Source organism: uncultured Succiniclasticum sp. (assembly GCF_902793885.1).
Classification (GTDB): Bacteria; Bacillota; Negativicutes; order Acidaminococcales; family Acidaminococcaceae; genus Succiniclasticum.
The window spans coordinates 115,343-167,703 of the sequence record NZ_CADBFF010000004.1 but is presented as its reverse complement, the minus strand read 5'-3'; the positions used below and the strand labels follow the sequence as shown (position 1 = coordinate 167,703).

The 52,361-nt window shown below is 52.5% G+C and carries 43 protein-coding genes (1 of these 43 cut by a window edge); 12 read left to right on the top strand and 31 right to left on the bottom strand.

The features are described from left to right. Both QZV31_RS03655 and QZV31_RS03650 read right to left on the bottom strand, forming a co-directional pair. On the bottom strand, positions 1-2,722 hold a 2,722-nt coding region (locus QZV31_RS03655), incomplete at its 3' end, for an ESPR-type extended signal peptide-containing protein (protein ID WP_295358230.1). A gap of 319 nt (positions 2,723-3,041) precedes the next feature. Continuing rightward, complete coding sequence (locus tag QZV31_RS03650) at positions 3,042-4,364, bottom strand: sensor histidine kinase (RefSeq protein ID WP_295358226.1); 1,323 nt, start codon at positions 4,362-4,364, stop codon at positions 3,042-3,044. Positions 4,365-4,525: 161 nt separating this feature from the next. On the opposite strand from QZV31_RS03650, the gene QZV31_RS03645 reads away from it, so the two are divergent. Beyond that, positions 4,526-5,230, top strand: coding sequence for a LytTR family DNA-binding domain-containing protein (locus tag QZV31_RS03645; protein ID WP_295358223.1), 705 nt, complete (start codon positions 4,526-4,528; stop codon positions 5,228-5,230). Positions 5,231-5,291: 61 nt separating this feature from the next. Here QZV31_RS03645 and QZV31_RS03640 read toward each other — a convergent pair whose 3' ends face one another. From QZV31_RS03640 to QZV31_RS03575, 14 genes are all read right to left on the bottom strand, one after another. Beyond that, the gene (locus QZV31_RS03640; protein ID WP_295358220.1) at positions 5,292-6,464 is read right to left on the bottom strand and encodes a S41 family peptidase; all 1,173 of its coding nucleotides are present in this window, start codon (positions 6,462-6,464) and stop codon (positions 5,292-5,294) included. Between the two features lie 125 nt (positions 6,465-6,589). After that, positions 6,590-7,726 carry a peptidoglycan DD-metalloendopeptidase family protein gene (locus tag QZV31_RS03635; RefSeq protein WP_295358217.1) on the bottom strand — a complete coding sequence of 379 codons (1,137 nt, stop codon included), beginning with the start codon at positions 7,724-7,726 and terminating at the stop codon, positions 6,590-6,592. Between the two features lie 13 nt (positions 7,727-7,739). Beyond that, positions 7,740-8,627: a permease-like cell division protein FtsX gene (gene ftsX, locus QZV31_RS03630; RefSeq protein ID WP_295358214.1), complete on the bottom strand. Its 888-nt coding sequence runs from the start codon at positions 8,625-8,627 to the stop codon at positions 7,740-7,742. Continuing rightward, positions 8,611-9,303, bottom strand: a complete 693-nt coding sequence (gene ftsE, locus QZV31_RS03625; protein WP_295358213.1) for a cell division ATP-binding protein FtsE — start codon at positions 9,301-9,303, stop codon at positions 8,611-8,613. The genes ftsX and ftsE overlap by 17 nt, the downstream gene beginning before the upstream one ends. 101 nt (positions 9,304-9,404) lie before the next feature. Beyond that, a complete protein-coding gene (csaB, locus tag QZV31_RS03620) occupies positions 9,405-10,499 on the bottom strand; it encodes a polysaccharide pyruvyl transferase CsaB (protein ID WP_295358210.1) in 1,095 nt (364 codons plus the stop codon). Beyond that, entirely contained in the window at positions 10,492-12,642 is a 2,151-nt protein-coding gene (locus QZV31_RS03615) for a DUF5693 family protein (RefSeq protein WP_295358207.1), read from the bottom strand. Before QZV31_RS03615 ends, csaB begins: the two co-directional genes overlap by 8 nt. A gap of 60 nt (positions 12,643-12,702) precedes the next feature. Beyond that, positions 12,703-13,828, bottom strand: a protein-coding gene (gene prfB, locus QZV31_RS03610) for a peptide chain release factor 2 (protein WP_366508682.1) whose coding sequence is annotated in 2 segments (ribosomal slippage) — positions 12,703-13,758 and positions 13,760-13,828 — 1,125 coding nt in all. Because the reading frame shifts where the segments join, the coding sequence is not laid out codon by codon here. 109 nt (positions 13,829-13,937) lie between these two features. Further along, positions 13,938-16,475, bottom strand: coding sequence for a preprotein translocase subunit SecA (gene secA, locus QZV31_RS03605; protein ID WP_093729445.1), 2,538 nt, complete (start codon positions 16,473-16,475; stop codon positions 13,938-13,940). 242 nt (positions 16,476-16,717) lie between these two features. Next, entirely contained in the window at positions 16,718-17,269 is a 552-nt protein-coding gene (gene raiA, locus QZV31_RS03600) for a ribosome-associated translation inhibitor RaiA (protein WP_093729197.1), read from the bottom strand. Positions 17,270-17,513: 244 nt separating this feature from the next. Next, positions 17,514-18,251, bottom strand: coding sequence for an amino acid ABC transporter ATP-binding protein (locus tag QZV31_RS03595; RefSeq protein ID WP_295358196.1), 738 nt, complete (start codon positions 18,249-18,251; stop codon positions 17,514-17,516). Then, complete coding sequence (locus QZV31_RS03590) at positions 18,248-18,904, bottom strand: amino acid ABC transporter permease (RefSeq protein WP_295358193.1); 657 nt, start codon at positions 18,902-18,904, stop codon at positions 18,248-18,250. Before QZV31_RS03590 ends, QZV31_RS03595 begins: the two co-directional genes overlap by 4 nt. Positions 18,905-19,169: 265 nt before the next feature. Continuing rightward, the gene (locus QZV31_RS03585) at positions 19,170-19,943 is read right to left on the bottom strand and encodes a basic amino acid ABC transporter substrate-binding protein (protein WP_295358190.1); all 774 of its coding nucleotides are present in this window, start codon (positions 19,941-19,943) and stop codon (positions 19,170-19,172) included. Between the two features lie 30 nt (positions 19,944-19,973). Further along, positions 19,974-20,789 (bottom strand): basic amino acid ABC transporter substrate-binding protein, encoded by an 816-nt coding sequence (locus QZV31_RS03580; protein WP_295358187.1) that lies wholly within the window; start codon positions 20,787-20,789, stop codon positions 19,974-19,976. 53 nt (positions 20,790-20,842) lie between these two features. Further along, positions 20,843-21,631: a basic amino acid ABC transporter substrate-binding protein gene (locus tag QZV31_RS03575; RefSeq protein ID WP_295358184.1), complete on the bottom strand. Its 789-nt coding sequence runs from the start codon at positions 21,629-21,631 to the stop codon at positions 20,843-20,845. Positions 21,632-22,267: 636 nt separating this feature from the next. Here QZV31_RS03575 and QZV31_RS03570 point away from each other — a divergent pair. Then, positions 22,268-23,008, top strand: a complete 741-nt coding sequence (locus tag QZV31_RS03570) for an HD domain-containing phosphohydrolase (protein ID WP_295358182.1) — start codon at positions 22,268-22,270, stop codon at positions 23,006-23,008. Positions 23,009-23,154: 146 nt separating this feature from the next. On the opposite strand, the gene QZV31_RS03565 is transcribed toward QZV31_RS03570, so the two are convergent. Then, positions 23,155-24,282: a CaiB/BaiF CoA-transferase family protein gene (locus QZV31_RS03565; protein WP_295358179.1), complete on the bottom strand. Its 1,128-nt coding sequence runs from the start codon at positions 24,280-24,282 to the stop codon at positions 23,155-23,157. A 170-nt stretch (positions 24,283-24,452) separates the two neighbouring features. Here QZV31_RS03565 and QZV31_RS03560 point away from each other — a divergent pair, with 170 nt between their 5' ends. Continuing rightward, positions 24,453-24,929, top strand: a complete 477-nt coding sequence (locus QZV31_RS03560) for a YbaK/EbsC family protein (protein WP_295358177.1) — start codon at positions 24,453-24,455, stop codon at positions 24,927-24,929. Between the two features lie 235 nt (positions 24,930-25,164). Here the strand turns inward: QZV31_RS03560 and QZV31_RS03555 are convergent, their stop codons facing one another. The 6 genes from QZV31_RS03555 to QZV31_RS03530 form a co-directional block, all read right to left on the bottom strand. Further along, positions 25,165-26,640 (bottom strand): tripartite tricarboxylate transporter permease, encoded by a 1,476-nt coding sequence (locus tag QZV31_RS03555; protein WP_295358174.1) that lies wholly within the window; start codon positions 26,638-26,640, stop codon positions 25,165-25,167. A gap of 10 nt (positions 26,641-26,650) precedes the next feature. Beyond that, complete coding sequence (locus QZV31_RS03550) at positions 26,651-27,121, bottom strand: tripartite tricarboxylate transporter TctB family protein (protein WP_093729207.1); 471 nt, start codon at positions 27,119-27,121, stop codon at positions 26,651-26,653. A gap of 102 nt (positions 27,122-27,223) precedes the next feature. After that, positions 27,224-28,186, bottom strand: coding sequence for a tripartite tricarboxylate transporter substrate binding protein (locus QZV31_RS03545; RefSeq protein ID WP_093729208.1), 963 nt, complete (start codon positions 28,184-28,186; stop codon positions 27,224-27,226). Positions 28,187-28,249: 63 nt separating this feature from the next. Next, positions 28,250-29,401, bottom strand: a complete 1,152-nt coding sequence (locus QZV31_RS03540) for a sialidase family protein (RefSeq protein WP_295358167.1) — start codon at positions 29,399-29,401, stop codon at positions 28,250-28,252. 211 nt (positions 29,402-29,612) lie between these two features. After that, positions 29,613-30,704, bottom strand: a complete 1,092-nt coding sequence (serC, locus tag QZV31_RS03535) for a 3-phosphoserine/phosphohydroxythreonine transaminase (protein WP_366508681.1) — start codon at positions 30,702-30,704, stop codon at positions 29,613-29,615. Positions 30,705-30,730: 26 nt separating this feature from the next. After that, complete coding sequence (locus QZV31_RS03530) at positions 30,731-31,984, bottom strand: DUF1015 family protein (RefSeq protein ID WP_295358161.1); 1,254 nt, start codon at positions 31,982-31,984, stop codon at positions 30,731-30,733. Positions 31,985-32,401: 417 nt separating this feature from the next. Here QZV31_RS03530 and QZV31_RS03525 point away from each other — a divergent pair, with 417 nt between their 5' ends. Beyond that, a complete protein-coding gene (locus QZV31_RS03525) occupies positions 32,402-33,097 on the top strand; it encodes an AzlC family ABC transporter permease (protein WP_295358158.1) in 696 nt (231 codons plus the stop codon). Positions 33,098-33,168: 71 nt separating this feature from the next. Beyond that, positions 33,169-33,498 carry an AzlD domain-containing protein gene (locus QZV31_RS03520; protein ID WP_295358155.1) on the top strand — a complete coding sequence of 110 codons (330 nt, stop codon included), beginning with the start codon at positions 33,169-33,171 and terminating at the stop codon, positions 33,496-33,498. 55 nt (positions 33,499-33,553) lie between these two features. Here the strand turns inward: QZV31_RS03520 and QZV31_RS03515 are convergent, their stop codons facing one another. Together QZV31_RS03515 and QZV31_RS03510 are read right to left on the bottom strand one after the other, a co-directional pair. Beyond that, positions 33,554-33,796, bottom strand: coding sequence for a hypothetical protein (locus QZV31_RS03515; protein WP_295358152.1), 243 nt, complete (start codon positions 33,794-33,796; stop codon positions 33,554-33,556). Between the two features lie 237 nt (positions 33,797-34,033). Beyond that, entirely contained in the window at positions 34,034-34,156 is a 123-nt protein-coding gene (locus QZV31_RS03510; RefSeq protein WP_295358149.1) for a hypothetical protein, read from the bottom strand. A gap of 49 nt (positions 34,157-34,205) precedes the next feature. On the opposite strand from QZV31_RS03510, the gene QZV31_RS03505 reads away from it, so the two are divergent. After that, a complete protein-coding gene (locus QZV31_RS03505; RefSeq protein WP_295358146.1) occupies positions 34,206-35,477 on the top strand; it encodes a serine hydrolase domain-containing protein in 1,272 nt (423 codons plus the stop codon). Positions 35,478-35,555: 78 nt separating this feature from the next. Here the strand turns inward: QZV31_RS03505 and QZV31_RS03500 are convergent, their stop codons facing one another. Continuing rightward, complete coding sequence (locus QZV31_RS03500; protein WP_295358143.1) at positions 35,556-37,523, bottom strand: HAD-IC family P-type ATPase; 1,968 nt, start codon at positions 37,521-37,523, stop codon at positions 35,556-35,558. A gap of 285 nt (positions 37,524-37,808) precedes the next feature. On the opposite strand from QZV31_RS03500, the gene amrA reads away from it, so the two are divergent. Beyond that, positions 37,809-39,200 carry an AmmeMemoRadiSam system protein A gene (gene amrA / locus QZV31_RS03495; protein WP_295358140.1) on the top strand — a complete coding sequence of 464 codons (1,392 nt, stop codon included), beginning with the start codon at positions 37,809-37,811 and terminating at the stop codon, positions 39,198-39,200. Between the two features lie 239 nt (positions 39,201-39,439). Next, entirely contained in the window at positions 39,440-40,267 is an 828-nt protein-coding gene (amrS, locus tag QZV31_RS03490) for an AmmeMemoRadiSam system radical SAM enzyme (RefSeq protein ID WP_295358137.1), read from the top strand. A 4-nt stretch (positions 40,268-40,271) separates the two neighbouring features. On the opposite strand, the gene QZV31_RS03485 is transcribed toward amrS, so the two are convergent. The 5 genes from QZV31_RS03485 to QZV31_RS03465 all read right to left on the bottom strand — a co-directional run bounded on the left by QZV31_RS03485 (position 40,272) and on the right by QZV31_RS03465 (position 47,335). After that, complete coding sequence (locus QZV31_RS03485) at positions 40,272-42,173, bottom strand: fructose-1,6-bisphosphatase (RefSeq protein ID WP_295358134.1); 1,902 nt, start codon at positions 42,171-42,173, stop codon at positions 40,272-40,274. Positions 42,174-42,232: 59 nt separating this feature from the next. After that, positions 42,233-42,670, bottom strand: a complete 438-nt coding sequence (locus QZV31_RS03480) for a hypothetical protein (protein ID WP_295358133.1) — start codon at positions 42,668-42,670, stop codon at positions 42,233-42,235. Positions 42,671-42,879: 209 nt separating this feature from the next. Next, complete coding sequence (locus tag QZV31_RS03475; RefSeq protein ID WP_295358131.1) at positions 42,880-44,064, bottom strand: MFS transporter; 1,185 nt, start codon at positions 44,062-44,064, stop codon at positions 42,880-42,882. Between the two features lie 271 nt (positions 44,065-44,335). Beyond that, positions 44,336-44,788: a hypothetical protein gene (locus QZV31_RS03470; RefSeq protein WP_295358129.1), complete on the bottom strand. Its 453-nt coding sequence runs from the start codon at positions 44,786-44,788 to the stop codon at positions 44,336-44,338. 249 nt (positions 44,789-45,037) lie between these two features. After that, on the bottom strand, positions 45,038-47,335 hold the full coding sequence (locus tag QZV31_RS03465) for an EAL domain-containing protein (RefSeq protein ID WP_295358126.1): 2,298 nt from the start codon (positions 47,333-47,335) through the stop codon (positions 45,038-45,040). A 267-nt stretch (positions 47,336-47,602) separates the two neighbouring features. Between QZV31_RS03465 and QZV31_RS03460 the strand changes: the two genes are divergently transcribed. The 4 genes from QZV31_RS03460 to QZV31_RS03445 form a co-directional block, all read left to right on the top strand. After that, positions 47,603-48,085 (top strand): helix-turn-helix domain-containing protein, encoded by a 483-nt coding sequence (locus QZV31_RS03460; protein WP_295358123.1) that lies wholly within the window; start codon positions 47,603-47,605, stop codon positions 48,083-48,085. Then, positions 48,082-48,963, top strand: a complete 882-nt coding sequence (locus QZV31_RS03455; protein WP_295358120.1) for a hypothetical protein — start codon at positions 48,082-48,084, stop codon at positions 48,961-48,963. The genes QZV31_RS03460 and QZV31_RS03455 overlap by 4 nt, the downstream gene beginning before the upstream one ends. 457 nt (positions 48,964-49,420) lie before the next feature. Further along, positions 49,421-50,773 (top strand): AAA family ATPase, encoded by a 1,353-nt coding sequence (locus QZV31_RS03450; protein WP_295358118.1) that lies wholly within the window; start codon positions 49,421-49,423, stop codon positions 50,771-50,773. A 170-nt stretch (positions 50,774-50,943) separates the two neighbouring features. Beyond that, on the top strand, positions 50,944-52,361 hold the beginning of the coding sequence (locus QZV31_RS03445) for an ESPR-type extended signal peptide-containing protein (RefSeq protein ID WP_295358115.1). Its footprint extends 4,894 nt past the window's final position; only the first 1,418 of its 6,312 coding nucleotides appear in the window; it begins with the start codon at positions 50,944-50,946; its stop codon lies off the right edge, out of view.

Below are 52,361 nucleotides of genomic sequence, written 5' to 3'. Positions count from 1 at the left end.
ACGAATCCGCTGCCTTCGCCGTGCTTCCTACAATATCGCCACCGCTATCTTTGCCGCCGCGACCGATTGCAATCGAATTCGTGCCAATCGCTACGGAATCTAATCCAACTGCCAGTGAATTCGTCGCAGTACTTGCTGTCTCGCCGCCCAACAACGCTATCGAATAGGGCGCATTGGTCAGGGAAGGTTTGAAATAATCGGAATCTGGTCGGCTTGCATCGTATGCGCCGCCGAGAGCAACCGAATTGATTGCGTTGATATCGTCTTGTTTTCGAGTTATGCCACCTAATACCGCCACTGAATAGTCGGCCTGTGCTTCTGTATTAGTATTGACGGCAGAATCAGCACCTGATGAACTATTAACGCCTACCGCACCGATGGCCGTAGAGTAATCGCCTGTGGCTTGCGCTCCGTTGCCCCACGCCGTCGCACCGCTGCCGCTGGCTACCGTTCCAACGCCAAAGGCGGTGGAATAGTCGCCTTCGGCTTTCGTGTCTTTACCCCAGGCGGTGGCATAGACGCCCTGCACCGTTCCATTCGTTGATAACTCCTTATAAGCTTCATCATAGCTTACATAAATTTGACCAGGTAACCCATTACTACCCGAATTACCGTATTCATCTACAATATGGTACTGTCCCTCTTGTTCTCCTCCTTTTATAATAAAAACATCTCGACCTGCATATGTCCACTTGCCTGCTTTCGTATTGTTGCCCCAGGCGGTAGCACCTTCCGTCAGCGCTACTGTCTCACTGCCGAACGCGGTGGAAGTCCTGCCTCCGGCTGCTGTTTTATTACCCCAGGCGGTAGCGATTTTGCCGCCGGCTATAGTGTTATCACCAAAAGCTGTGGATTTATCATTAATTGCTTCTGTGTTGAATCCCCAGGCCGTGGAATAATCGCCTGTAGCTTTCGCTTTGCGACCCCACGCGGTAGCGTCGGTCCCTTCGGCTACCGTTTCAACGCCAAAGGCGGTAGAATGTGCGCCCTTCGCTTCCGACAGTAAACCAAAAGCAGTCGCGCCATACCCGCCGGTGATCTTGCCTTCACGCGCAATCTCATTCATTGCCGCTTCTTCGGTGTCGAAAGGGGAAAAATATAGTTCTTTGTTAGGATCGGCAGCCTCAACAATTACATACTTAAGACCTGTGTCAGTATTTTTAGTGATAATCTTCGCTTCCGTCCAGTCATTATTATTATAAGGATCCCTATATTTTAACGACGTCACCGCTGCCGTTGTTGTATTATTACCAAACGCCGTGGAATAATCGCCTTCGGCTTTCGTGCCGTAACCCGACGCCGTTGCACCTTTGCCACTGGCAGTTGTACTATTACCCCACGCGGTAGCGCCGGTTCCTTCGGCTACCGTTTGAACGCCAAAAGCGGTGGAGTGCGCGCCCTTAGCTTCCGACAGCAAACCGAAAGCTGTCGCGCCATACCCGCCGGTGATTGTGGCATTCTGCAAAAGATATTTCATTGCCGCATCTTCGGTATCGAAATAGGACTCATATATTTGGTTGTCAGGATTGGAAGCGTCAACAATTGCATATTTTGTTTCAGTTTGGAACTCGGTATCAGAAGGTTCCCCCGTCTCTGGATTTATTAATGGTATCGGGTTGCCGTGTTCGTCCAAAACCCTAACCTGTTCAGATACGACCTTCGCTTCCGTCCCATTATATTTTAACGATGTCACCGCCGCCGTTTTTGTATAATTACCAAAGGCAGTGGAGTAATCGCCTGCAGCTTGTGTTCCGTTACCCCAGGCAGTGGAATAGACACCATTCACCTTTCCATTCGCTGCCAACCAATTATAAGCGTCAATATAATCATTTTCACCGTTATGTATTTGTTCACCGGTAACTGCATCTACAATTTCGTACATTTCACTTCCATTATGTACATCTGTATATGGTTGAATAACCAACGCATCGTGAACAACACTATTATCATCGGTATAGGTCCACCGGCCGGCTTTCGTATTGTTGCCCCAGGCGGTGGCGCCTTCCATCAGCGCTGATGTCTCTTTGCCGTAGGCAGTAGAGGAATCACCTCCGGCAGTTGTTTTATGTCCCCAGGCGGTAGCTCTTTGGCCGCCGGCTGTTGTATTCTCACCGAAGGCTGTGGCTTGATGACTAAATGCTACTGTATCGGCTCCCCATGCCGTGGAGTTTACGCCGTAGGCAGTGGTACGGGAACCAAAGGCCGTCGCTTGATCGCCCTTGGCTGTTGCCTCATTACCCCAGGCTGTGGACCGAGGTGAACGGGCAACTGTGCTTTTCCCCCAAGCTGTTGCGTTTTCACCATTGGCTAGTGTATCTTGTCCCCAGTTGACATTCATATATCCATTAGAAGAACCGGAAGAACTAAAGTTTGTTTGAACAGTAAAGCCCTGTTCTATTGTGGTCTTATTATTATCACGTGTAATGCCTCCGATTTTTTCAATCAGCGGCTGGGTAACGCTGATTATTTTTTGATTTTCTGTTCCGTCGGTTATAGTAATGCCCTCACCCGCAACATAGGTTACTTCACCATCCGCCCAGGCCGAGGGCAGGCTGTAGCCGCCCACCAGGTACGCGCCCAACAGCAGCGTGCTCAGGACCCGGGCCGTCATCATGCGGCAGCCGCCCGCGCTTCCGCCTTTTGTGTGGCGTTTTGCCAGTTCGCTCACTACCACGTAGCAATGTTTCGTTTTGCTCCAGATCACTTTGTAAATTCGGTTCATGTTGCGCCTCCAGAATCTATTTCATTTTTATTTTATCTTTTGCTCTAGCTGTTGCACAACCTGCGATGAAACGCAACAGCTTCAGTTAGTTTCTTCTTATATTAATAAAAATCAGCATCCTGCACCTTAATTTTACCATGTGTTTTTATCATTTCAAGACAAGTAGTCGCGAAATGTAAGTTCATTTCGTGAACGTCACAAAATAGGAATCATTCTCAATAACAGAACCTGTTTTAGGCAAATGCGGGATAAAAAAACAGCACGGCCTGTCTCAGTGACAAACCGTGCCTGTGCAGTAAAATACGCATTCTTCAGCGGGTTACGTATCCGCCCAGTACATGAGCACCCGCACCCATCCGTCCTGCTGACGGAAATCGGTTTCCGCCCCGTACTTGCGGCAGAAGTCTCTCAGGGAAGCCATGCCCAGCCCGTGTCCTTTTTCTTCCGTAATAGGAAGCCCGTCTTCCCCAAAAACCAGCGGCGTATCGCAGCGGTTTTCCACGGACAGGATATACTGCGGCTGGTGGTATTGCAGGGACACGTTCAGCCCGCGCCGGTCTGCCGACTGCCGCATGTTGGCGATGATGGCGTTTTCCAGCACGTTGGACAGCAGGATCGCCAGGTCTTTTTCTTCCATGCTCAGCTGCGGCGGCAGCTTTACGGTATGCGTAACCGGTATCCCCTGCTCCTGGGCACGCTGAACATATACCCCCAGCGCCGCGTTGATGATGGGGTTCTGGCAGTACGTCGGTAGCGAGGCAGCCAGGATCTCCCCTTCTTGCGCTATAATCAGGTCGGCGGCCTTTTTCGTTTCGCCGCTTTCAATCAGCGACAGCAGCAGCCGGTTATAGTGCCGCAGGTCATGACGGATGCGCATGATCTCTTCCTGCCGTTCCCAGGTGAGCCGGGTGTAATCTTCCAGCGCGTTGATGCGCTGGTTCATCAGCAGGTAATTATTCTCTTCCCGGTCCTGTTCTTCCGTACGCCTCACCAGGATCACCATAAAACGGTAAAACAGGAATACCCAGAGGGACAGCATCAGCCGGGACAGATGGTCGTTCCAGTTGTAGACGATCCGGTCGTCGGCCAGCAGCATCATATGGCTGAGCCCCAGGCCCAGGGGCAAGAGCGCCATATATAATCCGGTCCGTTTCTCCGCAAACAGATACGGCGGAGGCAGCAGGTTACGGAAAAAATGCCGCGCCAACGGCAGGGTCAGCGCAAAAACCAGCAGATAAAACACCGTATGCAGCGCCAGATACTGCTGCACGCCGGTGATGGGCAGCGGCAGCTCCGATGTCAGCGTGTTGCTGGCCGCGTGGATGAAGAGCGCCCACATCAGCTGCATGCTGATCACAAACAAATGCTGCAGCCATCGCTGCCTGATCAGATAAACTGATACGAAAACATAAAGAAGAAAGCCCGTATACATGACCAGCTTGTAGGTAAAGACGTTCAGGCCTTTTGCCGTAAACAGGGCCATGTAAGCCGCCGTTTGCAATGCCGCCACTACGGCGAAACAGTGCCAGAGGTATTTTTCCGTTACGGCTGATAATTCTCCTTTGAACGGCAGGTAACGGAGCCACGCGCCCAAAAGCTGGATCATGGTAACCGCCAGCGCCAGTCCGATGCAAGTTTCCATAATGGGTACCTTCCGTATCGTTTTGTGTCAGCTGTATCACAGCCGGATGCCGTTTCGGTTAAAAAAACATAATAATATTGTAAAATTTTATCCCGCAACAGCCATCTTTATAGTATAATTATAATATAGTAGCAATATGAAATGCAAGAAGGGATGTTGTTATGCGAATCGCCATTGTGGAAGACGACCGGATCGATATGAGCCAGCTGCGCCGCACGCTGGAAGCATTTGGTACGGAACACGGAATGCAGTTTGAATTTAATACTTTTTCTTCCGGCGAAGCGTTCCTGGCAGCTTTTTCCGCCGGAAAATATGAAATGATATTTTTTGACAACTACATCGGGGAAACGCTGGGCATCACCCTGGCACGGCATGTGAGGGAGACCGATACGGAAGCGGCGCTGGTGTTTGTGACCATGAGTCCGGACTTTGCCGTAGAAAGCTTCGATATCGGCGCGCTGCATTACATTATGAAACCCGTCACCCGGGAGGGGATCGCCAAAGTGTTTGACCGCTGGAAGGCAGGCCGCAATACGCCCGGCCCCATGGTCGAACTGGTGATAAACCGCGTGCCGGTACACATCCCCGCCGATTCCATCCAGTACATCCAATCGGCGGATAAATACTGTATCATCCATTGCCAGATGCAGGAACTGAAAGTCCATCTCCCCTTGGACAAACTGGCGGAGCAGCTGCCGACGGACAGGTTCCTGCGCCCCCATCGGAGTTATGCGATCAGCATGGACTATATCAAGCGCATGAACGATCATTGCTTCCTGCTGAAAAATGACAAGACGGTCCCCGTCAGCCGCCTGGCATGGGCCGAAGCAAAAAGCAAATATATGGAGTACCTGTTGAAGAAATAAAAACGATTACAACGAAAACGCGTGGCCTGTCCATGTATGGTTGGACAGGCCACGCTCTTTTTTATTTTTCCTTTTTTAATTCATCACGCAAGTACTCTTCCGCTTTATTCAGCTGCACGTCCACCGTCGCTTTTTCCGGCAGTTCGATTTCCACGTCCGGCGTGACGCCCACCTTGTGGATGGAACGCCCGGATGGCGTATAGTACATGGCGGTGGTCAGCTTCAGCCCGGTTTTTGTCGTAACATGGAACACAGACTGCACACAGCCCTTGCCGTATGTTTTGACCCCGAACAGTTTGCCGGCTTTGGTATCCTGTACCGCGGCGGATACGATTTCCGAAGCGCTGGCGCTGCCGTGGTCGATAAGGACTGCCAGGGGGTATTTCACCTTTTCCAGTTTGGATTCGTACACCTTGGTGTCGCCCTTTTTATCCGTAATGGAAACCACCGGCCCCTTGGGAACGATATAGTTGGACACTTTCACGCATTCCGTTAACAGGCCGCCGGGGTTATGGCGCAGATCCAGAAGGGTCGCCTGCATCCCTTCCTGTTCCAGCTTTTCATACGCTTTTTTAAACTCTTCCCCGGTATTTTCATTGAACATGGCGATGCGGATGTAGCCGATTTTGGAATCCGGCAGCATCCTGCCCGCCACAGACTGCACCTTGATGTCATCCCGCACGATGTCCGCCGTAAACTGCTGGCCGTTTTTGTGCTCCAGCAGCAGCTTGACGCTGGTTCCCTTTTTTCCGCGGATGGTGCTGACCACATCTTCCAGCGTGCGGCCTTTGGTATCCACGTCGTTCACCTTCAGGATCTTGTCGCCGGCTTCGATGCCCGCCTTCGCCCCGGGGGAGCCTTCCATGGGAGATACCACCACAAATTCCTTGTTTCGCTGGCCCAATACCACGCCGATACCTCCAAAGGTACCGTCCGTCATCTCGTTCAGGCGGGAAAAGCCTTTTTCATCCAGATATTCGGAATAGGGATCGTCCAGGCTTTCCACCAGGCCGTGCATGGCGCCCTCGAACAGCTTTTTGTCCGTATACTCTCCCACATAGCTGGAACGGATTTTCCCCAGCGTGTACAGGAACTGCAGCGTGCCCCCCGCGTTATGGGTCAGCTTATGCATACCCCAAAACACGCTGATGAGGGTCAGTGTCACGATTCCGATGACCAGGATCGGGAGCAGCCAGACATTGATGCTTATTTTTTTCTTGAACAGGTTTAACACGCAAATCCCCCCGCTTCAAACAGCAGAATAAAACATAAGACCGAAAAAGGAGGAAAGAAGACGAGTTCCTTCCTCCTGATTATACCCTTATTAAGGAGACCGTCACGGTAAGCTGCATCCACCGGTTACGGCAGATAGTTCAGCGGTTCCGTCACTTCCCCGTGCAGGCGTACCTCAAAGTGACAGTGGGGTCCGGTAGAATATCCGGTACTGCCTGCCAGTGCGATCACCTGTCCCTGGGATACCCGCTGGCCTTCGCTTACCGACAGGCTGGAGTTATGCCCGTAGATGGTAACCAGGCCGCCGCCGTGGTCGATCATGACCGCATACCCGTAGCCGCCCATCCAGCCGGAATATACCACCACGCCGGCTGCCGCCGCATGGATCGGCGTGCCGTAATCCACCCCGATGTCCATCCCGGAATGATACTTCCGGGTACCGAAGATGGGATGGACACGCCAGCCGTAATAGGAAGTAATCGTACCGGAGCAGGGCCATACAAAGGAACCGTTACCGCCGCCGGAGGGCATCACGGAAGCGGTTTCCAAGCCCTGCAACATGGATTTGATATTATCCGAGATCGCCAGCAGGCGGTCGTACTCCGCTTCGGACTTCCGTTTTTCTTCCTCTGCTTTGTACAGTTTCTGGGCCCGCTGTTCCCGCATGGCTTCCGCATCATTGCGTTTTTGTACCAAGGCGGCCTTATCCTTTTTGATTTCCGCCATCTGGGAATCCAGCAGGTTCTGCCGGCGCTGGATTTCCGCCGCTTCTTTCTCCACGATGGCGATCAGATCCAGATCGCTGCGGATGATCTTCTGCAACAGGTACATACGGGAAGCAAAATCACCAAAATCTTTGGCGCCCAGCAACACTTCCAGATAATTGATCTGGCCGTTCTCATAGATATCACGGAGACGGCGGCGGTAAATCCGCATCCGCCCTTCCATTTCCTCTTTCTTCTTGCTCAGTACGGCTGTATTTTCATCAATATCTTTCTGCAGCGCGTCCGCTTTTTTCTGCAGCTTGTCAATATCCTGCTGCAGGCGGCTCAGTTTGGCAACGATCTCGCCCAGGCTTTCTTTGGCCGCTGCGACTTTCAGTTTTGCCTTGTCTTTGTTTTCTTCCGCCACCTGCACATTATGCTGGGCCTTATCCAGTTCCTTCTGCTGCTTTTCCATTTCGGTGGCTGCCAAGGCAGGCAGCATGTTCAGCAGGAACAGCCATACGGCAAGCAGGACTGTGAAAACGTTACGTGATTTCATAGGACAGCCCCTCCTAAACCCGCAGGAATTTCTTCAGGGAAAGGTAACTGCCCAGGGCGCCGATCAGCGTACCGCAGGCCAGGATGAACAGGTCTGCGTACAACAGGGTCGGCCAGGACTGCAGGATGGGAAAAAACGCAAAGGTCGTGTGCAGCCTGCCGCTGAGACTGACATAGATCAGATCCACAATGGCGCAGGCTATGATGCCGCCCCCCAGTCCCAACGTCATGCCTTCCAGCATGAAGGGCCAGCGGATGAACCAGTCGGTGGCGCCCACGTATTTCATGATGACGACCTCACGCCGCCGTGCGAACACGGTAAGGCGTATGGTATTGATGATAATAAACAGGGTTGCAAAACAAAGGAACACGATCAGCACGGCGCCGCCGAGACGCAGCACCCGGGTCAGGGAAAACAGGTGCTCTACCACTTCCTGCCCGAACTTTGCGGTCTCCACCTTAGGCCAGTGTTCCACCTGGGAGGCCAGCGCTTTGATCCGTTCCGGCTTGTCTACCTGCACCTCAAAGGAAAAGGGAAAGGGATTGTCTTTCCCCAATGCTTTCAGCAGCGTCGCCTGATCCCCCAGGCGGTTCTTAAACCGGTCCATGGCCATGGCCTTGGTCACTTCCGTGACTTTTACCACGCCTTCCATCTTTTTGAGCTTTTCCCGTATATCGGCCACTTCTTCGCCGGTGGCGGTGTCCTCCAGATAGACCGTCATCTCCACCTGGCTTTCCAGGTATTTCGCCAGATTATCCGTATTCAGGTACATCAGCAGGAACATCCCCAGTACCAGAAGGGAAACAGCAACCGTAGAGATAGAAGCAAAGCTCATTATGCCGTTACGCTTAATGGATTTGCCTGTCTCACGGATAAAATATTCTTTACTGCTCAGACTCATATCCGTATACTCCGTTCAGTTCGTCGCGTACAATTTCGCCCTGTTCGATGGCGATGACCCGTTTGCCCATGCTGTCAACAATTTCCTTATCATGGGTCGCCATAATAATGGTCGTCCCCGTATTGTTGATCTCCTGGAAAATATCCATGATTTCCATACTGGTTTCCGGGTCCAGGTTTCCGGTAGGTTCGTCTGCGATCACCAGACTGGGGCTGTTGACAATCGCCCGGGCAATGGCAATTCGCTGCTGTTCCCCGCCGGACAGCTCGTTGGGTTTGGAATACGCCCGGCGGCGCAGACCCACCAGATCCAGTACGTTCATGACACGGCGCTTGATCTTCCGGTACGGCGCTTCAATAACCTGCATGGCAAAGGCCACATTATCATACACCGTACGGTCCGGCAGCAGGCGGTAATCCTGAAATATGATTCCCAGCTGACGCCGCAGGTACGGTACTTCTTTCGCAGTCAATTTTAAAATGTCCACATCGTTCAGGAGAATATTGCCGGAGGTGGGAAGCACTTCCCGGAACAGCATCTTGATAAACGTGGACTTACCGGCCCCGCTGGGCCCTACAATAAATACAAACTCTCCCTGTTCGATCCGGATGTTAATATTACGCAGCGCCACATTCCCGCCGGGATATGTTTTGCTGACATCAATCATTTCCAGCACTGGTAAAACTCCCTCCAAATCAGTACGGAGAAACGGATCCTCCGTTTTCTACATAATACTATACAACTTTTTGCGTACACTGTTTGCAAACTTATTGCGAACTATTGCTTATGCAACAGCGCAAAGGCTTTGGAAACTGTGCTTTGCGCCAGCTTCCGCATCGCCACAAGATGTTCCTCCTGCAGCTGGGGTTTGCGACCCCACAGTTTTTCCGCCGCCTCTGCTACTTTTCCGGCATCCAGTGTTTCCACCGTTCCCACAGCCTCTGTCCCAATGGCTTTCAGGAAGCTGTCCACCTTGGGATCGTAGGATATGGCCATCAGCGGCACTTTCATCACGGCCGCAAAGATCAGCGCGTGCAGCCGCATGCCGATCAGCAGCCGGAAGCTGCCGATGACGCTGAGGAATTCCTCGGTGGAATAATCCCCCTGGAGCAGGGCAACCCGGTTCCGGATTTTTGGAAGATAACTCTGCAGCAGCTTACTGTCTGCCAGATCTTTGGAAACCTGCAGCGGCAGAATGGCGATCTGAGCATTATACTCTTCGCTGAGTTTGCCCAGCGCCGCCGCAAGCTGTTTCAGGCAGCGCTGATTATCCGGCCATTCCCGCACGGAAACGCCGATGATCGGTTTGTAGGGATCCAGACCGGCTTCCGCCAGTATGGCTTTCCCCATCACTTTTGATTCCGGATTCAACATCAGCACCGGATCCGCCGTGACCTCCACTTTGGCAGCCGGAACGCCCATACGTGCCAGTTCTTCTGCCGAATCATGATCCCGCACCGTGATCACGTCCGCCCGGTTCACTACCAGACGGGTCAGCAGCCGCATGAGCCGGCTGCGGATCGGACCGATGCCCTGGGCGAACAGCATGACCTTCTTCCGTTTCCATTTTGCCGCCGCAATCACGGAAAGGTAATAGGCAAGACTGCGCTTACTGGTCACGTCCTGCAACAGGCTGCCGCCGCCACTGATGACCAGATCTGCCTCGCGGATAGCCCGCAGCAGCCGCACCGCCGCAAAACGGTACAGGGATTTGACCTGATGTTTAGCAATTGTATTTCCCGGATTTCCGGAAATCACGGTAATATCCACCGTCGGCTCGACCGCGCGCAAAGCGGCCAGAATCGCCGTCAGCAGCGCCTCGTCGCCGGCGTTATTGAATCCGTAATAACCGGAAATTACGATTTTACTCATTAAGTGTGAATCTCCTCAGCCATGGTTTGACATATGGCATTAAAACTGATACTGCGATTACCGCTATGATTCCCAGAACAGAACCCAGCAGATAGCCGTCTGCCGCACGGATGTAGCTCATCATGGCCGGCGTGCGCATATGGCAGAAGGTCTGCACCAGGGAACCCTGCCCGATGACAGCCCCCAGCACCAGCGCCAGTTTGCACCAGTTAGGCGCCATGCGGTATGCGGCCAGTACGGCCAGGAAGAAGGCCGGATGACCAATCATGAATTCTTTTTCCCGGGGACGGGCATACATGACCTCTTCCAGGAAGAGACGCAGTTTGATTTCGATGGCGGGCACCGGCACGCCGCCGGTATGGCCGCTGCGGCCTACAAAGATGTAAGCCACGAACAGCAGCACGCCTAATATGACAAAATGTCCCAGTGTGAGACGGGTCTTACAAATCTGTACCAGCTGGGAAAACAGGTCCGCCACGTTTTCCCCCGGGTTCCGGAAAATGCTGTACTGCCGTAAAAACAGCAGCAGGGTCAGCAGCACCGGCATAATAAAGGTAAGCTTTACCCCGCGGTAAATATCCGCTTCCAGCATAAAGCGCAGGTCGCCCATGATGGAACCGTTCAGGGTGGCGCCGATCAGGGAAAGGGCAATGGCCAGGGCCAGCTGCCATAAAGCGGTAACGATGACGCCGGCGGTTGATTTCGTATCTGTTTTTATCGTATCCCACAGGGTCAGCATCACGCTCATGGAAAGGACCGGATACAGTACCGCCGATACAAAGGCCAGCCCCTGCCGGACCGACAGGCCGCGCCCCATGAACAGGCTGTACGCGGTAAGCAGCATGCCGAAAATCACCAGCAGATACTGCTTCGTGCCTTTACAGGATGGCAGAATCATGCCCATATATAACGCCAGCGCCGCCCAGGCGCCCAACGCCACTACCAGCAAAGCTTTCCGGTCCGGGTCATACGAACCGGAAAAGCCCGGATTACCGTTGGCGGAAGCAGGCGCAGCCTCACCCGGTTTCTGGAACACGCCGGCCACACCGATCTTGTAGCCGCGGCCTTTCACCTGCTGGGTGATCTTCCGCATATAGTCCAGGTTCAGGTCAATGATGTCCACGCCGTTCTGGGGTTTTAAGAATAAACGCACATAATTCACGCGGATGTTCCGCTCCTCATCCGCCAGCGCCCAGCGCCGCAACGCGTCCGGCATCATCAGCTTGCTGTTTTCCTGGGCGTCGATGTTCAGCACCCGCACCGCATTGTTGTCCACACTGCGGAGCAGGGCGTCCAGTCCCGCAAATTTGGCAAACTGCAGCTGGGTCACATGCTCCAGCAGACCCAGGCGGATATTCCGTTCCTTCAGTTTCTTTCCCATATACCCGATATCGGCAGGAAAACCGATTACGTCCGTGCCGCAGGGAATATAGGTAGTCACCTGCACGCCGGATTTATCGATCCGGGCAAAGAGGCTGTCCACGCCTTTTTGTGTATACGGCAGATAGTTTTGCGGACGTACCGCAACATAAAAGCCTTTTTCCTGCACTTCCCGCAACTCTTTCACGGACAGGCCCAGCGGCGCCTGCATCATAGGCGTCTTGGCCCGGTAATCCGGTTCCAGCAGCAGCCGGGAGTCGCCCTTTACTTCCAGAATTTCCGGAGTCTGGCTGAAGGGTTTTACCCGTTCTGCACCGTAACGCAGGAACAGGTCTTCTTTCACTTCGTTCCAGGCTTCTTCGTCATGGCCCCGGGTCACATATACCGCATCCGGATCCAAAGCCGGCGAAGCAAGGATCGCGTCAAAATCGCCCCGGTGCACACCGGCAGCCGCCTTTTGCAGCACATCCCCCGGCATGGCGGAGATTCGCTTTTCCCTGTCCAGCCGTTCCAGCGTGGTGTCGTAGACGATCAGCGTGGTCACACCGGCGTCTTTAAACTGCTGCAGCAGTTTTTCGCTGCTGTAGCCTTCCCGCTGGGCCATCATCAGGCTTCCCTGATAATCCAGGGTCTGTTCCACCGTATCATTGCGTTTTTCAATGCCGACGCGGATCTGCATCAGATACAGCGCCGCACAGAATGCAACGGCAATGCACAGGACCAATATGGGGTTGTAACGTTCTTTCCAATTCGGTACGCTCATTCTTTTTCCCTGCACGACGGAAAGCGGCGTATATCTCACGGCATACGTCGCTGTCGCTGATTATATTTGTTTTGCCGCCAGTCTCCTGGCTTCATATTCCTGCCGCAGATAGGCTTCCACAAAAGGCCGCAGGTCTCCGTCCATCACCCCGTCCACATTGGAGGTTTCGTACGTGGTGCGGTGGTCCTTCACCATCGTATACGGCTGGAACACATAGGAACGGATCTGGCTGCCCCATTCAATGGCCTGGTAATCCCCGGCCAGGTCGCTGATCTTGGCGTCCCGTTTTGCCTTTTCAAAGGCATACAGTTTACCGCGCAACATCTGCAGCGCTTTCTCGCGGTTCTGGATCTGGCTGCGTTCGTTCTGGCACTGCACCACGATACCGGTAGGCAGGTGGGTCATGCGTACGGCGGAAGAAGTCTTGTTGACGTGCTGTCCGCCGGCGCCGCTGGCCCGGTACACGTCCACACGCACTTCATCCATGTTGATTTCCACATTGACCGTGTCGTCCAGTTCCGGCATCACATCCACGGCGGAAAAAGACGTGTGACGGCGCGCATTGGCATCAAAGGGCGAAATGCGCACCAGACGGTGCACACCCTTTTCGCTTCGGAAAAAGCCATAGGCATTGTGTCCGTTGATCTGCAGGGTCGCGCTCTTGACGCCCGCTTCATCCCCGGCCAGATAATCCAGCATTTCCACCTGGTACCCGTTCCGTTCCGCAAAACGGGTAAACATGCGCAGCAGCATGGAGGTCCAGTCCTGGGCTTCCGTTCCGCCGGCGCCTGCATGCAGGGTCAGGATGGCGTTGTTGGCGTCATACTCTTCCGACAACAGCATGCCCAGCTCCAGATGGTGCAGATTTTCTTTGATTTTAGTCAGGTTTTCGTCCAGTTCCGGAATCAGGGACTCGTCCTGTTCTTCCGCTGCCATCTCCTGCAGCACTTCCAGGTCGTCCAACCCCGTTTCCAGCGCTTTGTATTCATCAACTTCCGATTTTAACCCATCCACCTCTTTGGTGATCCTGGATGCTTTTTCCGGATCATCCCAGAAGGACGGTTCCCCCATGAGATGTTCCAGTTCCCCTATTTTTTCTTCTTTGCTGGGGATGTCAAAGAGATCCCCTCATTTCGTCCAGTTTTTTCTTGAGAGCAGCGATCTCGGGTCTGTATTCTTCAAGCAGCAACTTTCTCACATCCTTTACCGGTTATTTTGCAGCTTTGCTCCTGAAAACGGCAAAGCCTGATCTGACATTGCCCAAATTCCTGTGGAAGCAACAGCCAATCCTTTATTTATTTCCCTTTTCCGCAGCAGTTTTTATATTTTTTGCCGCTGCCGCAGGGACAGGGGTCGTTCCGTCCGATTTCCGGCCCTTTATTCACCACCGGCTCTTTTACGGCTTCGCCGTCCGCGGTATCTACCGTCGGGTTGTTCATGGTAGCGTTTTCCAGCGGATCATCCATGGTCATCATCGGCTGGGATACTACGTTGACCCGGTACATGTATTTCACCACGTCATCTTCGATGGCTTCGATCATCGCCTCGAACATATCGAAAGCTTCAAACTTATATTCCACCAGCGGATCCTTCTGGCCGTATGCCCGCAGGCCCACGCCTTCACGCAGCATATCCATGGCGTCCAGATGTTCCATCCAGTGGTTGTCCACAACCTTCAGCATAACCAGGTTTTCCAGTTCCCGCATGATCTCGGGGCTGATTTCCTCTTCCCGGCTGGCGTAAATGTCATCCGCCAGTTTATGCAGGTATTCGCCGATTTCATCCCGGCCCAGGTCTGCCAGTTTTTCTTCCTTCAGTTCCCCAAAGGGTGCAAAGTACTCTTCACAGTAGCGCACCAGATTCTTCAGATCCCAGTCTTCCGAATAGGATTCCGGAGGACAGTACATGCTCATGGCCCGGTCCACGATCTTGTGGGTGAATTCCATCACGGTGGAACGCAGGTCTTCCTGATCCAGCACCTTGCGGCGTTCCTTGTAGATAACCTCGCGCTGCTGGTTCATAACGTCGTCGTACTCCAGCACCATCTTACGGATGTTGAAGTTGCGTTCTTCTACTTTCTTCTGGGCATTTTCAATGGAACTGGTAACGATCTTGTTTTCAATAGGCTCGTCTTCTTCCATGCCCAGCTTGTCCATCATGCCCTTGATCTTGTCGGAACCGAACAGACGCATCAGGTCGTCTTCCAGGGACAGATAGAACCGGGAAGAACCGGGATCGCCCTGGCGGGCGCAACGGCCACGTAACTGGTTGTCGATACGGCGGCTTTCATGCCGTTCCGTGCCCAGGATGTGCAGGCCACCCTTTTCGGCCACGCCTTCGCCCAGCACGATATCGGTACCGCGGCCGGCCATGTTGGTAGCGATGGTAACCTGCCCGGGCTGGCCGGCATCCGCTACGATCATAGCTTCTTTTTCATGATATTTGGCGTTTAATACGTTATGGGGAATGCCCTGCTTCTTCAGCAGCGCGCTCAGATCTTCGGACTGGGTGATGGAAGTGGTACCCACCAGCACCGGCTGTCCGGACTTGTGCAGTTCCACAATCTCTTTCACGACCGCCCTGTACTTGGCCGCCTTGGTCTTGTAGATCACGTCCGGATAATCGGTACGGATCATAGGCTTGTTGGTAGGAATCACGATAACATCCAGGCCGTAGATCTTCTGGAATTCCTGTTCTTCCGTCTTGGCCGTACCGGTCATACCGGCCAGCTTTTTGTACATACGGAAATAATTCTGGAATGTGATGGTAGCCAGCGTCTGGCTTTCGCGCTGTACCACCACGCCTTCCTTGGCTTCAATGGCCTGATGCAGGCCTTCAGAGTAACGGCGCCCGTACATGAGACGTCCGGTAAATTCGTCGACGATGATGACCTCTCCGTCTTTCACCACATAATCCCGGTCGCGGATCATCAGGGTCTTGGCCTTGATGGCGCACATGATATGGTGTGAGAAGTCCACGCCGTGCTCTGTGTCGTACAGGTTGCTGACGCCCAGCGCCTTTTCCGCTTTGGCGATACCTGCCTCGGTAGGCGCAACCTGTTTTTGCTTTTCGTCAACGGTATAATCTTCGCCCTCTTTCATGTTGGCCACGATACGGGCAATGACTTTATAGAGATCCGCGGACTTTTCGCCGGGGCCGGAAATAATCAGCGGGGTACGGGCTTCGTCGATCAGGATGGAGTCCACTTCGTCCACGATGCAGTAATTCAGTTCCCGCTGCACCATCTGGTCCTTGTCCACCACCATGTTGTCACGAAGGTAGTCAAAACCGAACTCGTTGTTGGTGCCGTAGGTAATATCCGCCTGGTACGCAGCCTTCCGTTCCGGGAAGTCGATCTCGTGTACGATCAGGCCGACGGACAGGCCCAGGAAATTATAGATACGGCCCATATCGATACTGTCGCGGCGGGCCAGATAATCGTTGACGGTGACCACATGAACGCCCTTGCCGGTCAGCGCATTCAGGTACACCGGCAGGGTCGCCACCAGGGTCTTGCCTTCACCGGTACGCATTTCCGAAATCTTGCCCCGGTGCAGCACCACGCCGCCGATCAGCTGCACATCAAAATGCCGCATGCCGGTCACGCGCTTGGACGCTTCCCGCACCACCGCAAACGCTTCCGGCAGAATGTCGTCAAGGGTCTCTCCTTTTTGCAGACGCAGCTTGAATTCCGACGTCTTCGCCTGCAGGTTGGCGTCGCTCATCCGCTCCATGTCCGGTTCCAGCGCGTTGATCTTATCCACGATCGGCCGGATATTTTTCAATTCCTTTTCATTAGGATCTCCGAATATCTTCTTTATTAAACCTTCCAGCAAATTCATCACTCCTTAACTTATACTGAACAATTCTGTTTACTCTTTTATCTTCGCAATCCGCTTCCTGCATTTTGCATAAAGCAAACAAATATCCATTATTGTCTATCATAAAATTTTAACAGAAAGTACAGCAAAAGTCAAAAAAACACGGCCGTTTCTGCGTAATACTTTGTGAAGTTTACGTGAATAATAGAAAAGACGCAGGACAGGTACTGTCCTGCGCCCTATCTGTATGTATTTTATTCCAGTTTCGGCTCCAGCAAGCCGTAATTTCCGTCTTTACGCCGATACACCACGCTTACCCCGCCGAAATCCGGATCAAAGAACACGAAAAAGTCGTGATTCAGCAGATTCATCTGCAGGATTGCTTCTTCCGGCGTCATGGGATTCATGGTGAAGCTCTTGCTGCGGATAATCCGGAATTCTTCTTCCGTCTCTGCCTGGGCCGGCACAGGCTCAGCAGCCGGTGCTGCTTCTGCCGGGAGCTCCCGGAAATTATTGTATTTCCGTTTCATCAGCTTGGTCTTATATTTGTGTACCTGCCTCTCAATCTTTTCAATGACAAGATCGATGGACGAATACATATCTTTCGTCGATTCCTGGGCCCGCAACAGGATGCCCTTGGCCGGAACGGTAATTTCCGCAATATGATTGCCGTTTTCTACCTTAAGAACCGCGGTGATATCTCCCACCGCCTTAAACTGCCTGGTTACCTTGTCGATCTTTTTCTCCACATACGCTTTCACTGCCGGTGATACAACGGTGTTTCTTCCTTTAACAATAATGGCCATACTGAGTCCTCCTTGAACGTCCAAGGTGTTACTTGGTTATTACAGGCTCCGGATCCGAAAGCCGCGGCCGTTTTGTTACCGATCTGTACAGCCTCCTCTTTGCGATTCCTGTCCGCTGGGTTTCGTCCCCGTTGTCCGTTGTATATTCATTCGACACGCAGCGTTTTATTCCTGTATGCAACGTAAGATTTCTAACTTTTTTCACTTTTTCATACAGAATTGCAAATTTCGTTACAACTCCGCATTATAAAATCTTGGACAGGAAGCTCTGGGTCCTGGGATTCTGGGGATGGTCGAACACCTGCTCCGGCGTTCCCTCTTCCACAATGTAGCCTCCATCCACGAACAGCACCCGGTCGCCCACTTCTTTGGCAAACCCCATTTCGTGGGTCACCACCACCATGGTCATGCCTTCCTTGGCCAGCTGCTTCATAACTTCCAGCACTTCGTTGATCATTTCCGGATCCAGTGCCGAAGTCGGCTCGTCAAACAGCATGGCTTTAGGTTTCATGCACAGAGCCCGGGCGATGGCCACACGCTGCTGCTGCCCACCGGAAAGCTGGTCCGGATAATTATTCGCCTTTTCCGCCAGCCCGACTTTCTTCAGATACATCATAGCCAGCTCTTCCGCTTCCTTCCGACCCATGTTCCGCACCTTCCTGGGAGCCAGCACCAGGTTTTCCAGCACCGTCATATGGGGGAACAGGTTAAAACGCTGGAACACCATGCCCACTTCCTTGCGGACTTCATTGATATTCGCTTTCCCGTCCAGGGGGATGTTGTCAAACACGATTTCCCCGCCCGTGGGTACTTCCAGATAATTGATGCAGCGCAATAAGGTGGACTTGCCGCTGCCGGAGGGCCCGATGATGACCACCACTTCTTTTTCTTTGATGTTAAGGTCAATACGCTTCAGTACATGAAGGTCGCCGAAGCTCTTCTGCAGACCTGTAATTTTTATAATATCCTGTCGTTCTGTCATTTCGTATCAAACTTCCTTTCCAGGATGCCGGTAAGCCGGGCTACCGTAAAAGTCAGGATCAGGTACATGATCGCCACCGCCATCCAGATTTCAAAGGACGCATAGGTGCGGGCAATGATCAGCTGGCCCCGGCGAGTCAGTTCTTCAAAGCCGATTACGGATACCAGGGAGGAATCCTTCAGCATGGCGATGAATTCGTTGCCCAGGGGAGGGATGATGCGCTTGAAGGCCTGGGGCAAAATAATATAGCGCATGGTCTGCCACCAGGTCATGCCCAGGCTGCGCCCGGCTTCCATCTGACCCACGTCAATAGACTGGATACCGCCGCGGAACACTTCCGCCACATAGGCGCCACTGTTGATGGAGCAGGCAGAGATGGCTGCGAAGAAGGCGTCCACCCGGCTCCCGATGATACTGGGCAGCGCAAAATACACCAGGAAAATCTGGATCAGAAGCGGCGTGCCCCGGATAAAATCCACATACACATTGCCCAGCCAGCGTAAAACTTTAACATCAGACAGTCGCGCCAGCGCTACTATGATACCGATCAGCATACCGAAAAACACGCTGAGCGCCGTAATTTCCACCGTAATACCGGCCCCCGCTATCAACAGCGGTATCGCGCTTTTTATCAATTCAATATTCATGTCCATAAAGCAAATCCTTCTTATTTTTTGTATTTTTTTGCACAACCATAACACAGATCCGTCCGAAGGAAAGGAATGCTATGCAACGCCGGATACGGTTTATTCCCGCAGTTGTACTGCACACAGAAGATCCGTACAGAACCGGCTTTGCATGTATTATACTACATAAATAAAAAATACAAAAGGGAATTTTATGCAAAACTCCCTTTTGTTTATCAATATGCATTCAATTGCCTGCGCTGTGATAATGACCGACTTGCAACAACACGGCTTATTTTTTCACGGCGCCGAACCATTTTGCATAAATCTTGTCATATTCGCCGTTCTTCTTCAGATCCAGCAGGGCCTTGTTGATATCCTTTGTCAGCGGGCTGTTTTTCTTCAGGGACAGGCCGTAAGACTCAGCTTCCATGGTGTCGCCTACGATCTTGGCATAGTCTTTGCCGCCGCCGGTAGCCAGGAAGTATTCCGCTACGGGCTTATCGATGATAACCGCTTCCACGCCCTTGTTCTTTAATTCCAGGAAAACTTCCGCGTTGGTGTTAAAGTTCTTCACTTTGGCGCCGGGAACTTTGGCCGCCCGTTCTGCGCCGGTGGTACCGATCTGTACCGCGATGCCTTTGTTGTTCAGTTCATTGATACCCTTTACCGCCGTGTTGTCCTTGTTTACCACAACCACCAGACCGGCTACATAATAGGGATCGCTCATGTCAACAGCTTTCTGACGGTCCGGAGTGATGCTCATGCCCGCGGCAGCCACATCGATATTGCCTGCGTTCAGGGCAGGGATCAGGGCATCAAAGCCCATGTTCAGGATTTCCACTTTCATATTCAGCTGCTTGCCGATGGCGCGGATCAGATCCATATCGAAACCGTCAAATTCCTTGCTGCCGTCTTTCTGGAATTCAAAAGGAGCAAAGGTAGGTTCCGTACCTACCCGCAGCACTTTGGGAGCCTCGGCTTTTTTCTTTTCTCCGCCGCCGCAGCCGGCTGCCATCATAACCACCATAACCATTGCCATCAATAACATAAAGGTCTTTTTCATTTTCAGTATCTCCTTACATATCAGTTTTAATTATTTTGCAGGTTTGCTGCCAAACCATTTTTCATACAGCTTGTCATAGGTTCCGTTCTTCTTCAGGGTATCCAGCGCCTTGTCCACTTCCTTGGCCAGTTCCGGTTTCTTCTTGGAAATTACGATGCCGTAATCTTCCGCCGTCAGAGGCTCGCCGGCCAGCTTGGCATATTCGCTGCCGCCGTTCTTCAGGAAGTACTGCAATACGGGCAGGTCGCTGACAACGGCGTCCGCGCCTTTGTTCTTCAGTTCCATGCAGGCCAGGTCGCTGGTATTGAAGGTCTTAACAACAGCGCCCTTGCTTTTCAGTTTTTCCGCATACATAGCGCCGGTGGTACCCATCTGCACCGCAATGGTCTTGCCTTTCAGGTCCTCAAATTTCTTTACGTCATTCACTTCCTTGCGTACCACAAAAGCCAAACCGGACTTGTAATAGGGCTGCGAGAAAATAACCTGCTGTTTCCGTTCTTCCGTAATGCTGAAGCCTGCGATGGACACATCCAGGTTGCCGGCGTTGATCGCCGGAATCAGCGCATCAAAGCCCATGTTTCTGATCGTGCATTTCTTGTATCCCATTTCCTTGGCGATAGCGCGGATCAGATCCATATCGAAACCGGTAAACTCTTTGGAATCCTTTTCCGGGAATTCAAAGGGCGCAAAGGACGGTTCCGTGCCTACGATCAGTTCCTCTTTCGCAGCGGGCGCCGGAGCTGCTGCTTTCTTGTCGTCAGCCTTTTTATCCCCGCCGCCGCAGCCGGCTGCCAGGATCCCCAGGGCCAATACCAGGATACTCAATAATACGGTTAACTTCTTCATCTTTCTTCCCCTCCAGAATGATTTTTAATATTTTCCGCTGTTCAGCGTGGAGTTCACTTTTCCCCTTTTCCAAACCATTTTTCATACAGTTTATCATAGGTTCCGTTTCTTTTCAAATTATCCAGTGCCTTATCCATGGCTTTTTGCATGTCCGGCTTCTTTTTTCCCATCAGGATACCGTATTCTTCTACGGTCAGCGGATTGCCTGCCAAACTGGCGAAGGCACTGCCGCCATTTTTCAGGAAATACTGCAATACCGGCAGATCGCACACCACCGCGTCCGCCTTTCCGTTCTTCAGCTCCGTAAAGGCCTGCTCGTTGGAGGCAAAGGCTTTGATCACGGCGCCCTTTTCTTCCAGCTGGCGGGCATACACTTCGCCGGTGGTTTCTTTCTGCACCGCGATGGTCTTTGCCTTCAGATCCTCGAAGGTTTTTACATCGGTTATCCCTTTCCTCACGATAAACGCAAGACCGGATTTATAATAAGGCTGGGTAAACAGAACGACCCGCTTGCGGGTATCATTGATGGTCACGGCGGAAATGGCAACATCAGCTTTACCCGAATTCACAGCCGGGATCAGTGCGTCAAAATCCATATTCACCACGGTGCACTTTTTGAAACCGATCTCCTGCGCAACGGCCTGGATCAACTCCACATCAAAGCCGGTCAGCTTTCCGGTTTTTTCATCCGTAAACTCAAAAGGCGCAAACGCCGCTTCCGTACCAACGACCAGTTCGTCCTTCAAAACCGCCTTATACTCGTTCTTCTCGTTTTTACTGCCGCCGCAGCCGACGGTCACCAGCAAAACCAGAAAGATCAAAACAGCCAGTAGTTTTTTCATGCAATATTGCCTCCGGGACCACTGTTTCATGTTGGGAAAAATCTGTTCCTGAAATAAAAACGCCCCGGCTGACCTGGTTTTCGCCCCCACACCCGCCTGCTGGAAGGTTCGCTCCTAAGCATCCGCTCCCCACTACTGCTTCTCTCGTAAAAAGAATGACCGGCCCATGCCGCCGTTACGCCGACATGTCCTTCCTTCCCTACGGCAGGACTTACTTCTAAGCTGCACCGTGCTCACAGTACTTATACTGCTTACGTGGATCGTTTCGCCTGCAACTGGCATCGACTTTCAACCACAGACCCGGATTGTTTTTATTCATTTAATATAGCACACCGCATTGAATATTTCAAGCATTTTACAGCACGATTGCAAGGTCTTTCCATCAGGTGTTTAATTGTTAACACAACGGAGCGCGTATGGCGAACCTGTTTTTGGCAAATTTATGTTTGTCTTGACGTTTACCCCCAAAGCCACTATACTATAATCACACATAAAAAATCGAAACCATGACCGGATCCGTTCCGGTTATATTTATCTGGCAGAAAAACTACGAGAACGCCGGTTTCACGGGCTTGCGCGCGTACCGGACAACGAAACCGCGGTTCTCTCCAATACATGAAGTACGGACGTGATATTATGCTTTCAATTCCTCAGTATCTCGATTTCGCCTTCACAGGGAAAACAAAAGAGATTTGCAGCTTTTTTTTAGAACTTTTACAACGGAAGAACGGGGCCCTTTACCTCCATTCGCAACAGGTTGCCAATTATGCGGCCAGCGTGGCCGCCAAGCTGGGACTCTCCCGCAAGGAGATCGGCATCATCCGGACAGCGGCACTGATGCATGACATCGGTCTGTTAAGCGTTCCCAACAGCATATTGAATAAATTCCCCTATCTGAGCACCCGGGAAATGGCCCAGTACAAACGCCACTGTATTGCCGGCTGCAGCATGCTGGAAAACATGGAGGAATTCTCCGGCGTCATCGACCTGATTCGCAGCCACCACGAAAAGTGGGACGGCACGGGGTATCCCAAACGGCTGAAGGGCGTGAACATCCCTTTGGGCGCGCGGATCATCAGTGTGGCGGATTATTATGACAGTGTGATCAACCCCTGCTCGGCCCAGTGGCAGAAAAGCCATCAGGAAGCGCTGCAGGAACTGTTAAGCGCGATGGGGACTTCCTTTGATCCGGAAATTGTCAAGGCATTTGTTGAAGCAATCGCCCCGGGCAATACCATAAAGGCCCTGCCTGTTTACAGTAAGAAAGGCAAAAAGGGAAAAGTGAAAACGGCCGCCGCCGTTTTGGCTTCTGCTGCGACAAAAACGGCTGAGACCGAAAAAATAGCGGAGACCGGTGAAGCCAAAGAATACGCATAAAACACAACAGATAAAAACACAGCAGGTTACGGATTCTGTTCCGCAGCCTGCTGTTTGTTTTTTGCTGTTGTTTTGGGAGACATTGACGCAGTCAGTCACAAAAAGCACCGGTCAGCGTGCAGACGAATGAATCAGCGTCTCCTTTACTATTTGACAAGTTCGTTCAGCACTTCTTCCGTATGTTCCCCTAACCGGGGCGCCCGCCGGTAAAAGGCGCAGGGTGTTTTGGAAAACTTGGGAACAAACCCCATGGTCTTATAATTCCCCAGCTCCGCATCTTCGATTTCCAGCACCATCTCATCCGCCTTTGCCTGCTCCGTAGCCAGGGCCTCGTCATAATTCAGCACGGGAGCCAGACAGGCATCCGATCCTTTTGCCAGTTCTATCCACTCTTTCAGCGGTTTTTCCGCAAACGAAGCCGCCAGTTCATGCTTGATATAGACATGTTTGTCCTCATCTCGAATCAGCGGGATCAAATCCGGCCGTTCCAGCAGATTGCACAGGTTTGTCCAGAATTTTTCTTCCAGACAGCCCACGCTCACATACCTTCCGTCTTCGGTCTGATAAATATTATAGTTGGGATAAGCGCCGCTCAGCCAGTTGTTGCCCCGCATATTGACAAACCCGTTTCCGAAATAGGTTGCGCTGACGCCCGGCACCAGGGCCAGACAGGTATCGAACAGGGAAATGCTGATCTCCTGCCCTTCCCCCGTTTTTTCCGCATGGTGCAGCGCCGCCAGGATGGACATGCCCGCCATGGCCGAAGCCTGCATATCCGCAATCAGTATGCCGGGAATAGCCGGGCTGCCGTAACGCTTTCCGCTTAAAGAAACCAGTCCGGCCAGACTCTGGTACCCGATATCGTGGTCCGCCTGTTTTACCAGCGGCCCCTTCGTACCGTAACCGGTGATGGCACAATAGACGATTTTCGGATTGATCTTACGCACGGTTTCAAAATCGATTCCCAGTTTTTTCATTACGCCGGGCCGGAAGCTTTCCACCACCACGTCGGCGGTCTTTGCCAGTTCCATAAACACAGCTTTGTCTTCTTCCTGTTTTAAATCCATGGCCACGCTTCGTTTATTGCGGTTCACTTCCATGAACCAGCAGGCAAAATCACCCCGGCGGGGCACAAAATCCCGGGCGTAGTCCCCTTTTACCGGTTCTTCGATTTTGATTACATCCGCGCCCATATCGGCAAACATGCGGGTACAGAAGGGTCCGGGCAACAGCCGGGATAAGTCGAGTATTCTGACGTCCTGTAAGGGTCCCATGGTTTCACTCCTTTTGCTTACACCTACATACTACTGATTTTGTTTTCTATTCTTATTTTAATCGGTTACGCAAAAGTTGACAAGTGCAACAGAAAAACGTAAACTGGAAGAAACACTGTTTACGGAATTCTAATGTTTACGGAATACTAAAATGTAAAGGGGTCGCTATCATGTCTGTGGAACGCGCCAGAAAGTTTCTGTCCCAGTTCGGTATGGAAGATAAAATCATAACATTTAAGGAGTCCAGCGCTACGGTGGAGCTGGCCGCCAAGGCTGCCGGAACGGAGCCGGCCCGCATCGCCAAAACGCTTTCCTTTGCAGGGAAAGAGCATCCTGTTTTAATTGTAACTGCCGGGGATACAAAAATCGATAATGCCAGATTCAAGCACTTTTTCGGCATGAAAGCCCACATGCTTCCCTTTGCCGAAGTGGAAGAACAGATCGGTCACGCGCCCGGCGGCGTCTGCCCCTTCGGCGTGAACGAAGGCGTCAAAGTGTATCTGGATATTTCCATGAAGCGGTTTCCTACCATGTTCCCTGCCGCAGGCGAAGAAAACAACGCCATTGAGCTGACACCGGAAGAGCTGGAAAAATACACCGTCAACGAGGGCTGGGTAGACCTTTGCAAGGGCTGGCAGGATAACTGAGACAGCAGATAACCGACGTATCAGCGATCCATTCGTGTACAGGGAAGCGGCTCGATATCGGCGATTCGTTCGTGTACATGCCTGTCGCGTACATGTCTGTTATCAGTTGAACCCGTTTCATACGGCCAAATGAATTGAAAATTAAAACCGTAATGTTTTGGAATGCGTCTTTCCTTAAATCTGCACTCCGGGCATTACGGTTTTTCTGTTTTGGTTTTCCTTCTGGTTCTTCTGTTCAGCTTTTCTTTTTCATGAAAAAGGGTGCAAGCAGGGAGATGGCAGCGGCTGCCAGGAAGAACAGGCAGATAGGTCTTGTGAAGAAGATGGCGGGATTACCGTCGCTCATGATCAGGGAGCCTACAAAATTCTGCTCTGCCATACCGCCTAAGATGATGCCGATGATGATGGCGCTCATGGAAAACTTCAGCTTGTTTAAAAAATATCCGATGAACCCGCTGGCCACCATCACATACACATCCGTCATGGAATTCCCGTAGCTGTAAGTCCCCACAAAGGTCATCAGCATAATGATGGGAAGCAGGATCTCATTCGGCACGTTGGTCAGTTTTACAAAGAGACGGATCAGCGAATAGCCCATGCAGGCCATGATGATATTGGCCAGCAGCAGGCCGATAAAGATCGCATATACGTCCGGCGCTTTCTCAATGAACAGCAGCGGCCCCGGCTGCAGGCCCTGTACCATCAGCGCCCCCATCATGATGGCGGTGGCCCCGTCCCCGGGAATGCCCAGGGTCAGCACCGGGATAAACGCCCCGCCGCTGACAGCATTGTTCCCGGCCTCCGGCGCGGCTACGCCTTCCGGTTCCCCGTGTCCGAAGTTTTCGCTGTGTTTGCTCCACCGCTTGGCCTGGTCGTAAGACACAAAGCTGGCAATATCCCCGCCGGTTCCGGGGATACAGCCGATAAACGTACCGATGGCGCTGCTGCGCAGCATGGTCACAAAGCAGCGTTTCAAATCTGCCATGGACGGCAGCACCTTATGAATGGTCACGTGCTGCTTAAGCTGTGATTTCTGCCAGCAGTCCTCCACACTCTGCAGCATCTGCGCCAACGCAAACACGCCGATCAGGATCGGGATAAAGCTGACGCCGCCCAACAGGTAGGTGGTATCTAATGTAAAACGGATGGCGCCGCTCATGGCGTCAATGCCCACCGTGGCCAGGAACAGGCCGATGATACCGCCCATGATTCCTTTCAGCACGTTGCCGCTGGATACACTGGTGATAATGGACAGCCCGAATACCGCCAGCGCAAAATATTCCGGTTTGGAAAACTGCAGGGAAATTTTAGCCAGAAGAGGCGCGCAGATAATCAGGCAGATCGTACTGAAGATGCCGCCAAAGGCGCTGGCCGTAGTGGAAAGTCCCAAAGCCCGGCCCGGCTGACGCAGTTCCACGGCCATGGGATAGCCGTCCAGGGTCGTAGCCACACTGGCAGGGGTGCCCGGCGTCTTCAGCAGGATCGCACTGATGCTTCCCCCGTAAATCGCGCCGCAGTAGATGCCCAACAGCATCAATATGCCCGCCATCCCTTTAAAGGCAAAGGCCAGGGGCAGCAGCAGCGCCAGTCCCATGTTCACGGAAAGGCCCGGCATGGCGCCGAACATAATGCCCACGCCTACGCCAAAAATCAGACACACAAAATTAAACGGTTCTGCAATAAGTCCTAATGCTGTAATAATGTCCGCCATCGTCCCCCTCCTATTCTAAAAACACAGAGGACGGCAGCGACGTATGCAGAAGCTGTCCGAACACCAGATAAATAAACAATGTCACGCAAAGGGCTGTCAGCAGCATCCGCTTTTTGTCACGGCATTCCAGCCGGTACATAAGGCAGGGGATCAGCAACAGAGCCGCAGGGTAAAACCCGGTGAGATGCACCAACCCGCAAAACGCGGCGATCAGTCCCATCACCACATACACCTGCCGGTTGGCCGCCGTACCCAACGCGATTCGTTCTTCCGCCAGTTCCTGTCGGTGGAAGAGCGTATAAACCGCCAGGACAGCCGCCGCAACGGCCAGGGCCAGACCCAGCAGGAACGGCCAGAACCCCGGTCCCGGCCCCTGCTCCGTCATATCCATGGGAAAACGGGACGAGGCGCCCATCATACAGCCGCCCATGGCCAGCCCTGCAATACACACCACAAAATTGCACCATTTCATGGAAACCATAGGATAACTCTCCTGTCAGAAGAAGCCGTAGCGATATCGAAATACCGCTGCGGCTTTTGTTAAAGGAAGTACGGATCCGTTCTTCCGTACTTCCAATCGGTTTTACTTTTTCAGGAACTTGGCATACATGGCGTCGTCGTCCGCCATCATCTTATCGCAGGCATCGCCCACGATGGCAGTAGGATCGATCCCCTGCTTTTTGAAGTAATCCTTAAATTCTTTGCTGTTGCAGACCTTTTCAGCCGCCTTGCGCAGTACGTCCATCTTTTCCTTCGGCGTTCCTTTCGGTGCTACCAGCGCCGCCCAGGCGCGGATCGCCATAGGATGTCCCAGTTCCTTAAAGGTCGGAACGTTGGGATAGAATTCGCTGCGGGTATCCGCCATCACAGCCAGAATCTTCAGCGTGCCTGCATCGATCTGACTCTTGAACACGCTGGGGTCCGCCAGGGTCGCGTCGATATGTTTGCCCGCCAGGGCAGCCGCAATGTCGGCGCTTCCTTTCGGATAAGGAACGTGTTTAAACTTTACGTCAAATTCCTTTTCAAAGTTCAGCGCGGCAATATGCCAGATGGCGCCGGTACCGGAGTTGCCCATGGAAATCTTGCCGGCATTGTCTTTTGCATATTTTACAAACTCATCCAGGGTATTGTACGGCGCTTCCTTCGTAACGATCAGGGCTGCGGGAGCCGCAATGGGCGCGCACACGGAAACATAATTTTTGTTGGTCACGGTGGCTTTGCCCTGATGAGGGAACATGGCCAGCTCTACCGTCACCATACCTAAGGTATGTCCGTCCGGTTTCGCCTTGGACAGTTCCACCATGCCGGTGATACCGCCGCCGTCCGGTTTATTTACGGGAACAAACTTGCTTCCCTTTAATTCCTTTTGCAGGAACGAGATCAGCCCGCGGGCACTGGTGTCCGTACCGCCGCCCGGCGCTTTCGGAATAATGACAGTAATGTCGCCGTCAGCCGGGTAGGCCGCTTTCTTTTCCGTGCTGCCGCCACAGCCGGCCACACCTAACAACATGGCTGTCAACATCAATAAGGTGATCAGTTTCTTCATAGTTTTTTCTCCTTTTACTTCATTAGAGTATTCTTATTTTATCATATGTTTCGCCTGGCTGCATCATGTATGTTCCCGGATCCTGAACTTACGGCACTGGGCAATCTCACGCCAGGTCAGAAACGCCACGGCAATGTTCTCCCGGTTGTATGTGTAAGACACCCACAACCCGTTAAAGGCGTACGTTAAGGACGGATAACTGAATTCGCCCTTCCCTTTTTCTAGCCGCAGGAACATTTCCCAGCGGCTGCCGTCTTCCCGGCCCATGAACAGGGCCAGCGGCGTGCGGGCGCCCCAGTTGCCCCGCACCGGATTGCAGGCCAGAAACAGCCGGCCCCCCGGCACACGGATCACATCAAATCCGCTGTTGTTATTGTACAGTTCCGTAGGCTGCGGGTCTGTCCAATGCTTCCCCTCATCTTCCGAAACACTGCTGTAAATATAGCCTTCCGTGCTGCGCATATACATGTGCAGCCGTCCCATTTCCTGCCAGATGACCGGCTGGATGACGCCGCGTCCGTTAAAGCTCTGGGCGCTGAGAGGCGGCAGCTCGGAAACAGCGACCGGTTCTGCCTGCCCGTGCTCCCCGGCTTCCGGCAAATTAAGCGCCAGCAGGTTCAGCCCCAGTAACGCGGTACGGTTCCAGGTGATTCCGTAATTATCGCTGTAATCACAGAAGCACTGCCACTCGCCCCGCTCAATGCTCCCCCCCGCGCAGATACGCCCGGAAGGAAGGAGGATGGGTTTTGTCCGCACCGGCCCGCGCCCTCCGGTGGCGTCACCCGGTACCAGCGGACGGGGATGACCCCAATATACCGGGTCCGTCCGGCTCAGCATGACCATGGTCTTCCAGTCCGCAATTTTATTCCCGGTTTTGAAAAACAGCAGCACATGTTCGTGCTGGACCAGCAGCACCGGGTTCCAGCAGGCTTCCGGCATGTTCGTGATGCAGACCGGTTCCGTCCAGTCGCAGGATACCTCCAACGTTTCCTGCACACGACCGTCATGGATATGCTCCCGGCCGCTATCCGGCTTTTTCTCTTTCACCGCAGTATAACGGGGCCTGCCTACCGAGAAATAAATTTCCGTATCCGCCGCGCCTTCCCGGCTGCCGCCGAACCAGACACACAGCAGAGAGCCGTTTGGCAGCGCCGTCAGACAGCTGCCGTGGCACATGGGTGTGGGCAGTGTTTTGCATATCAGTTGTTTAAACAAAAAAGGTCACACCTTTCCTTGTTCATTGTTATTCTTATTTTACCATTTCATCTAAAAATTCGCAAAAAAATACGGGGCTTCGGAATAAAACCAAAGCCCCGGTTCACAAACTCAGGTATTAGCCAGGCAGTCCGTCTGCGCCTTTGACGGAAACGGTTGCCCGTAAGAAACAGGCAGTCGCTCCGTTTAAACACGGACCGCAAACGGTTCGTTATTTGTTTTTCTGATAGAATTCTTCCATGAACTGCGCCAGCGCTTCACAGCCTGCCAACGGCATGGCGTTGTAAATGGAAGCGCGGATACCGCCTACGCTGCGGTGTCCTTTCAGTCCGCCCAGCCCGCGCTGTTTCCCTTCCTCCACAAATTTTGCTTCCAGTTCTTTGGAAGGCAGGTTGAAGGTCACGTTCATGATGGAACGGCTGGCCTTTTCCGCCCGGCCTTTATAAAATTCCGGATACTTGTCCAGCAGCGCATACAACAAAGCCGCTTTTTTCCGGTTCACGGTTTCCATAGCCGCCAGGCCGCCCTGTTTCTTCAGCCACTTTGCCACCTTACCTACGATGTAGATGGCAAATACCGGCGGCGTGTTGTACAGGGAATCCTTATTCAGTATGGTCTCATAGTTCATCATGACGGGCAGCTTTTTGTCGCGGCCTGCCACGTAATCTTTCTTCGCAATGATCAGCACCACGCCGGCGGGCCCGATATTCTTCTGTGCTCCGCTGTAAATTAGGGAGAACTTCTCTACCGGGAAAGGACGGGACAGAATTTCCGAAGACATATCTGCGATCAGGGGCACGTCTCCCGTTTCCGGATAGGCAAAATACTCCGTGCCTTCAATGGTATTGTTGCCGGTAATGTGCAGGTATGCGCAGTTTTCGGGCAGCTTCACTTCTTCCGGACGGGGCACCCGGTCGTAGCCCCGGTCTTTGGAGCTGAACACTTTCACCGCCTTGCCCACTTTTTCCGCTTCTTCAAACGCTTTATCGGAGAAAGAACCGGTGTCGGAATACGCCGCCGTCATCCCTTCTTTCAAAAAGTTGCAGGGCACGCAGCTGAACTGCAGGCTGCCGCCGCCGCCCATAAAGAAGATGCCGTAATCGTCCGACAGATTCAGCAGGTCCTTAATATCCTGTTTGGTCTCTTCCAGCACTTTTTCAAAGGCAGGGCTGCGATGGCTGATTTCCAGGATGGACATCCCGGTATTGTTAAAATCCAGCAGTTCCGCCTGTACTTCTTCCAACACTTCCAGAGGCAGGGCCGCAGGGCCCGCGTTAAAATTGAATATCCGGCTCACGTTGATTACTCCTTTTCACAAAATTATATAAATTACTGCAAATCTTCCAGCAAGTGCACCACCATGCCGTCTCGTAATTTGGGTTCAAACCAGGTGGACTTAGGCGGCATGATCTGGCCCGCGTCCGCAACGGACATGACTTCCTGCATCAGGGTGGGGTACATGGAGAAGGCCACGGCAAATTTGCCGCTGTCCACCTTACGTTCCAGTTCCTCCAGGCCCCGGATGCCGCCCACAAAACCAATGCGGTCATCCGTGCGGGGGTCGCCGATTTTCAGGACAGGCGCCAGCAGATTGTTTTGCAGAATGGAAACATCCAATGCGGCAATGGTATCCTTCGGGTCAAAGGTGCCCTCTTTGGCTTTCAGTTCATACCAGCGTCCCGCCAGATACATGCCGAAGGTATGGCGTTTCTCCGGATGATACGCTTTCCGCACAGGCTTAATCTGGAACTTCTCTTCCACGGCCCGCATGAACGTGATTTCACTGTAACCGGCCAAATCGGCTACAACACGGTTGTAGTCCAGTATCTCCATCATGTTGTCGGGGAAGATGACGGCCTGGAAGTATTCATATTCTGCATTTGCATCCTTTGCGCCCGCTTCCTTTTCCCTTTGGTCCGCCACGCGCATGGCTCCGGCGCAGCGATGATGGCCGTCCGCAATGTAAAACGCGGGCACCGCCTCAAAGAGACGGATGATCTCCCGGATCTGCACCGGGTCGTCTACCACATACAGGGTATTGCGCACGCCGTCTTCGGCGATAAAGTTGATGACCGGTTCCCGCTCCGCCATCAGCTTCAGGATGTATGAGCTGATTTCCGGACGCTGTCGGTAGGTCAGGAACACCGGACCTGTCTGGGCTTTTGTCACGGTAATGTGACGTACCCGGTCCTGCTCCTTTTCCGTGCGGGTCAGTTCGTGCCGACGGATGGTGCCGTTGCGGTATTCTTCCACCGCTGCCGTTGCCACCAGTCCGATCTGGATATGCTGGTTCATCCGCTGCCGGTAAATATAAAAGCAGGGCGTCTTATCCTGTTTCATTTTGCCGCTGGTAACATAGCTGACCAGATTTTCCCTGGCCTTTGCGTAGACTTCATCACTGTAGGGGTCTGTACCTTCGGGCAGCGTGGCTTCCGATTTGGTTACTGTTAAAAAACTGAATGGATCCGCCGCGATTTTTGCGCGGGCTTCTTCCGTGTCCATTACGTCATAGGGCAGCGATGCGATTTTCGCAGCCAGTTCCGATTCCGGTCTCAATCCTCTGAAAGGTCTTACCGTTGCCATAGAAAAACCTCCTGTATAAAAACTATAAACACTGTTCTCAGGAAAAGCATTCGCAAAACCGTGCATGATTGCTATTCCACGGACTCACTCGCCTGTGGCTTCGAAACTCGGGGCTACGCCCCTCAGACAGTCTCGCCACGACGGCTCATTTCGTCTCACGGAATGACGCAATCATTCCCGATGTTTTGCTCATTTCTTTTCCTGAATTGTAGTTCATTATTATTTCAGCTAATATCTAATTATAGTAGTAAAAAGAAACGAATGTCAATATATGTTGTACATCTTTCACAATTATGCTATGCTTTTTCACAAATACAGGAGACAAATCCATTTTTATTTTCTGTCTGTAATTGCAGAAAACGGGAACTCGCTATATAATAATTAAGTATTACAGTTTGCAAAAGGACGGTTTTTACCTTGCATTTTAATAAGAAAGTGATTCAGCGGGCCATGCCGATCTATATCGGGTATTTGTTTCTGGGGCTGGCCTGCGGTATTTTGGGACAGCAGGCGCATATCGCTCCTGTCGAAGCGTTCATCATGAGCATTTTGGCTTACTCGGGCAGCGGGCAGTTTATCTGCATCGCCATGCTGATGGATAACGCATCCCTGTTTTCCATTCTGGTTACCAATTTTATGGTAAGCCTGCGGTACATGTTCTTTTCCACAGCCATGTACCCGCATATTAAAGATTGCTCTCTTCCTTATTCTGTTATCTTCGCCCAGAATATTACCGACGAGACCTTCGCGGTAAACCTGGACAGCTTTAGTAAAGATAAGGACTGGGATCCGCAGCAAGGGCTGGCGTTGGGTTTTTCTCCCTGCCTGGTCTGGGCCAGCGCCAACTTTATCGGCTGCACGGCGGCAGCCTGGCTGAATCCTCCAACGGAACTGGTTTCCTACATTCTGGTTGCCATGTTCTTAGGTATCTGGAGCGGTTACCTGCATGATACGGTGTTGCTGATTGCCGGACTCCTGGGCGGCATTCTTTCGGTACTGCTTTCCTTTGTGGTACCCTTTAAGCTGCACATCGTACTGGCCACGCTGATTGTGTCTGTCATTGCCTGCTGGCTGGAAGTAAAACGTTCGAAAAAAGAAGAAGCGAATTCCTGATCATAAGCAAAGCAGCCTCTTTGCTTACACAAACAAATGCCGGAAAATAACCGGCAGACTGGAGAATCCAAATGGACAATGAATCCTTATATATATACGGCGCCACCCTGATGATGGTGATCGGCACTTTTTCCTGCCGGGAGCTTCCCCTGCTGTTGCTGCGGGGCCGCAAGCTGTCTGACTGGTTCAACATCTGGCTGAAGTACATCCCTACCGCCATTTTCGGCGCGCTGATTTTCCCCGACATTTTCCTGAAAGATAATGCGCTGAACTTTTCCCTGCAGAACTACGGTCTGTGGGCTACCGTCTGCGCTTTCCCCATCGTTTATAAGACGCAGTCACTGCCGGTGGCTCTTGTGGCGGGAACGGTTTTCTTCTGCATTTTTAAATACGTAATTTAAGGAAACACTGATTAATTCGTCTGTACGCTGACCGGTCTTATTGCGCTGTTGCAATCTATGCTGTTGCAGTCAATACGAAAGCTCCCTCTTTCCTTCTGGTGTATGTGGAGGATTTTATGAATTTCACTTTAAAAACACAAATCGGAACAATCGCCATTGTACTGATTTCTTCTTTTTTTACATCTGCAGTAACTGCAGCCCCTGCCGCGCCGGCCATACGCACCCCGGGCAAACCTGCGGCACAGCCTGCTCCTGCTATTTCCCGGGAAACACCTCCCCCGGCAACCACTGCAACCACTGAACCCGCACCTCAGCCTGCAGTCTCTGCTCCGACTGCCAAAACGGAACCTGCCGTTGCAGCGCCGCCTCAAACGGTACAGCCGGCTCAGCCTGCAACACCACCTCAAACAGCGCAGCCGGCTGCAGTGCCGACACAAACATCGCGGTCGGAAACCACGACAGACAATCCTGTTCAGCCCAAAACCCAACCAGTCTCCGTCAATCCTGCAAAAACACAAAGCGCTCCGGTCGCAAATCAATCAACGATTTCCGATAAACCCACAGTTACGAGTACGCCAGCCGTAACAAATTCACCGGCCGTCACAACAACTCCGACTACTAATACCAAAACCGGTACCACCCCCGACGCAAAGGCCAAAAAGGAACCTTCCAAACCCTTCGCAACACAAAAACAAAGTGCCGCGGTTGTGCCAGGCCATCCTTTCCGCATCCAGAACAAAGCGGAAAACTACAACTCCCTGCTGTCCAAAACTGCGACGCGAAAACTAGATGCCGCTTTAGCGGACATGATCGGAGGCTACGGGGAAAAAGTGCCGGGGCTGGCGGTCATCGTGTACAAAAACGGCAAGGAAGTGTACCGCAACATGATGGGCAATCGTTTCCTCAGTCCCCGAAAGAAGAACTGGAACCTGCCCGTTACGTCAGACAGCCGATTCCGTGTGGCTTCCATTTCCAAAGTTTTCACCGCAACCGGTTACATGCAGCTGGTGGAAGAAGGCAAAATCAATCTGGACGAAGACGTGAGCCGTTACCTTGGTTTTACCCTGCGGAACCCGGGCTATCCCCACAAGCCGATCACATCCCGGATGCTGCTGTCCCACACTTCGTCTATCCGGGACTACCCTACGCCCTATGTCCCGTTTAAGAGCAACGTCAAATCCTTTTTTACTTCGGCGGACTGCTGGACAAGAAGCAAAGCCCCCGGCTCGTATTTCAGCTATTGCAACCTGAACTTCGTACTGCTGGCTACCATTATGGAAAAAGTGTCCGGCCAGCGTTTCGACAAATACATCACAAAGAAAGTGCTGAAACCGCTGGATATCAAAGGCAGCTTCAATCTGCGGGACTTTTCCGATTCCGATTTGCAGAAGATGGGAACCTTATACCGCAAGACAAAAGGAGAGTCCGGCCGCTATTACGCACAGATTGACGACCGTCCCATCGATCTGCCAAGCGCTTCTATGCTTTCCAGTTACCGTCCCGGAACCAACGCCGGCATCTTTTCCCCGCAGGGAGGGCTGCGTATCTCCCCGGAAGAACTGGGCCACATGCTGGAGATGCTGCTGAACCGGGGTAAATACAAAGGGAGAGAAATCCTGAAACCCGCTACGGTTCAGCTGATGGAAAAACCGGTGTGGAATTACACACCGGCACAGCCAAATGGTGACATAGATAATGATGCGATTGAAAGCTACGGCCTGGCACTGCAGTATTTCAGCGGCAGCGGTTCCACCAAACCAACCCCCAACCGGCCTGACTTTGACCTGGTCGGGCATCTGGGAGAAGCTTACGGTTTCATCGGCGGCCTGATGTGGCAGCCCGGCACAAAGAACGGCTTTATCTTTTTGCAGAACGGCTTCGCCACCGACTACAAACATAACAAAGGACGCTACAGCCGCAACTACCGCTGGGAAGAGAACTTCATGAAAGCCATTATTGAAAACGTATTCCCCAAATAAAACCTAAAAGGAGCTGCCACTGCGCGCAACGTTTCAAACGTTCGCTGCAGGTTGGCAGCTCCTTTTTTCCTGTACTTTTTATATCTTCATCTTTTTCAGCTTCCACGTGTTATTTGCCACCAATGCCGCCGCCGCAATGGTTGCCACAAGCAGCATCCAGGGCTGCAGCAGGGGGCCGCCCAACAAGTACGCGATCCCAAGAGCAAAGGGCAGCAGCAACAGGTTGCAGATACAGACGATACGCACATTCGTTTTTATGATTTCCACACAGGCGCGGCTCAGTGTAAAGGTAGCCGCCACATTCCGCAGGTCGTTGTCGGTCAGCACCACCTGGGCCGCTTTCCATACGGTTTTGGTGCCGCTGCCTACGGCAAAGCCGAAGTCCGCGCATTCCAGCGCCGGGGCATCGTTATCCCCGTCGCCTACCACGGCCACCACTTCGCCGCCTTTGCGGAAGGTCTGCACCAGCTGCGCCTTATGGGTGGGCAGCAAGCCTGCGGCCACCCGTTCCGCCCCGGACAATCTGGCCAGATACAACCCGGCCCGTTTGTTATCTGCGGTCATCACAGACGTGACAATGTTCATCTCTTTTAACCGGCGCATGGCTTCCGGCGTTTCTTTCCGCAGTTCATCGGAAAAGCCGAAAATGGCATACAGGGTACGCCCCACTGTCAGGTACCACACGGTCTTGCCCACGTCGGACATCTGTTCCACGTATCCGTTGGCCTCCGCCGGAATCCGGGCATAGCGCTTTACATATTCCAGGGAACCCAGCCGGATATTTTCCTTAAAGCAGCGGGCGCTGTGCCACCCTTCCGGCGTAGACTGAACTTCTGTCACCAATGGCAGTTTACACCCTTCCGCCGCATCCCGGACCGCTTCCGCTTCCGGCAGGTCGCTGTCCTGCAGCATAGCCGATGCCAGACTCAGCAGCCCGGACTCATTTCCGTTGTTGAAAACATGGATATCCGTCAGTACCGGGCGCCCGATCGTCAGCGTTCCGGTTTTGTCGAAAATAATCAATGACGTTTCGCCTGCGTCGCCTAACACGGTTCCGTCCCGGAGCAGGATGTTCTTCTCCGCCGCTTTCTGCACCGACGTAAAGGCAGCTACGCTGATGGCAGGCAGCAACAATACCGGACAGCCACAGACAAAAATGGACACGGCAATCTGCCAGATGGGGAAGGCTGCCTTTCCGGTAAAGAAAAAGCTGAGACAGGCGACGATAGACAGCAGGATGGAACCGCTCACCAGCCACATGGAGGGGAGATCCAAAAACTGCGGCAGGGAGGCCTTGCACCAGCGGTCCAGATAAACGCTGCCCAGCGCTGCCGTCACGCACAACCCAATATAGGAAAGAAACAGCGGCGGCAGATTCCAGTAGTGCTGCCCCAGTACCAGGTGGCAGGCAGTATATACACCGCCGCACACGGCAGCAACCGTGCTGATGAGCAGCAGCACTTCCGCTGAAGGAATGCGCTCCCGCAGATCCTGCAGCGCCTGCTGATAAAACTGGCGTCCCGCATAAAGGATGGGGCCTACCAATTCCAGCTGCAACAGCCCCCGCAAATTGACCGTCTCATATTTTCCGGGCAGATCAACCAGGCTGCCCCGGATACCGGCAGATACCAGAAACGGCGCCAGTTCTGTCCAGATTGATACCAGTAATAGCGGAGCCAGAAACAGCAGCGCCAGTTTCAACCGGGAAACCTGCCCGGCTACCGAACGGCCTTTCCGTTTCGGGCGCTGCCTGCGTTTCGGCTGGGGCGTTGCGTCCTGTTCCGCAGCGTTGATGGATGCAGTATCCACTTCCTGCACAGCGGGAACCGATTGCGCTTCTTCCTGCACATCTGTTTGTGCTGCTGTTTCTTCACGCTTCGCGTTACCATTCGAACTGCCTTTTACAGCCTCAACCGCGTTTTCCGTTTTTGCCGCGTCCGTGTTTTCTGCATTTATCGTATTCTCTGCATTTGTCGTGTTTTCTTCTTTTATCGTATTCAAGTTTTTATTATTCACTTCATTCTCTATTACGTTTTCTGATTTCATGTACTTCCTTGCTCCGAATGATTCTTACTTATGGAAACGGTGATTAATCACCATCTCCTCAAATCCATTCTATACTTATCTTAACAAGGCAGCCTTTTCTTGTCAATTTTAAAGATGCCATACTGCATATTTTGCTGTATAATAATAATCAGGATAAATCGTTACGCCATTAGGGAGTGTAACTTTGTTACATGCGTGTGTACGAACAATAAAAATCGGAACCCGGCCTGACAGGCAACCCGTTCCATCTATTGAGTAACGGTATGGCAGAAAGGAGTTTTCACCATGGCAATTCTCGGCGCAGTACAGGTCCCCCATCCGCCCCTCATCCTTCCCGAAGTGGGCCACGGGGAAGAAAAACGAATCCAGTCCACCATCGACGCATTTGAAAGGGCTGCAAAATTCATAGTGGACCTGCAACCGGACACGGTCATCGTCTCCAGTCCGCATTCCATTTTGTACTCCGATTACTTCCATATTTCACCGGGGCCTTCCGCCAAAGGCAGCATGGCCCAGTTCGGCGCGCCCCAGGTCAAGTTTACCGTTGTCTATGACGAAGAGCTGGTTCGCGCGGTTGATGCTGCGGCAAAACAGGCTGGCATCCCGGCCGGCACCCTGGGCAACCGGCAGCCGGAACTGGATCACGGAACCATGGTGCCCCTGTATTTTCTCGCAAAATACTGCAAAACCTGCAAAATCGTGCGGCTGGCTCTCTCCGGTTTTTCCCTGAAAGAGCATTACCGGGTTGGCATGCTCATTGCGGAAACGGCGGAAAAGCTGGGCCGAAAGATTGCCTGGATCGCCAGCGGCGACCTGTCCCATAAGCTCACCAGAAGCGGCCCTTACGGCTATAACGCCGCCGGCCCCGAATACGACAAAAAGATTATGGACGTAATGGGAAGCGGAAATTTTGCCGAGCTGTTTTCCTTTAAAGATACGTTTCTGGAAGAAGCTGCCGAATGCGGTCACCGCTCTTTCGTTTTAATGGCCGGCGCCCTGGACGGACTGGCAGTAAAAGCGGAAAAGCTGAGCTACGAAGGACCTTTTGGTGTAGGCTACGGCGTCACCCTGTTCACCCCAACCGGGGCAGACGAAAGCCGTCACTTCCTGAGCGCCTACGACACCATCCGGGGCAGGATGAAGGCAGAACGGCTTGCCAAAGAAGACGACTATGTGAAGCTGGCACGGGAAGTCATCGAGCATTACGTGAAAAGCAAAGGCGATTACCTGCGTTCCCCGCAGCATATTATCCCGGAGATGACGGCGCAGAAGGCCGGCGTGTTTGTTTCGCTAAAGATCCGCGGCGCATTGCGGGGGTGCATCGGCACCATCGGCCCCATGTACGACAACGTGGCGGAAGAAATCCGGCACAACGCCATTTCCGCCTGCAGCCGCGATCCCCGTTTCACCCCGGTGCTGCCTGATGAACTGGAAGAACTGGAATACAGCGTGGACGTGCTGGGACCCATGGAACCCATCAGCTCGCCGGCCCAGCTGGACGTAAAACGTTACGGCGTGCTGGTGACCAAAGGCAGCCGCAGCGGGTTGCTGCTGCCCAACCTGCCCGGCGTGGATACCATTGAGCAGCAAGTCGATATCGCCAAACAGAAAGCCGGCATCCGTCCGGAAGAAAGCGGATGTGAACTGAAGCGCTTTGAAGTGATACGGCATTTCTAAATTCTGGCAATATAGCGAAGCGTCCTGCAGGTACCGCCTTCACATTGTGACCCTAACGCTTCGGTGCCTGACCGTTCGCTGCGCCGTTGGCGCACGGCGATGACGACTGCCGCCTATGTCAGCAGCCTGACATTAAGAATAGTTTTTCTTTGTCTTCCTCGCGCCCTCCGGGAACGGGTCACTGCGTTCAGGCGGTACCTGCAGGACTTTACCAGTGTACCATACAAGGAGTAACGATCATGTCATATACTTGTCCCTACTGTCACCATCACTGCACGCTGCAGGAAGGCAAAACCGGGTTCTGCCGCGTCCGCACACTGCAGGACGGAAAGAATGTCTGCGGCAACTACGGTTTCCTGACTTCGCTGGCGCTGGACCCGATTGAGAAGAAGCCCCTGAACCGGTTTTATCCCGGTACGACGATTTTGTCTTTAGGCAGTTACGGCTGCAATTTGCGCTGCCCTTTCTGCCAGAATTTTTCCATTTCCCAATACGGGCGGGACGCCTTCCAGCCCGTTATTGCCAGGCCGGAACAGATTGCAGCCAAAGCGCTGGAACTGAAAAACCGGAACAACATCGGCGTGGCATTTACGTACAATGAGCCGCTGTTAAGCTGGGAATTTATCCGTGACACCGGCGAACTGGTTCACCGCAACGGGCAGAAAAACGTAGTGGTCACCAATGGGAACTTTTCTGTGGAAATCGCCAAAAGTCTGGCAGGTATCGTGGACGCATACAACATTGACCTGAAAGGCTTCACCCCGGAATGGTACAAAACGCTGGGCGGCGACCTGGAAATGGTAAAAGCTTTCATTACGGAAGCATGCAAAACCGCCTACGTGGAACTGACAACGCTGATCGTACCCAAAGAGAATGACAGCCCGGAAGAAATGGAAGCCATCGCCCAATGGATCGCCGGACTTTCACCGGACATTCCGTTGCACGTAAGCAAGTTCTTCCCCCGTTGGAACATGGTGGACAGAAACGAAACGCCTGCCGCCCGGGTGTACCGGCTGGCAGACGTAGCGCGCAACTATTTAAAATACGTTTATACGGGGAACTGTTAATTCCCTATTTTTTCTCCATAATCATTCCGTCTCTGTACGCTTCCAGCAGATCCGTCAAATCCGAGATCTGCTGTTTTAAATTCTGTCCGTTGTCCGTGTCGCCGATCATCACCCGCTTGGGCTCCATCTCCACCTGGGTGGTGACAGAATCAATGTCCGCATTGGTAGTGAGCACGTGTTCGATATCCTGGAAGGGATAGTGAGCCTTGATACGGATGCCATGGGAATTAAAGATCAGCGTATAACCGGCGATGCCGGTTGATTTCTGGTAAGCCTTGCAGAAACCGCCGTCAATGCAGATTTCCTTGCCGCCGGCCCGTACCGGGGTATCGCCCTGGGCTACCTTTACCGGCGTATGTCCGTTGATGATGTGGGACTGGGGCGAATCCAGACCGAATTCATGCAGCACCTTTTCACAGATTTCCTTCTTCCGGTGCAGCTTGTAATAGGGATCCTGGGGCTCCGGCCAGGTGCTTTCGTCGTCGATGTAACTGCGTTCAAAGGTCTTGATGGTACGTCCCGTCACCGGGGAATCGGGATGGATCCACAGGAACCAGAAAAAGTCCTGGTCTTCCAGCTTACGCCGCCGGAAGCAGATACGGGCCAGATGATCCACCCAGTCCATGTAGGCACGGCCCTTCAGGGTCTTCCCACGCAGGGTGACAGGGCGGAAAGTGCCGTCTTCGTTCATGGGCAGCCCGCCGTGGAACATCAGGTTTCCGTTCATGACCTTGTACAGGGAACCGTGGCTGAAGAAGAAATCCATATGCTTCTGCAGGGCCTCGCTGTGCAGGAAATCCCACTGCCAGTCTTCGATGATCTTCTCTTCTTCCGGCGAATACTCATAGGGACGGTCCGGATCGTAGGTAGGAAAGTCCGTAGTATTCATTTCATACTGACCGTCCGGTAATGTGGCAATGCCTTTCACCGGATCGATTTTGTCGAACAGCAGCCGGTCTTCCAGTTTGAATTCCGGATGGCGCAGCATGGCCTGCCCTTCCGCCTTGAACAGCATTACATTAATGGCTTTTACCAGTGCGTTCTTGCTTTCGTCTTTTTGATAATTTTCCGCCGCAAAGGTTACAAAGTCGCGCATGCTGATGCCGTAACCGTTTTCCAGGATTTCCCAGTTGTTGTATCGCACGTTGTTACGAATAACGTTGATGATACAGGGTATGCTGCCGGCCGCCGCCCCCATCCAAAGCACATCGTGGTTGCCCCACTGCACGTCCACTGAATGGTGCTGCATCAGCCGGTCCATAATTTTATGGGCGTAAGGACCGCGGTCATAAATGTCGCCCACAATATGCAGATGATCCACCGCCAACCGTTTGATCAGATAGGTCAGCGCATAAATGAAAGAACGGAAGCTGCCGGTCTCCCAGATGGTATCCAGAATTTTGGCATGGTATACATACCGGTTCTGGTCTTCGTCAGGCTGGGCATGGAGCAATTCGTCCAGCACATAACGGAAGTCTTCCGGCATGGCCTTACGCACTTTGGAACGGGTGTACTTGGAAGACAGAAGTCTCGCCAGCCGCAGCAAGCGGCGCAGGGTCGTTTTGGCCCAGGTCTCCGACATCAGCCCCACTTCAACCAGCATATCCAGTTTCTCTTTGGGATAATAAATCAATGTACAAAGGTTCTTGCGGTCCCGGTCATTCATACTCTCGGAAAAAAGCATGTCCACTTTTTCCCGGATGACGCCGGAGCTGTTGTTCAAAATGTGGTAAAAGGCTTCGTACTCCCCGTGCAGGTCGCTCATGAAATGTTCCGTGCCCTTGGGCAGATTGATGATGGCCTGCAGGTTGATGATCTCCGTGACCGTCGCCTCCTGGGTGGGAAACTCCCGCGCCAGCAGTTCCAGATATTTTCTGTGTTCCTCAGTCTGGTTCTTCAATGCCATAATACTTCGACCCACCTTTCACAAAAACGCTTCGCCCCTTATTTACTTGTCTCCCTTATTTACTTGTCTCCGTTCCCGAACGCCGTCACCCGTTTTGCCAGGCGGTCCAATACAGTGCCCGGCTTAATGGGCTGAGGATTATATTTCAGCTTGTCGTACGACTTGATGGTATTAAGGTTTTCGTCCTGCACCGCGCCTTTTTCCATGTACGCGGTGTTATTGTCATAATTGATGCCGTACCTTACGAACACGTAATGCATGCCTTTGCCGAAGGTGTCGTCCACCCAGGTGTAGGTGCACACCCAGACCTTCTTTTCGTTCTTGTCGGGAACTTTTTCCACCGATGTGTAATCAAAAAAGGTTCCCTGAAAATCCGTGGAACTGAGCCACAGCCATTTGCTCTGATCCAGTTTGCAGTAACTGGACACCGGCTCCGCACCGCACACAGACGTAAACAGTGTAATCAGCAACGCACACAAAATAAAAATCTTCTTCATGACCAATCCTCCCTAATCCTTCCTGCACCCAAAAGGCAACTTATATTCTGTACCCTTCTGTACCCGCAACGCTTCCGCATTTTTTCTGCACAAATGCTCCGGCGTTTTTATCTTCCTTTCTTTATTATATCACATCAGATGAAAAAGGAAATACCCTGTCACACACTGCTCCGTTAACCTTGCGTCCCAGTGATCCTTCCGCATACCCTTCACGACCGGGCCCCGATCACCTTATAGCACAGCCCGGCACTGGCCAGCAGCATGGCCGCCGCAATGAAGAACAGGCTGGGAATGCCGAAATGTTCCGCAATAAAACCGCCGAAGATGGCGCCGGAACTCATGCCGATAAACTGGAAGGACTGGTTGATGCCGTACATGCGCCCCAAAAACTCCTGCGGCGCCGCTTCCTTGATCAGATGGTTCACAGAAGGCATCAGACCCGCTACTGCAATGCCGTGAATAAAACGCAGCATCCCCAATTGCCAGGGCGCTGTAACAAAAGCCTGAGGAATGGCCACCACGCAGGCGGTCAGCAGGGAACAGAACAGTACCTTCTGCGTCCCGATCCGGTCGGAGAGCGCCCCCAACCGGGAACTAAACAAAGCGCTGGCAAACCCCGCACTGGAAAAAACCGCCCCAGAAATCAGGGCCACGTGTTCGGATTCCGGCGCCATTCCTTTAATATAAACGGTCAGGATGGGCTCGATGCACATAAGGGAAAACTGAAGTGAAAATGTTGTTACGAAAATCCCATACAGCATGGACGGCCGGGATACGGAACGAAACGCGTCTCTGTTGGAAACTTTGACCGTCGTATTGTCCGCAACCCGCCGGGTCTCGTGAATCCCCATGATGGCCAGACTGCTGAGCAGGCAAAAACCGGCTACCACAAAATACGTGTTCCGGTATCCTACCGTCTCCGCCAGCCAGCCTCCCAGCAACGGCCCGATGAGGGTGCCGCTGATCTGCCCTGTGTAAAAGACACCCAGGGCCCAGCCAGCCCGGTGGGTCGGAGATTCGGATGACACCAGCGGAATGGCAGTCGCCAGAAACCCGCTCAAGGCTCCCTGCAACAGACGCAGTATCACCAGGTGATACACATGCTGGGCCATGCCCATGCCGAAATTGATGACGGCCAGCCAGATGACGGCCCGCAGGCACATGATTTTGCGCCCGTACCGGTCGGACAGCCTGCCCCAGATGGGCGAAAAGACAGCCAGCGTCACAAAGTTCATGGCAAAAATGATGCCTGCCCAGCGGGCCACCTCCCCCTGATCCGTCACTCCCAATGACTGAATATACAGCGGCAGCATGGGAGCCAGCTGGCTCATGCCCACCGACGTGATGAACGCCGCCAAAGTGCAGATATATACGTTACGTTTCCACTGCTCCATACAACATACACTTCCCCCACCGCAACCAGCAATGCAAACCTCTCTTCTCACTATTAATTATAGCACTGCGCCCGGCCTTTGTGTATGCACGACAGCGAATTAATGCAAAATAAACAGCCTCTGCAATCTGAACTGCCAGACTGCAGAGGCTCGTTTTATACAACAAAATCCAAAGCAAATCACAACGTGTCCGCACCCGCTTCACAGAACCGGGCAAAACGAAGACACATCTACCCTTTCAGGGCCTTAACTCAGGCGAAGTTACCTTTTATTATTTTGCCGGAGCCTGCTGTTTCGCCGGTTCAATGGGGGTAACCTGGAAACCGGTCACCATCGGCTTGCCGCCTTCTTCCGCAAAAGATACGAAAATCCGGGCAAACTTTTCCTTGTTTACCGTGCCGAAATACACCAGTTCGTCAACGCCGTTGTAGCCCTTCTGCAGATCATACTGCTTGTTCAGCACTACGAAATTCACGTTTTTGATGGCGCCAACCTGTTTGCGGATTTCTTCCTTCACTTTGGCAAAAGCATCTGCATTCAGTTTTTCCTTTAATCCCTTGCTGAAGTTTTTGCTTACCTGTTCATAGCCCGTGCTGCCGGTCAGTGCATCCACCAGCGCATCCGCCGTTCTTTCCTCCGTAGCAAACCGACCGGACGCACCGGCCGCAAAGCAGCTTGCGCTGACTGCCATGGAAAGTGCCAAAGCCATTAATGTTTTTTTCATTTATAATGCTCCTTCCCGCCGTCTTCGCTTCCGGACCTGTGCACACAGACGCAGACCTTGCATCAACGGCATTGCTTAACATTTTACATTACCATTATAGTCGCAATCTCAGATTTATTCAACAGCATGTCACAAACAAATCACAATCCTTTGGGATTTTTCTTACAACAACCGAAAAAACCGGCGGATCCCACAGCGCCGTCTTGTCTTCTCCGGGTACTTGTCCCTTTGTTTTTCTGACTTCGTATCCTATTTGCCAAGCCCCAGCTTGTTCTTGATACTCTTGGCGCCATACTCCACGTTGCTCCGGTCCGCAATCAACTTTTCAAACTCTTCCACCGGCATGGGACGGTAGAAATAATAGCCCTGGGCGTAGTTGGCGTTCATATCAACCAGCATATCCTTCTGCCATTCCGTCTCCACGCCTTCGGAGACTACGGTCATGCCCAGATTCTTGGCCATGGTCACAATGGTGCGGACCAGATTCATGCCCCGTTCGTCGTGATCGTCGTTCCCCGCCAGGAACTGCATATCCGTCTTCAGCACGTCCACGTCCATGGTGTGCAGCATGCTCAGGGAAGAAGAACCGCTGCCGAAATCATCCATCAGCACATGGAACCCGTATTCCCGCATCCGCTTGATGGCATCCAGGATGGTGTTCATGTTGTCCGTCAGGGCGCTCTCCGTAATCTCAATACCGATCATGGACGGATTCAGCTCGTACTTCTTCACCAGATTGATGAAATGGTCCGCAATGTCCGCAAAATAGAAATCCACCCGGGACACGTTGACCGAAATGGGAACGGGCTCAATGCCCCGCTTCTTCACATCGCTGAGCCACTGCGCCACATTCTCCCACACGGCGCAGTCAATCTGGTAAATATAGCCTGTCTTCTCCAGAATCGGGATGAACTTCACCGGCGGGATCAGTTTGCCCTTGTGCATCCAGCGCACCAGCGCCTCACCGCCGATGATCTTGCTGTTGCTGACCAGCACCTGGGGCTGCACATAAAAGATAAACTCGTTGTTGCGCAGGCCGTCCTTTACATCCAGGATCACCATCTGGTCTTCCTTCTGGTGGTCGTGGGTCTCCTGGCTGTAGAAATGGTACCCCCGCAGGAACTCGCCCTTGATGTTGTGCAGCGCGCCCAGCGCCCTGTCGTACATGGACGTCACCGACTCCCGGCGGTCCGTGGAGAAGTAGATGCCCAGCACGGTGGCGAAACCTTCCGGACTGTCCAGCATGCCGTAGATGGCGTCCGCTTCCGTCACAAAATCCCGGTAGTCCTTCTTCTCCGACGGAATAAAGGCGCAAAAGGTATCGCCGCCCGTATATCCGCAGACGCCGTTGTACCGTTCCGCGATCTTGTCCACCTCCGCAGCCAGATTCTCCAGGTAGGTGTTGCCCGCCTGCCGTCCGAAAATATCGTTGTATAACTTAAAGTGATTGATATCAAACACAATGGTAGCAACCGATTCCTCGAAAAGTTCCCCAAGGAAGGCCTCAGCCTTCTGGAAGAACTCGTTGCCCCGCATCATATCGATCTTCGCAAAATCGTCGTGATTTTCATCCAGCTTGATGGGAACCGTCTCCGGATCCCGGTGAGCCGCCAGCATCCGCCGCTTGGGCAGCAGCACCTGATGCACGCTGTGCAGCAGCGCATCCACCGGCTTATCCACATTGGCCTTCCAAAGGGAAGCCACCGCTACCAACAGGTTGTGCTCCCGCAGCAGCACCTTGATCCGCAACAGCTCTTCCTCGTACAGGATCTCGCTCTCCTGCTCCGTCACCACCAGCAGTTCCGTCACCGCCGTACGGAACACATGATGTTCCCCGTACAGCTCCGCCAGCAGCTTCGCCGTGCGGAACACAGTCTGTTCAATCTCCAGATGGTGCTGCTTTCCTTCCCCGTTCCGCCAGCCGATCACATCGAAATAGATGATGCTCAGGCTGCTTTTTTCCTCAATCTGGTACAAATGTTCCTGCAACGCCAGCCGGTTTCCCACGCCGGTAAGAGAATCCTTGTAACCGATGCGCATGAGCCGCCGCACCAGATGCTCGCTGTACACCATGGAAGACAGCACATACCGCAGGCCCGGCATCAGCAGTTCCCGGTCGGAAAAGGCGTCGTCGCTGGGATTTTCCAGCACAAAGAACCCAAAGGCCTTGCCGTGGAACGCCAGCCCGGACACCACCGCCCGGTGGATGCCCTGCTCCGTAAAGACCCGGTACACATCCGGATCGTACTCCTTCAGGTCGTCCGTGTCCGTCACCGTGATGATCTCATGCTGCTGCAGCCGCCCGTACCAGGCATCGAATACCGTGTCCGACAGGCTCTGCCAGAAAATCCGGTCATGCCGGATGGACCGGTGGACCCATTCGTACGTCTTGACGCATTTCTTATCCTTGTCCTCTTCATTTACCTCAAAGACACAGATGCGGTCGCAGCTCAGCTCTTCGCCGATACAGCTCAGAAGCTCCGCGATATTGTCCTTCTTTTCTGAATGGTCGAGGGCGCGTTCAAACGCCCGGTTCAATGCTTTCATGTTTCACCGTTTCCTTTTATCAATACTCTGTCAAGCCGTTAAACCCTTAAGACTATCGCTGTCGCAAATTCTGCTTACTGCTATATTATACAACAGATTTCTGACTTTTACAAAATTTTTTGAATTTATATATACCCGCGCATTTCTTAATGTAAGATTTATTTGAAAAATCCCTTCATTTGTGATATTATAGTGAACGACATTATTAAATTTACTTTGACATAAATTGATTTATGTGCTATGCTCCTTCGTAGAGGAGGTGCTCACATGAACTCAAGAAAATACAACACCAATCCGGCCCTTTTATTAGAACAAGGTAAAGCAATAATGTCGTCAACAGATGAATCACGATACCTTTTCCGCGTTTTTGCGGTCAACATGGTTCTGTCTGGAACTCCCGCCTCGCAGGTTGGAGCTTCTGCCGGTTTCACAAAGGCGGCTGTTACCGGATGGGTCAAAACTGTTGATGAACATGGCTTTGACGCCCTCCGGCCACAACGGCGCACAGGAAGGCCGAGCAAGCTTTCAGAAGATCAACTGAAGGAAATAGATGCAGTGATTCAGGCAGACCCTAGGGATCATGACCTGAAAGTATGGGATGGACCATCTCTTTCTACCTACATCAAAACTCGATACGGCATTGATATAGGGGTCAGGCAATGCCAGCGCTTGTTTCACACCCTCGGATACTCGCATATACGTCCGCAACCTTACCCAAAGACCCAGGGCGCGTCACGGATACGAATGTGAATGACACAATTGCCGTGGGCACCCAGGCTCGCGTAATGGCAAAAAACGCGGTAGCCATGGGCGGAAACGTCTCTTATACCGGTCTTAATAATGATCCGTATGGCGTGACACGTTTTACAACGATTTATGGGGAAATCAACAACAGCGGTGTAACCATTCAGAACGGCCCCAGCATGACAGCAGCAGACGGCTTCAAATATGGCGTCTCCACTATCAATGATACCGGCCTGACCGTTGGCAACGCCACTGTGCAGGACAATAAGATTGCAATTGACGGTGGTCCCAGCATGACCAAAGAAGGCGTCAATGCAGGCGGACAGAAGATTACCAATGTGGCAAATGGCGATGTTTCTGCTAATTCTACGGATGCGGTCAACGGAGGGCAGCTGTACAGCGCAATAGATAATGTAAACCACGACATCAGCAACGTGGACAACCGGGCGCGGAAAGGTATCGCCGGCGCCGCCGCACTGGCAGCCCTGCATCCCATGGAATTCGATCCGGATGACAAGGTGGATCTCCCCGCTTTACCTGAAATCAAAGCCCCCACCCCCTTCCCCGATAATCTGGATAACAAGTGGGCCTACGACAAACTGGAAGAACTGGAACAGCAGGGTTATATCAAAGGTTTTGCCGACCGTACCCTCAGCCGGAATGAATTTGCGGCAGCCCTGGATACCGCTATGGCACGCGGCGCAAAACTGGATGAACGGATTGTGAAGGAGTTTGAACCTGAACTGAGCCATGTCCGGATAGCCCATGTGGAAGGCAAGGGCAACGAAGAAGGCCAATGGTATGAACGTCCCCGCTTCAGCCACGACAAAGTGGAAAAGAACGGAATCGCGAAGAAGCAGTACCGCATCCAGCCGAACAAATAATACACAGCAGAATACTGTAAACCGTATGTAGCCAGACCTGGCTGTTCTTAGAGAACGGCCCGGTTTTACTATATACAAGTATAATAGGTAGATACTGATTATATAATTTCCGGCAATGTTAATTTTGATGAATCTGTTTTGTATATATAAGGCAGTAAAGAGTCTGTATTTTAAAAGGATTTGTTATTCCGGGCGGTAATACCGAAATTACAAACTGACAACCGATCACCGATCCTCTTTACACATATGCTAAAATCAGCCGAAAATTTTCGTTTTTTGTGTTTACCAAGCAATAAAAACCTTTATTTTTGAAAAATCATACTTGTCAAAATTCTTGATTTATGTAATAATTGCCGGAGATTCTGATTTTATTCCTAATACGACATAGAGATTATATTTAATTAATTTTAATATATGTTGTATTTTTTAATGAGGATAGTTTTAAAAGGCAGTAAAAATGAAACGTAAAATGTATGACACGCTCCTGGCCTGGAAAGAAAGGAGCCGGGGGCAAAGCGCAGCGCTGATCCAGGGAGCGCCCCGGGTAGGCAAAAGCTTCGTCGCGGAAGAATTCGCGACGAAGGAATACGGCAGTTTCATCCGCATCGATTTCAGCACCGCCGGAAAAGCGGTCAGGGACATGTTCCTCTATGACCTGGACGACCTTGACACGTTCTTCCTGAAACTGGAAGTGCTATACCGGACAAAGCTGCAGACACGGAACACTGTCATCCTCCTGGAGCAGATACAGCGGTTCCCCCAGGTGCGCAACGCGATCAATACGCTGGTAGCGGACGGTCGTTACGACTATATCGAGACCGGCGCGTTGCTTTCGATTAAACAGAATCTGAAAGGAGTGACGGACGTTTCCCGGGAAGAACGGTTCAAAATGTTCCCCATGGATTATGAGGAATTCCTCTGGGCCACCGGCAACGATACGCTGATGGACCAACTGCGAAGCTGTTTTGAGGAACGGCGGCCCCTCAGCAGGTCGCTGCACCGCCAGGCCATGAACGCGTTCCGCCAGTATCTGATCGTGGGCGGCATGCCCCAGTCGGTCGCGGAATACGTCGATACGATGGACTTCCACCGGGTGGACAAGGTGAAGCGAAAAATCCTGGACTTTTACCGGGAAGGCATTGCGAAATACGCCAAACGGCACAGGCCGAAAGTGCAGGCCATCTTTGAAGAGGTTCCCTCCCAGCTGAAAAACCGGAACCAGCACTTCCGGTTCTCGGATCTGAAAAAGGGAGGGCGCTACAGCGAGTACCAGGAACCCCTGTTCTGGCTGGAAGAAGCGATGCTGCTGCACTGCTGCCACAACGCTACGGACCCGGGCCTGGGACTGGACCTGCCCCAGGAGCGGACCATGCTGAAATGTTACATGGCAGACACGGGCCTCCTCATCAGCCACGCCTATGACGAAAAGGCCCTCGAGGAGGAAGCGATCTACGAGAAGGTGCTGCTGGGCAACCTGGAAGAAAGCATGGGCCTGGTGCTGGAGAACATCGTGGCCCAGATGCTGGCGGCCAGCGGTCACAAGCTGTACTTCTACGCCAACGCGGACCGGGAACGCAAGGAAAACCGTATGGAGGTGGATTTCCTGGTGACGAAGCAGCGGAAGGACGGCCAGACCGGCGTGGCCCCCATCAAAGTGAAATCCGGGAAGAACTACAAACGCTCTTCCCTGCGGAAGTTTATGGCGAAATTCGGTGAGAAGCTGCACATCACATACGATCTGCACACCGGTAATGCAAAGGAGGAAGAAGGCATCACGTACCTGCCGCTGTACATGGCGAGTCTGATTTAAGGAACCGCTGATGAATTCATCTCACAAACGCATGGCATCAGCATTGTTCCAAGCGTAAGCGCTTACGGTCCAGGAAAGCACAGGAAGCGCGAACACAAAAAACGGATTGTTATTAAAATTTATATAAAATGATCTCAGAAAACAAAAGGAGAAAGTGAAAGGAGATTATCGTGAATAAAATCTACAAAGTAATCTGGAGCAAAGCAAAGAATTGCTACGTAGTTGTTTCGGAAATCGCAAAGCGGAATGGGAAATGCAGCTCATCTCTGAACAAGAAGATTATCGCTTCGTTTTTGGCGGCGGGGATGACGATGGCTGCGACAGTCAGTGTTGAAGCGAGCGCTGTAGGCGTTAGTACCAATAGCACACCTACGAAATTGACTATGAGCGGAAACGCATCTGGCACTAACTCTGTCGCTGTAGGCGACGACGCTAATGCAAAAGGGAATTACTCTGTCGCTGTGGGCAATGCCGCCACGACAATAAGAAAATTCACTGCAGCCGAGGCGCAAATAAAGGCTTACAATGCCTTGCAACGGACCATCAAAAGCAACAGCGCATTACGCAATGTAACCGCTGTGCAGAATGCGGCGTCTTACTCAGCGTTAGTCAACGCGTTGAATAGTGTAGGCAGCACCACGGCGAACAACTACATAAACCAATTAAATAATCTTGTTGCCACCCTCCAAACCAATACTGCAAACTATTACAATACCGCAGACTATGCAATCGCTATTGGTAACAATGCCTCTGCCATCAATGCTCATTCCATCGCAGTGGGGCGAAATAATGTTTCCTTCACTCAATTTGGTTTGTCTGACCCAATCACTTCCGGCGCTTGGGGCGCGCATGACATCGCCATTGGTACGGATGCGGCTGCCCACGGGGAAAGAAGAGACCCAACTAAAGATGACACTACTATTAGTGCCATTGCGGACGGAGGCGGTAAATTTGTAGAGGGAGGCAGCGGTTACGCTATCGCTGTGGGCTATCACGCCCAGGCCTTGCGGCAATATACCATCGCCGTAGGCGAACAGGCAATGGCCACCGGGAATAATGCCACCGCCATCGGACATGGAGCGAGAGCATTGACGCAAGGTTCAATCGCTATTGGTGGAGAAGGTAATGGCACGTCAGGAGTTCAGCAGGGTAACCTCAATAGTGCTTTGGATGCCTTGGATACAACTGAACAGGGCGGATATTCCATTACCATCGGCCGTGCAAATAATTTCACTATCGGTTACGACTCTATCAATAATAACTATTTCGCCAATACCAAAAACAGCATCGCCATTGGCAATCTTGCCCACACCCATGCAGCTAACGCCTTTGCCATCGGCGTCAGCACAGACGGAACAGCAGCTCGTTCTTTTGCCATAGGAACCACAAGCACCGATATCAATCAAGCTCACAGAGGCGCACGGGCCGCCGGCCAGGGCTCCATTACTTTTGGCGATACAGCAATAGTTATGGGGGACAAACTGCCTACGAAGGACAATTTGGCGGAAGATCGCGCAACTTATACTTCAACGAACGATGCCATCGCCATAGGAACGAATACACTATCACAGGCAAGAAACGCAGTTAC

What these genes read in the sequence shown, in the direction of transcription:
- QZV31_RS03565 (WP_295358179.1), bottom strand. Translation starts at nt 24,282, where the DNA reads ATGGGACCCTTACAGGACGTCAGAATACTCGACTTATCCCGGCTGTTG.
- amrS (WP_295358137.1), top strand. Translation starts at nt 39,440, where the DNA reads ATGTCATATACTTGTCCCTACTGTCACCATCACTGCACGCTGCAGGAA.
- QZV31_RS03575 (WP_295358184.1), bottom strand. Translation starts at nt 21,631, where the DNA reads ATGAAAAAACTACTGGCTGTTTTGATCTTTCTGGTTTTGCTGGTGACC.
- QZV31_RS03615 (WP_295358207.1), bottom strand. Translation starts at nt 12,642, where the DNA reads ATGAGCGTACCGAATTGGAAAGAACGTTACAACCCCATATTGGTCCTG.
- QZV31_RS03560 (WP_295358177.1), top strand. Translation starts at nt 24,453, where the DNA reads ATGTCTGTGGAACGCGCCAGAAAGTTTCTGTCCCAGTTCGGTATGGAA.
- QZV31_RS03465 (WP_295358126.1), bottom strand. Translation starts at nt 47,335, where the DNA reads ATGAAAGCATTGAACCGGGCGTTTGAACGCGCCCTCGACCATTCAGAA.
- QZV31_RS03550 (WP_093729207.1), bottom strand. Translation starts at nt 27,121, where the DNA reads ATGGTTTCCATGAAATGGTGCAATTTTGTGGTGTGTATTGCAGGGCTG.
- QZV31_RS03580 (WP_295358187.1), bottom strand. Translation starts at nt 20,789, where the DNA reads ATGAAGAAGTTAACCGTATTATTGAGTATCCTGGTATTGGCCCTGGGG.
- QZV31_RS03460 (WP_295358123.1), top strand. Translation starts at nt 47,603, where the DNA reads ATGAACTCAAGAAAATACAACACCAATCCGGCCCTTTTATTAGAACAA.
- ftsX (WP_295358214.1), bottom strand. Translation starts at nt 8,627, where the DNA reads ATGAGTCTGAGCAGTAAAGAATATTTTATCCGTGAGACAGGCAAATCC.
- QZV31_RS03650 (WP_295358226.1), bottom strand. Translation starts at nt 4,364, where the DNA reads ATGGAAACTTGCATCGGACTGGCGCTGGCGGTTACCATGATCCAGCTT.
- QZV31_RS03570 (WP_295358182.1), top strand. Translation starts at nt 22,268, where the DNA reads ATGCTTTCAATTCCTCAGTATCTCGATTTCGCCTTCACAGGGAAAACA.
- QZV31_RS03595 (WP_295358196.1), bottom strand. Translation starts at nt 18,251, where the DNA reads ATGACAGAACGACAGGATATTATAAAAATTACAGGTCTGCAGAAGAGC.
- QZV31_RS03450 (WP_295358118.1), top strand. Translation starts at nt 49,421, where the DNA reads ATGAAACGTAAAATGTATGACACGCTCCTGGCCTGGAAAGAAAGGAGC.
- raiA (WP_093729197.1), bottom strand. Translation starts at nt 17,269, where the DNA reads ATGGCCATTATTGTTAAAGGAAGAAACACCGTTGTATCACCGGCAGTG.
- QZV31_RS03485 (WP_295358134.1), bottom strand. Translation starts at nt 42,173, where the DNA reads ATGGCATTGAAGAACCAGACTGAGGAACACAGAAAATATCTGGAACTG.
- QZV31_RS03545 (WP_093729208.1), bottom strand. Translation starts at nt 28,186, where the DNA reads ATGAAGAAACTGATCACCTTATTGATGTTGACAGCCATGTTGTTAGGT.
- QZV31_RS03475 (WP_295358131.1), bottom strand. Translation starts at nt 44,064, where the DNA reads ATGGAGCAGTGGAAACGTAACGTATATATCTGCACTTTGGCGGCGTTC.
- QZV31_RS03520 (WP_295358155.1), top strand. Translation starts at nt 33,169, where the DNA reads ATGGACAATGAATCCTTATATATATACGGCGCCACCCTGATGATGGTG.
- QZV31_RS03645 (WP_295358223.1), top strand. Translation starts at nt 4,526, where the DNA reads ATGCGAATCGCCATTGTGGAAGACGACCGGATCGATATGAGCCAGCTG.
- QZV31_RS03470 (WP_295358129.1), bottom strand. Translation starts at nt 44,788, where the DNA reads ATGAAAAAAACATTAATGGCTTTGGCACTTTCCATGGCAGTCAGCGCA.
- QZV31_RS03555 (WP_295358174.1), bottom strand. Translation starts at nt 26,640, where the DNA reads ATGGCGGACATTATTACAGCATTAGGACTTATTGCAGAACCGTTTAAT.
- QZV31_RS03500 (WP_295358143.1), bottom strand. Translation starts at nt 37,523, where the DNA reads ATGAAATCAGAAAACGTAATAGAGAATGAAGTGAATAATAAAAACTTG.
- csaB (WP_295358210.1), bottom strand. Translation starts at nt 10,499, where the DNA reads ATGAGTAAAATCGTAATTTCCGGTTATTACGGATTCAATAACGCCGGC.
- amrA (WP_295358140.1), top strand. Translation starts at nt 37,809, where the DNA reads ATGGCAATTCTCGGCGCAGTACAGGTCCCCCATCCGCCCCTCATCCTT.
- QZV31_RS03530 (WP_295358161.1), bottom strand. Translation starts at nt 31,984, where the DNA reads ATGGCAACGGTAAGACCTTTCAGAGGATTGAGACCGGAATCGGAACTG.
- QZV31_RS03590 (WP_295358193.1), bottom strand. Translation starts at nt 18,904, where the DNA reads ATGGACATGAATATTGAATTGATAAAAAGCGCGATACCGCTGTTGATA.
- QZV31_RS03635 (WP_295358217.1), bottom strand. Translation starts at nt 7,726, where the DNA reads ATGAAATCACGTAACGTTTTCACAGTCCTGCTTGCCGTATGGCTGTTC.
- QZV31_RS03585 (WP_295358190.1), bottom strand. Translation starts at nt 19,943, where the DNA reads ATGAAAAAGACCTTTATGTTATTGATGGCAATGGTTATGGTGGTTATG.
- QZV31_RS03480 (WP_295358133.1), bottom strand. Translation starts at nt 42,670, where the DNA reads ATGAAGAAGATTTTTATTTTGTGTGCGTTGCTGATTACACTGTTTACG.